This window comes from Microbacterium sp. Beta (assembly GCF_005502545.1).
In the GTDB taxonomy this organism is placed as follows: Bacteria; Actinomycetota; Actinomycetes; order Actinomycetales; family Microbacteriaceae; genus Microbacterium; species Microbacterium oxydans.
Window position 1 is genome coordinate 1 of the sequence record NZ_SCOG01000016.1, and the last position, 55,912, is coordinate 55,912.

53 protein-coding genes and 1 pseudogene (1 of these 54 cut by a window edge) are annotated in these 55,912 nt (G+C 68.5%); 34 read left to right on the forward strand and 20 right to left on the reverse strand.

The features are described 5' to 3' along the window. Positions 1 to 161 (reverse strand): annotated as a pseudogene (locus FFS56_RS20850) (ABC transporter ATP-binding protein); the annotation flags it as partial. A gap of 342 nt (positions 162 to 503) precedes the next feature. Between FFS56_RS20850 and FFS56_RS14315 the strand changes: the two are divergent. After that, on the forward strand, positions 504 to 824 hold the full coding sequence (locus FFS56_RS14315) for a DUF2004 domain-containing protein (RefSeq protein ID WP_127011518.1): 321 nt from the start codon (positions 504 to 506) through the stop codon (positions 822 to 824). An 84-nt stretch (positions 825 to 908) separates the two neighbouring features. Here the strand turns inward: FFS56_RS14315 and FFS56_RS14320 are convergent, their stop codons facing one another. Next, positions 909 to 1,388, reverse strand: coding sequence for a hypothetical protein (locus FFS56_RS14320; protein ID WP_127011519.1), 480 nt, complete (start codon positions 1,386 to 1,388; stop codon positions 909 to 911). Between the two features lie 1,019 nt (positions 1,389 to 2,407). Between FFS56_RS14320 and FFS56_RS14325 the strand changes: the two genes are divergently transcribed. From FFS56_RS14325 to FFS56_RS14340, 4 genes are all read left to right on the forward strand, one after another. After that, entirely contained in the window at positions 2,408 to 4,288 is a 1,881-nt protein-coding gene (locus FFS56_RS14325; protein ID WP_164734064.1) for an RCC1 domain-containing protein, read from the forward strand. After that, positions 4,285 to 4,929, forward strand: a complete 645-nt coding sequence (locus FFS56_RS14330) for a class F sortase (protein ID WP_208644288.1) — start codon at positions 4,285 to 4,287, stop codon at positions 4,927 to 4,929. Before FFS56_RS14325 ends, FFS56_RS14330 begins: the two co-directional genes overlap by 4 nt. Then, on the forward strand, positions 4,926 to 5,663 hold the full coding sequence (locus FFS56_RS14335; protein WP_212742672.1) for a hypothetical protein: 738 nt from the start codon (positions 4,926 to 4,928) through the stop codon (positions 5,661 to 5,663). The genes FFS56_RS14330 and FFS56_RS14335 overlap by 4 nt, the downstream gene beginning before the upstream one ends. A 116-nt stretch (positions 5,664 to 5,779) precedes the next feature. Beyond that, positions 5,780 to 6,499 (forward strand): hypothetical protein, encoded by a 720-nt coding sequence (locus FFS56_RS14340; protein ID WP_127011522.1) that lies wholly within the window; start codon positions 5,780 to 5,782, stop codon positions 6,497 to 6,499. A 90-nt stretch (positions 6,500 to 6,589) separates the two neighbouring features. On the opposite strand, the gene FFS56_RS14345 is transcribed toward FFS56_RS14340, so the two are convergent. Further along, on the reverse strand, positions 6,590 to 6,808 hold the full coding sequence (locus FFS56_RS14345) for a hypothetical protein (protein WP_127011523.1): 219 nt from the start codon (positions 6,806 to 6,808) through the stop codon (positions 6,590 to 6,592). A 180-nt stretch (positions 6,809 to 6,988) separates the two neighbouring features. Next, entirely contained in the window at positions 6,989 to 7,528 is a 540-nt protein-coding gene (locus FFS56_RS14350; RefSeq protein WP_127011524.1) for a hypothetical protein, read from the reverse strand. A 202-nt stretch (positions 7,529 to 7,730) separates the two neighbouring features. Here FFS56_RS14350 and FFS56_RS14355 point away from each other — a divergent pair, with 202 nt between their 5' ends. After that, the gene (locus FFS56_RS14355) at positions 7,731 to 8,426 is read left to right on the forward strand and encodes a Crp/Fnr family transcriptional regulator (RefSeq protein ID WP_164734065.1); all 696 of its coding nucleotides are present in this window, start codon (positions 7,731 to 7,733) and stop codon (positions 8,424 to 8,426) included. Positions 8,427 to 8,462: 36 nt separating this feature from the next. Here the strand turns inward: FFS56_RS14355 and FFS56_RS14360 are convergent, their stop codons facing one another. Next, positions 8,463 to 9,905, reverse strand: a complete 1,443-nt coding sequence (locus tag FFS56_RS14360) for a sigma-70 family RNA polymerase sigma factor (RefSeq protein WP_127011526.1) — start codon at positions 9,903 to 9,905, stop codon at positions 8,463 to 8,465. A 348-nt stretch (positions 9,906 to 10,253) separates the two neighbouring features. On the opposite strand from FFS56_RS14360, the gene FFS56_RS14365 reads away from it, so the two are divergent. The 3 genes from FFS56_RS14365 to FFS56_RS14375 all read left to right on the forward strand — a co-directional run bounded on the left by FFS56_RS14365 (position 10,254) and on the right by FFS56_RS14375 (position 13,528). Beyond that, positions 10,254 to 11,036: a VOC family protein gene (locus tag FFS56_RS14365; protein WP_127011527.1), complete on the forward strand. Its 783-nt coding sequence runs from the start codon at positions 10,254 to 10,256 to the stop codon at positions 11,034 to 11,036. Between the two features lie 100 nt (positions 11,037 to 11,136). Continuing rightward, positions 11,137 to 11,667: a cytochrome C5 gene (locus FFS56_RS14370; protein ID WP_127011528.1), complete on the forward strand. Its 531-nt coding sequence runs from the start codon at positions 11,137 to 11,139 to the stop codon at positions 11,665 to 11,667. A 34-nt stretch (positions 11,668 to 11,701) separates the two neighbouring features. Continuing rightward, complete coding sequence (locus FFS56_RS14375; protein ID WP_127012909.1) at positions 11,702 to 13,528, forward strand: glycoside hydrolase family 15 protein; 1,827 nt, start codon at positions 11,702 to 11,704, stop codon at positions 13,526 to 13,528. Positions 13,529 to 13,865: 337 nt separating this feature from the next. Here FFS56_RS14375 and FFS56_RS14380 read toward each other — a convergent pair whose 3' ends face one another. The 4 genes from FFS56_RS14380 to FFS56_RS14395 all read right to left on the reverse strand — a co-directional run bounded on the left by FFS56_RS14380 (position 13,866) and on the right by FFS56_RS14395 (position 18,543). Further along, the gene (locus tag FFS56_RS14380) at positions 13,866 to 14,870 is read right to left on the reverse strand and encodes a magnesium and cobalt transport protein CorA (RefSeq protein WP_127011529.1); all 1,005 of its coding nucleotides are present in this window, start codon (positions 14,868 to 14,870) and stop codon (positions 13,866 to 13,868) included. 444 nt (positions 14,871 to 15,314) lie between these two features. Further along, positions 15,315 to 16,340, reverse strand: coding sequence for a Gfo/Idh/MocA family oxidoreductase (locus tag FFS56_RS14385; RefSeq protein ID WP_127011530.1), 1,026 nt, complete (start codon positions 16,338 to 16,340; stop codon positions 15,315 to 15,317). Beyond that, the gene (locus FFS56_RS14390; protein WP_127011531.1) at positions 16,337 to 17,362 is read right to left on the reverse strand and encodes a Gfo/Idh/MocA family oxidoreductase; all 1,026 of its coding nucleotides are present in this window, start codon (positions 17,360 to 17,362) and stop codon (positions 16,337 to 16,339) included. Before FFS56_RS14390 ends, FFS56_RS14385 begins: the two co-directional genes overlap by 4 nt. After that, entirely contained in the window at positions 17,359 to 18,543 is a 1,185-nt protein-coding gene (locus FFS56_RS14395; RefSeq protein WP_127011532.1) for an ROK family transcriptional regulator, read from the reverse strand. The genes FFS56_RS14390 and FFS56_RS14395 overlap by 4 nt, the downstream gene beginning before the upstream one ends. 201 nt (positions 18,544 to 18,744) lie before the next feature. Between FFS56_RS14395 and FFS56_RS14400 the strand changes: the two genes are divergently transcribed. From FFS56_RS14400 to FFS56_RS14440, 9 genes are all read left to right on the forward strand, one after another. After that, positions 18,745 to 19,986 (forward strand): sugar ABC transporter substrate-binding protein, encoded by a 1,242-nt coding sequence (locus FFS56_RS14400; protein ID WP_046748128.1) that lies wholly within the window; start codon positions 18,745 to 18,747, stop codon positions 19,984 to 19,986. Between the two features lie 91 nt (positions 19,987 to 20,077). Further along, positions 20,078 to 20,983, forward strand: a complete 906-nt coding sequence (locus FFS56_RS14405) for a sugar ABC transporter permease (RefSeq protein WP_046748129.1) — start codon at positions 20,078 to 20,080, stop codon at positions 20,981 to 20,983. Next, positions 20,980 to 21,897: a carbohydrate ABC transporter permease gene (locus tag FFS56_RS14410; RefSeq protein ID WP_058631077.1), complete on the forward strand. Its 918-nt coding sequence runs from the start codon at positions 20,980 to 20,982 to the stop codon at positions 21,895 to 21,897. Before FFS56_RS14405 ends, FFS56_RS14410 begins: the two co-directional genes overlap by 4 nt. A 19-nt stretch (positions 21,898 to 21,916) precedes the next feature. Next, a complete protein-coding gene (locus FFS56_RS14415) occupies positions 21,917 to 22,951 on the forward strand; it encodes an epimerase (protein WP_127011534.1) in 1,035 nt (344 codons plus the stop codon). Then, complete coding sequence (locus FFS56_RS14420; RefSeq protein ID WP_046748132.1) at positions 22,951 to 24,036, forward strand: dihydrodipicolinate synthase family protein; 1,086 nt, start codon at positions 22,951 to 22,953, stop codon at positions 24,034 to 24,036. The genes FFS56_RS14415 and FFS56_RS14420 overlap by 1 nt, the downstream gene beginning before the upstream one ends. Next, a complete protein-coding gene (locus FFS56_RS14425; RefSeq protein ID WP_127011535.1) occupies positions 24,033 to 25,046 on the forward strand; it encodes a hydroxyacid dehydrogenase in 1,014 nt (337 codons plus the stop codon). Before FFS56_RS14420 ends, FFS56_RS14425 begins: the two co-directional genes overlap by 4 nt. Next, positions 25,043 to 25,999, forward strand: a complete 957-nt coding sequence (locus FFS56_RS14430; protein WP_127011536.1) for a hypothetical protein — start codon at positions 25,043 to 25,045, stop codon at positions 25,997 to 25,999. Before FFS56_RS14425 ends, FFS56_RS14430 begins: the two co-directional genes overlap by 4 nt. Continuing rightward, a complete protein-coding gene (locus FFS56_RS14435) occupies positions 25,996 to 26,925 on the forward strand; it encodes a GNAT family N-acetyltransferase (protein ID WP_127011537.1) in 930 nt (309 codons plus the stop codon). Before FFS56_RS14430 ends, FFS56_RS14435 begins: the two co-directional genes overlap by 4 nt. Before the next feature lie 107 nt (positions 26,926 to 27,032). Continuing rightward, positions 27,033 to 29,213 carry a peptidase C14 gene (locus tag FFS56_RS14440; RefSeq protein ID WP_233437360.1) on the forward strand — a complete coding sequence of 727 codons (2,181 nt, stop codon included), beginning with the start codon at positions 27,033 to 27,035 and terminating at the stop codon, positions 29,211 to 29,213. Positions 29,214 to 29,324: 111 nt separating this feature from the next. Here the strand turns inward: FFS56_RS14440 and FFS56_RS14445 are convergent, their stop codons facing one another. Both FFS56_RS14445 and FFS56_RS14450 read right to left on the reverse strand, forming a co-directional pair. Next, positions 29,325 to 30,167, reverse strand: a complete 843-nt coding sequence (locus FFS56_RS14445; protein WP_046748136.1) for an SDR family NAD(P)-dependent oxidoreductase — start codon at positions 30,165 to 30,167, stop codon at positions 29,325 to 29,327. Positions 30,168 to 30,175: 8 nt separating this feature from the next. Beyond that, complete coding sequence (locus FFS56_RS14450) at positions 30,176 to 30,832, reverse strand: GntR family transcriptional regulator (RefSeq protein WP_046748137.1); 657 nt, start codon at positions 30,830 to 30,832, stop codon at positions 30,176 to 30,178. Positions 30,833 to 30,982: 150 nt separating this feature from the next. Between FFS56_RS14450 and FFS56_RS14455 the strand changes: the two genes are divergently transcribed. The 3 genes from FFS56_RS14455 to FFS56_RS14465 are packed head-to-tail and all read left to right on the forward strand — an operon-like array spanning position 30,983 to position 35,950. Further along, a complete protein-coding gene (locus FFS56_RS14455) occupies positions 30,983 to 32,338 on the forward strand; it encodes an MFS transporter (protein WP_127011539.1) in 1,356 nt (451 codons plus the stop codon). Next, positions 32,335 to 34,527, forward strand: coding sequence for a peptidase C14 (locus FFS56_RS14460; RefSeq protein WP_233437361.1), 2,193 nt, complete (start codon positions 32,335 to 32,337; stop codon positions 34,525 to 34,527). Before FFS56_RS14455 ends, FFS56_RS14460 begins: the two co-directional genes overlap by 4 nt. 34 nt (positions 34,528 to 34,561) lie before the next feature. Further along, positions 34,562 to 35,950: a hypothetical protein gene (locus FFS56_RS14465; protein ID WP_127011540.1), complete on the forward strand. Its 1,389-nt coding sequence runs from the start codon at positions 34,562 to 34,564 to the stop codon at positions 35,948 to 35,950. A 78-nt stretch (positions 35,951 to 36,028) separates the two neighbouring features. On the opposite strand, the gene FFS56_RS14470 is transcribed toward FFS56_RS14465, so the two are convergent. Genes FFS56_RS14470 through FFS56_RS14480 form a run of 3 tightly spaced genes read right to left on the reverse strand, consistent with a single transcriptional unit; the run spans position 36,029 to position 39,148 of the window. After that, positions 36,029 to 37,537 (reverse strand): tripartite tricarboxylate transporter permease, encoded by a 1,509-nt coding sequence (locus FFS56_RS14470; protein ID WP_046748140.1) that lies wholly within the window; start codon positions 37,535 to 37,537, stop codon positions 36,029 to 36,031. A gap of 1 nt (position 37,538) precedes the next feature. After that, positions 37,539 to 38,129: a tripartite tricarboxylate transporter TctB family protein gene (locus FFS56_RS14475; RefSeq protein WP_046748141.1), complete on the reverse strand. Its 591-nt coding sequence runs from the start codon at positions 38,127 to 38,129 to the stop codon at positions 37,539 to 37,541. After that, positions 38,126 to 39,148, reverse strand: coding sequence for a tripartite tricarboxylate transporter substrate-binding protein (locus FFS56_RS14480; RefSeq protein WP_137772220.1), 1,023 nt, complete (start codon positions 39,146 to 39,148; stop codon positions 38,126 to 38,128). Before FFS56_RS14480 ends, FFS56_RS14475 begins: the two co-directional genes overlap by 4 nt. Before the next feature lie 163 nt (positions 39,149 to 39,311). On the opposite strand from FFS56_RS14480, the gene FFS56_RS14485 reads away from it, so the two are divergent. The 5 genes from FFS56_RS14485 (at position 39,312) to FFS56_RS14505 (ending at position 44,071) form a co-directional block, all read left to right on the forward strand. Beyond that, positions 39,312 to 40,592 (forward strand): ATP-binding protein, encoded by a 1,281-nt coding sequence (locus FFS56_RS14485; protein WP_046748142.1) that lies wholly within the window; start codon positions 39,312 to 39,314, stop codon positions 40,590 to 40,592. After that, positions 40,589 to 41,353 (forward strand): response regulator, encoded by a 765-nt coding sequence (locus FFS56_RS14490; protein WP_046748143.1) that lies wholly within the window; start codon positions 40,589 to 40,591, stop codon positions 41,351 to 41,353. The genes FFS56_RS14485 and FFS56_RS14490 overlap by 4 nt, the downstream gene beginning before the upstream one ends. A gap of 81 nt (positions 41,354 to 41,434) precedes the next feature. Beyond that, the gene (locus tag FFS56_RS14495; protein WP_046748144.1) at positions 41,435 to 42,205 is read left to right on the forward strand and encodes an SDR family oxidoreductase; all 771 of its coding nucleotides are present in this window, start codon (positions 41,435 to 41,437) and stop codon (positions 42,203 to 42,205) included. Beyond that, positions 42,202 to 43,278, forward strand: coding sequence for an enolase C-terminal domain-like protein (locus tag FFS56_RS14500; protein ID WP_127011542.1), 1,077 nt, complete (start codon positions 42,202 to 42,204; stop codon positions 43,276 to 43,278). The genes FFS56_RS14495 and FFS56_RS14500 overlap by 4 nt, the downstream gene beginning before the upstream one ends. 1 nt (position 43,279) lies before the next feature. After that, positions 43,280 to 44,071 (forward strand): SDR family oxidoreductase, encoded by a 792-nt coding sequence (locus FFS56_RS14505; RefSeq protein WP_137772219.1) that lies wholly within the window; start codon positions 43,280 to 43,282, stop codon positions 44,069 to 44,071. 8 nt (positions 44,072 to 44,079) lie between these two features. Here the strand turns inward: FFS56_RS14505 and FFS56_RS14510 are convergent, their stop codons facing one another. Then, positions 44,080 to 44,895: a zinc-ribbon domain-containing protein gene (locus FFS56_RS14510; RefSeq protein ID WP_046748147.1), complete on the reverse strand. Its 816-nt coding sequence runs from the start codon at positions 44,893 to 44,895 to the stop codon at positions 44,080 to 44,082. A 119-nt stretch (positions 44,896 to 45,014) separates the two neighbouring features. On the opposite strand from FFS56_RS14510, the gene dinB reads away from it, so the two are divergent. The 3 genes from dinB (at position 45,015) to FFS56_RS14525 (ending at position 46,851) form a co-directional block, all read left to right on the forward strand. Next, positions 45,015 to 46,211, forward strand: a complete 1,197-nt coding sequence (gene dinB / locus FFS56_RS14515; RefSeq protein ID WP_127011544.1) for a DNA polymerase IV — start codon at positions 45,015 to 45,017, stop codon at positions 46,209 to 46,211. An 89-nt stretch (positions 46,212 to 46,300) separates the two neighbouring features. Further along, positions 46,301 to 46,576 (forward strand): type II toxin-antitoxin system Phd/YefM family antitoxin, encoded by a 276-nt coding sequence (locus FFS56_RS14520; RefSeq protein WP_171011062.1) that lies wholly within the window; start codon positions 46,301 to 46,303, stop codon positions 46,574 to 46,576. Continuing rightward, a complete protein-coding gene (locus tag FFS56_RS14525) occupies positions 46,573 to 46,851 on the forward strand; it encodes a type II toxin-antitoxin system RelE/ParE family toxin (protein ID WP_046748149.1) in 279 nt (92 codons plus the stop codon). The genes FFS56_RS14520 and FFS56_RS14525 overlap by 4 nt, the downstream gene beginning before the upstream one ends. Before the next feature lie 25 nt (positions 46,852 to 46,876). Here FFS56_RS14525 and FFS56_RS14530 read toward each other — a convergent pair whose 3' ends face one another. Genes FFS56_RS14530 through FFS56_RS14540 form a run of 3 tightly spaced genes read right to left on the reverse strand, consistent with a single transcriptional unit; the run spans position 46,877 to position 49,252 of the window. Beyond that, positions 46,877 to 47,227: a nuclear transport factor 2 family protein gene (locus tag FFS56_RS14530; protein ID WP_046748150.1), complete on the reverse strand. Its 351-nt coding sequence runs from the start codon at positions 47,225 to 47,227 to the stop codon at positions 46,877 to 46,879. Then, positions 47,220 to 47,969 carry an SDR family oxidoreductase gene (locus tag FFS56_RS14535; protein ID WP_046748151.1) on the reverse strand — a complete coding sequence of 250 codons (750 nt, stop codon included), beginning with the start codon at positions 47,967 to 47,969 and terminating at the stop codon, positions 47,220 to 47,222. Before FFS56_RS14535 ends, FFS56_RS14530 begins: the two co-directional genes overlap by 8 nt. A 26-nt stretch (positions 47,970 to 47,995) precedes the next feature. After that, positions 47,996 to 49,252 carry a sodium:proton exchanger gene (locus tag FFS56_RS14540; protein WP_127011545.1) on the reverse strand — a complete coding sequence of 419 codons (1,257 nt, stop codon included), beginning with the start codon at positions 49,250 to 49,252 and terminating at the stop codon, positions 47,996 to 47,998. Positions 49,253 to 49,611: 359 nt separating this feature from the next. Here FFS56_RS14540 and FFS56_RS14545 point away from each other — a divergent pair, with 359 nt between their 5' ends. Next, positions 49,612 to 50,586 (forward strand): C-terminal binding protein, encoded by a 975-nt coding sequence (locus FFS56_RS14545; protein ID WP_127011546.1) that lies wholly within the window; start codon positions 49,612 to 49,614, stop codon positions 50,584 to 50,586. Between the two features lie 14 nt (positions 50,587 to 50,600). Then, a complete protein-coding gene (locus tag FFS56_RS14550; RefSeq protein ID WP_137772287.1) occupies positions 50,601 to 51,455 on the forward strand; it encodes a fumarylacetoacetate hydrolase family protein in 855 nt (284 codons plus the stop codon). Positions 51,456 to 51,539: 84 nt separating this feature from the next. On the opposite strand, the gene FFS56_RS14555 is transcribed toward FFS56_RS14550, so the two are convergent. Together FFS56_RS14555 and FFS56_RS14560 are read right to left on the reverse strand one after the other, a co-directional pair. Further along, positions 51,540 to 52,388: an SMP-30/gluconolactonase/LRE family protein gene (locus FFS56_RS14555; RefSeq protein WP_127011548.1), complete on the reverse strand. Its 849-nt coding sequence runs from the start codon at positions 52,386 to 52,388 to the stop codon at positions 51,540 to 51,542. Next, the gene (locus tag FFS56_RS14560; RefSeq protein ID WP_058631058.1) at positions 52,385 to 53,257 is read right to left on the reverse strand and encodes a hypothetical protein; all 873 of its coding nucleotides are present in this window, start codon (positions 53,255 to 53,257) and stop codon (positions 52,385 to 52,387) included. Before FFS56_RS14560 ends, FFS56_RS14555 begins: the two co-directional genes overlap by 4 nt. A 185-nt stretch (positions 53,258 to 53,442) precedes the next feature. On the opposite strand from FFS56_RS14560, the gene phnD reads away from it, so the two are divergent. The 3 genes in view from phnD to phnE are tightly spaced (each overlapping or abutting the next) and all read left to right on the forward strand, a layout consistent with a single transcriptional unit that may run on beyond the window. Then, positions 53,443 to 54,387 carry a phosphate/phosphite/phosphonate ABC transporter substrate-binding protein gene (gene phnD, locus FFS56_RS14565; RefSeq protein ID WP_249352985.1) on the forward strand — a complete coding sequence of 315 codons (945 nt, stop codon included), beginning with the start codon at positions 53,443 to 53,445 and terminating at the stop codon, positions 54,385 to 54,387. Next, entirely contained in the window at positions 54,384 to 55,328 is a 945-nt protein-coding gene (locus tag FFS56_RS14570) for a phosphonate ABC transporter ATP-binding protein (RefSeq protein ID WP_233437362.1), read from the forward strand. The genes phnD and FFS56_RS14570 overlap by 4 nt, the downstream gene beginning before the upstream one ends. Next, a protein-coding gene (phnE, locus tag FFS56_RS14575) for a phosphonate ABC transporter, permease protein PhnE (protein ID WP_046748157.1) crosses the window boundary here: on the forward strand, positions 55,312 to 55,912 show its 5' portion. The gene runs 242 nt beyond the window's last position; only the first 601 of its 843 coding nucleotides appear in the window; it begins with the start codon at positions 55,312 to 55,314; its stop codon lies beyond the right edge, outside the window. The genes FFS56_RS14570 and phnE overlap by 17 nt, the downstream gene beginning before the upstream one ends.

The following is a 55,912-nucleotide window of genomic DNA, read 5'->3' on the forward strand; positions in this document are numbered from 1 at the left end:
TTGCCGGAACCCGAAGGCCCCATGATGGCGGTGAACTGCCCGCGGCGGATGCCCACGCTGACGTCGTCCAGTGCGTGGACGGTGCCCTCGCCGGAGCCGTAGGTCTTCTTCAGGTGCTGGACGCGGGCGGCGAGCCCCAGGTCGGTGGTCGTGATCTCCATGTCCCCGACGCTATTTCCGCCGCCCATGGCGGGTCATCGCCCGCGGGGCGCATCGGCATACATCGCAAGGATGACATGTAACATTCTGGATAACACACCGACATGGACCGTGCGATCAGCGCATGCAGTACGTGGTTCCTGGGACGTTGGCTGCCGAGAATCCTTCTTGGTTGGTGGATTTGCCTGGATTGGTGTCAGCTGCATGCATGAGGTGGGGGCTTTACAGTTTGCACCCGCCGGGGAGCGACAGATCGTGCGTGCTCCCTCGTCCCCACTATGGAGAGCAGTGCCAGAATCACCCGCATCTGCGCATATCACGATCACTGTGAAGGAGGACGATCGATGGACCGAGATCTCGTCGCTGAGAGGATCAACCGCTGTCGGCAAGCGATTCGAGATGTCTACGGGAGACCTGAGGACGAGGTCGGGGCCACGCTGTTTGTGGAGCACCACCTCGAGGAACTCAGCGAGACCTACTGGATTGCTGAGTTCGGATCCGCCGCCCCGTCACCGGAGTCGATCATCAACGGGCTGGATGCGACTCACCGATCCGACGAATCGGGCTACTCGGTGGATTTCAGGCTCCCCGGGAGCGTCACACAGTACATGATCTGCGTGGAAGCAAGCGACGGAGGCGCCCTCTCTGTATCTATGGAGAGCTGAAGGCGCCTTGCTGCTACACCGGCCGGACGGTCGTGAACACGTGAGGGTGCCCGACGGGCGTCGTCGGGCACCCTCGGGAGTGCGTCAGCGGACCTGGTCGACGTCGGGCGTGGCGAAGGCGAGGTCGGCGTAGGACGTGGTCATCGACTTCGAGAGAGCCTCGAACGACGCGGTTCCCTCTGGCGCGTCAGCAGTTGCTTTCGCGTCGAAGGCGACCGTCCTGGTCTGTCCCGGCGCCACCTTGACGAAGGCATGCGCGTACGACGGAGCGATGTAGTAGGGCGAGGAGACCCCGGCGGGGAGGTCGGTCGCCTTGACTGCGGTGAAGCCGTCGGGAAGCATCCCGGTCACGTCGTACACCTGGCTGATGTCGGTGGTGTTCTTCACCGTCATCGTGAGGCGGACGGTCTCGCCGCGCTGGACGGAGTCGACCCCGTCGCTGATGGTGACGATGGGCGCCGCCGTGTCGGGAATGGTGTCGGCGCTGGCAGACGGGGCGAGCGCGACGCCCGCGGCCAGGATCGAGGCGGAGGCCAGTAGTGTGGCCGTGATCTTGCGAGACATCTGAGTTCTCTCTTTCTCCCGGCGCGTGCCGGGCTTCCAGCATTCAGCGGGGAGGCGGACCCTTCCGTGATCCGCCGCACACAACAGCACTCTTCTTCGCCGGGCGGGATTGTTCACTCCTCACGGCACACTCCTGCCTCAGAGCGGTGACGTGATACCTCTGACCATCGCCCAGGTCGGCAGGTTCGATGCCACCCTTACCGACCAATGGGTGCTTCCGCAGCGGAACAACTTGGCCTGCCCCCGACCTCCCCTACCGGACCCTTCATCGCTGTTCTCGCAGACAGCACCACGTGCACCTGCTTCGCGGAACCCCAACACCTGTCCGGCATTCCCGGGGCGCGTGGGTCGTCTCGTGTGAGAAACCGTCGTTGTTCGCGCATCCGCCCTCGGGTCCGGCCGAGGGCGGAGTGACGGCACTGTGTGTGGCTGGCGCCCACGTCGGTTAGGGGGAGGAGTGACGCAGGCGGCAGCCACACGCAGGCGACGCGGGATCCCCACAACCACGCGTCAGCACGGCCGCTCCTTCTTACCGTTCTGATGGTCCTCCTGGATCGCCCGTCTCACAAGAACCAAATTCTCGCGGGCGGAGAAAGTGTCCACCTGAGCTCCCGGCACATCGGAACGGGGCGCTCGCTACGAACCCGGTTCGAATCCGGTGGGTAATCCGTCGACGGGTTGGCATGTTCAGGTCGCGCAGCAGTCCGCGGAGTCGACGTCGTGGACGGTGGTGGCGTACGTGGTCTGGCCCGGGTGAGCATTGGTCGCGGTCGACGAGGTAGCTGAGAGTGGGCTGGGATCTTCGCCGGTGTGTGGGTTTCGGCGTCATGAAAGCGGGTGTCGTTCGTCTTCTCTTGTGCGGGTGTGTTCACACCTGCTACGCGAACTCACTCATTCACCTCTTCCTGCGGGGGCGTCCTTCTGGGATGCTTCTGTGCAGCAGCGGTATCAGGATGTCGGCGGCGGGCCCGATCCAGAAACTGGAGCGCGGGTGGCGTCGTCGAGAAAGGCATGACCCGATGAAGACGACGACACCCCTTCCGGGCAGGACCCGACGGCTATCGACGATAGCCGCCGTCGCTGCGGCGATCACGGTGTTCGGCGGTGCGCAGGCTGCGCTCGCTGACCCCTCACCCAACGCCGGCCCGACCGCCGGCGGCACGGTGGTCTCCGACGTCTACCCCGTAGGGGTGGACTTCACGATCGTCGACGGCGGCGGATCGACAACGACCGCCCTCGGCAACGATGGCCTCGTGTACTCCTGGGGGCAGAACAGCGAGGGGCAGATCGGTGACGGGACGACGACGGATCGCCCCTCTCCGACTCCCGTGCTGCTCCCTGCGGGCGTGACTTTCACGGACGTGTCTGTCGGTGACCAGCACGCGCTGGCCTTGGGTTCTGACGGTCTCGTGTATTCCTGGGGAGCGAACAACTACGGTCAGCTCGGCGACGGTACCACGGTCGCGCATTCGATCCCGACGGTCGTCTCGACGCCGCCCGGAGTGACGTTCACGCAGGTGATGGCGGGACGGTACCACTCGCTGGCGCTTGCATCTGACGGCAGCGCCTATGCGTGGGGTGGCGACAACAACGGGCGTCTGGGGACCGGCTCAACCACGCCGACGTCCACTCCGACGCCGGTGGTGATGCCGGCCGGTGTCACGTTCGCTAAGCTCGCCGCCGGTACTGAGGCGTCCGCCGCGATCGCCTCCAATGGGACGGTCTACGCCTGGGGCGGCAACTCTGTTGGCACCATCGGTGACGGTACCAACACGGATCGCCTCGTGCCGACTCTGGTTTCCATGCCGGCGGGTGTGACGGTGACATCGCTGTCGGTGGGTGACGCGCATATGGTTGCGGTCGGCAGCGACGGCAACACCTACGCCTGGGGATCGAACATCTTCGGGCAGCTGGGTGACGGCACGCTCGTCAGCCGTAACGAGCCGGCCGTCGTCACGGCACCTGCCGGTGTGACCTTCACGAGCATCGTTGCCGGCTCAGCGAGTACCTACGCGCTGACCGCCGCCGGCACAGCCTACGCGTGGGGCTACAACGCTTTCGGCCAATTGGGCAACGGATCAACGGCCGACAGTCCTGTACCCGCGGCTGTGCAGATGCCTTCGGGGGTGACCTTCACCACGATCGGTGGTGGCGTCGCGCATGCGGTTGCGCAGGGGTCGGACGGCAACACATATGCCTGGGGTCTGAACTTCGCCGGTCAGGTCGGCGACGGCACGACGACGACGCGGCTCACGCCCGTGCCGGTGAACCGTGACATCGTGATCACGGGTGTGACGTTCGGCGGTGTTCCGGGCACGAATCTGACGCAGGCCGATGGCACGTGGACCATCACCACTCCTCCGGGGTGCGGGACGGTCGATGTGGTCGTGAGCTGGACGCTGTTCGACACCACCGATTCGCAGACTTTCCCTGGTGGTTTCGTGTATGGCACGGCGCCTGTGGTGACGTCTCAGCCAGGGTCGGCGTCGATCGTGTCGGGAGCGTCGACGTCGCTCACGGCAGGGGCGAGCGGCGACAGTTCGCCGACGGTGCAGTGGCAGAGTGCGGCGGATCCGGCGGGGCCGTGGACGGATGTCGCGGGTGCGACATCGACGACTCTGGATGTCTCGCCGACGGCGACGACCAGTTACCGGGCCGTGTTCACCAACTGCAACGGCGAGGCGATCACCGAGGTCGGAACCGTCGAGGTGCGTGTGCCGGCTGTGGTGACTCCTCCTGTGACGACGTCGCCGGCGGGTGGTGCTGTCGGGCCGCGGGTGAACACGGGTGGTGACATCCAGGCGCCGGTGCCGGCACCTTTGGATGCGACCTGGCTGTTCGTGATCGCGGGTGGTCTGCTCGCTGTCGGCGCGCGTTGGGCCCTGAAGGGTGCTGCGTGACCGCTCTCACGAAGCGACGCACGCGGGTGATCGTCGTCGCGGCTGTGGCCGTGGCGGCGGTCGCCGTTGTCGCCGTCGGGTGGCTCGTGCTTTCCCCGCAGGCGGCTCCCGCGGCTGCGGCCGTGGACATGCGTGGGAACTCCGTGGTTCTCGACCCTGACGTGACTCCTGTTCCCGAGGCGGAAGCGGTGGCCGACATCGGCGCCCGCTTCGAAGCGCCGTCGGTGTCGCTCGATGTTCCCCTCGGTGAGCTGTCGGAGGTCGAGGGGCAGATCACCCCTCCCGGGTTCACTTCGGCGTATCTCGTGCGCAACCGCGGTGTCATGCCGGCCGAGGCGGCCGAGGGCACGGTGTACGTGGTGATGCACTCGCTGCGCAACGGGGGCGTCGGGCCGGGGAACGCGCTGTTCGACATCGCGGACGGTTCTTCTCGTGTCGCAGTCGGCGACACGATCAGCGTGTCCGGTGTGGACTACAGGGTCGAGAGCCAGGAAGTGATCGGGAAGAAGGAGCTGCCGACCCGGGAGGACGTGTGGTCGTCGACGCCCGACCGTCTCGTCGTCATCACCTGTCTGCAGTCCCCGGACGGCAAACCTTCCACATCCAACTTCGTCCTCATCGCCCAGCGCACGCAGCAATGAGCGTGACTCCACATCGGGTTCCCCAGGGAGCCGAGGTCGAGGTGCTCATGCGCCTCTACGGGTATCGATTCACCCGGACGGGCGGGGTCGCGGGCGCGGAGGCGAGTCGAGATGCCGCCGATGTCGCCGCTGCCGAGCGCCTCGGATGGCCGGTCCGCGCGGTCGAGCGGATCACACCGGCCGACGCGCTGAACCGGGCGATCGACGCCGCTTCCGTGCTCACCGAAGACGATGTCCTCGGTGCGTTCGTCGCCGGCCTCGGCAGTGCGCCGCGAGGGCGTCAGACGGTGATCTCCTTCGCCTGGGCACGACAGCTCGTCGCGGCGCCGACCACCGGGACGGGCCTGCCCGACTGCGGGCTCGATGCGACGCCGTCGGGGAACGATGTCACCGAGGCGCTTCTGCGCCTTGCACTCGGATGGGCGTGGAACGAGCGCCCCTACCTCTACGTCCCCGACCTCGAAGCGGCAGCAGAGGACGGACTGCCCACACCGACGGACGATGACCGGAAGCGTCTGCGTACGATGCTCGAGGTGATCGCCGAACAGCCGGAGGGCACGAGTGTCAGCATGCTCGAGAAGGAGATCGCCCGAGCAAAGATCGTTCCCGGCACGGACAAGTATCAGCGGTACGGGATCCTCATCGGGCTCGCCGAGTACGGCGCGCTACCGAGCTCGAGTGCGGCCAGCTGGGACCGCTTCGTCTCAGCGACCGAGAGGGCCGCTGCGTGGTAGGGCGGCCCGAGGTCGGACATCACGCCTCCGCTCTCGGGATGGCGCGGGGGAGTGCGTGCAGACAAGACATCGCGGTTGCTCGCGCTCTGAACGGAATCCAGGGAAAGCGTCACGCTGTGAATGATGAACTTTCGGGGACTCCGGTCGACCCGATGTCGTTCGGCGCGGCGCGTCACGTCGATGCTCCCGGCGTGAACGACTTCTTGAGCTCGACCCGATACGTCCGCCGTCGCGCAGAACTGAACGACGCCCTCGCTACGACGCTCATCGCACTCCGTGCCACCACGGTCGCCGAACGTCGTGGAGGCGCCCGCGCGCTCAGTCGTCTGTCGCGCGGTGAACTCGGCTGGGGCTCGCTGCCCCTGCGAGACTTCTTCACCGACGGTCGATCACGGGAAGACCTCGGGCAGCTCATCGTGAACGAACCGGATGCGTCGGTGGTGGAATCCTTGCTGTCCAGCGTGCAGTTCGGGTACTCGCGGTTCATCGTGCATCCGTTGTGGGATCCGCTGCATGAGGAGGGGGCCCCGGCGGGCTACCGTGGCTGGGCGGGTGACGTCGCGGGTTCCGTCCGGGATCACCCGAGCCGTGCGGTGAGAGGGTGGTCCGCCTATCTGTCCGTCCTCGCCGGCGACCCCCGTGGATGGGAGCAGTATCTACAGGTGCTCCCGCATGCCGCGACGACCGTGTGGCTCGCAGACGCCGTCGAGCGTTTCGGGGAGACGATGACGCCGGGGCAGCGCGCGGGGCTCAGAGACGTGCTTCGCACCCACCCTCCGCGAGGTGCCGGCCGGCTCTCGGCCCATGAGGCCGCCCTCGCCGCTCTGACGAACTGATACCTCGTCCGGCGCGCGGTTCGACGCCCCATCTATCGCCGCGATGAACTGTGCGCCGGGACGCTTCGGAGCGCATCCGCGTGGACGGAGTCAGGCCGCTCCTGTGACAGGGCCGGAGGCGCCTTCGGAGAGTCGACCGCCCACGCTCGGGGCGCGCCGCACCATGAGGTCGAACGCATCGCGCACCGCGGCAGGCGTCGTCACGACGTCTTCGTAATAGTGCGTGAAGCCCCGGCTGTCGTTCACGATGACCGAGACGCGCACCGTGTCGACGGCGCCATCCCTCGGCATCCCCTTCTTCCCACTCACCGAGCACCCTTCCTGGGGATCCCGCACGTCGCGCAACCCTCACAGAGAGACAGTCGCCCGTGGGGTTCATTACGCAGATCTCGAGAATGAGGGTCGGATTCATCGACGGGATCCGGAAGCTGCCGAGGGGGCATGCGGGCTTCGGCAGCCACGTTGCGTACGCCTTCGTGCCGTCGCGCCTCAGAGCGGTGAGAGTGACAGGGTCTCGAAGTCGAACTCGTCCGCCGTATCAGGCACGACGAGGTCCCGAAGCCACTCGATCGATTCGAACAGATCGGATCCGATCCTCGTGAGCGAGTTGAACCGGGTGGTGTGATAGATCGGCATCTCGAGTCTGCCATCCCTCGAACCCGTATCCCACGCGAGGTAGTCACCGTTCTCACTGGTCGCGAACACCGTCAGACGCTTCGTGACGTCCCAGGACTCGCGGGGCTCGACGATCCAGTCGTACCCCAGCGCCTGTGATTCGCGGAAGGCATCGCGAAGCTGCTCGGTGAGACGGCGGCCTCTGCCGAGAACGCCATCGCCGAACCCTGCGGGCACGGGAGTGTAGATCAGCCAGAGGCCGAACAACCGCCCCCATCCGAATTCTCGTACGAACGAGACGTAGGAAGGGGGAAACCCCAGACCGTCGTCCATCCGGTGGTCGTCGATCGCGTCGGCATCGAGAATCGGCGCGCGTGGGCGGTCGACAGTGAGTCCCCAAACCCGGTCTTCCATCGTCCTAACGTATCGGCGAGCGCAGCGGGACGTGTCTCGCGTGATGTATCCGTGTCATCGGCGTCTTCATCATTGGCCTCGGACTGTCGGTCCGAGGCGGCCCGCTCCCGCGTCGGACGGTGAGCGCTCGGGGGATACGCGAAGAAAGAGTGAAAGAGATGATGATGACGACGCAGAATGAGACCGTGTGCGGTGCAGTCCGGTGAGCGCATGCGAGTTCGACTGTCTGCGGGATGTCGACCTGTTCGCCGACCTCTCGGTTCAGGATCTGGAGGCGGTCGAGCGTCAGATTCGCACACGCACGTATGCGAGGGGCGAGAGTGTGGTCTGGCAGGGACAGAGCGTGCAGTCGCTGTTCGTGGTGCGGCGAGGGCGTGTGCGGGTGTTCCGCCGCACCGAGAGCGGGCGTGAACTCACGATCACCATCCTCGGGCAGGGGACGGTTTTCGGGGAGATGGCGCTTCTCGGGCAGCATTTCGGTGACAACGGTGCCGAGGTGATCGACGACGCGGAGATCTGCGTCATCGACACCGACTGTCTTCGACAGCTTCTCCTGGCCGACAGCCGGATCGCTCTCCGGATCGTGATGCTGCTCGGGGAGCGGGTCGCCCGGCTGGAGGACCGGCTCGCGGACGCGTCGTTCCGTCCCCTCGTCGCTCGCGTCTCCGCGGCTCTCGTCGCTGCGGGGGAACGGCGCCGCGACGGACGTGTTGTCGTCAGACTCACCCACCTGCAGCTCGCCGACCTGATGGGGGTCACGCGGGAGAGCGTGAGCCGCGTGCTGGGTGACCTCGCCGCTCGTGATCTGGTGTCGCTGGGGAGAGGACGTGTGGTTGTCCCGGACGACGGGCGGCTGATCGCCTACTCGCGCTCGATCGAGATGGAATGGTCCGAGTGAGCGAAGCCTCGCCCTTTCCCCCTCCTGTAGCTCGCGTCACTCCACGAGCTGCGCGACGAGCACGAGGTTGTCGACGGCAGGCGTGCCGTCGGGATTCTGCAGGCTCGTGATGATGACCAGCCTGCGCGGCACGGGTTCCCAGAGCGCGTCATCGGATGGAAGGTCAGTGGCGGGCAGGATCGAGCTGTCTGTGACTTCGTACCGACGATCGCCGATCTCGACGAGCGCGCCACGATCGACGGTGGACGCACCGCGATCCAGGTCGACCAGGGCATCCCCGGGCGCGGCCTCCGGACCCGGGCGCGAGTGGGTGACGATGTAGACGGTGCCGGTCTCCGCTTCGTTCAGGGCGACGCCGCGGTTGCGCACGAGGTAGACCGAGTCGAATCCCGGCGGGGTGATCTGACCGTCGACTTCGGACACCGCGCCCACCGGGACATCCAATCCGATGGACGGGATGCGGAATCTCTCTCCGATGTCGTCGATGGCGCCGGACGAGGGCGCCGTAGCGACGGAGGTCGGCGTGGAGGAGGGGGCGGGTGCTCCGTCCATCGTCGCTGGTCGGAGCGACAGCACGACGATCGCCACGATCACAGCCGCGACGACCACAGCGCCGATGGCGGCGATCAGCGCGGGGCGGATGCGGCCCTTCTTCACCATCCCCCTCACGCCGTGTGCGGCAGGTTGCTCGACGGCCTGAGCAGGTGCCGGGGCCACCACCGTGCTGCCCACCACCAGGAGGGTGAGCAGACCGAGAGTCGCCATGCCGCTGAACATCGACCATCTCTCCCGGCACCGAGGACAGGAACGCTGATGGTGCGTGCCGGGGACATCGCCGCCCTCGTCCGGATCCGCACCGACCGTCGCCGGCAGGTGCTCCGCTGCCCTTCTGCACTCCTCGGGTGCGCCTTCCAGGAGCACCGTCTGCAGAGTCGCCCGCCGCAGGTTGGCCTTGGCACGGTGCGACAACGAGTAGATCGCAGCGGCTGAACGGTTCAGTTCCCCGGTGAGGTCGGCAGGTTTGCGCCCATCGACGACGGTCGCGGTGAGCACCCGCTGCTGATCCTCCGGCAGCGACCTCAGCGCTGTCCGCACGAAGGCGATCTCCCGGTGGAGGTCGATCTCGCGGGACTCGAGGAACCCCGGAGGCAGCTCTTCCTCCTGTTCGCTCAGACCCACCACGCGCGAGCGGGGCGAGCGGCGTTCATCGATGAGTCGGTTGCGCATCGCGCGCACGAGGTAGGCATTCGGGTGCGTCGTGGGTCCTCGGCCCTCTGCCCAGAGGGTGAGGAGGTTGGTGATGCAGTCCGCGGCGAGATCGTCCGGATCCAGAGTCCCGCCGGCCAGCCACCGCGCCATGGAGGTGAGGTATGGCAGGTTCTCCTGCAGATACTTCCCGGCTGCCTCGCGGTCGCCCGTGTTCGCCGCGCTCGCGAAATCGTCGTTGCGGGCTCGACGAGTGTCGTCGTCATCCTTCATGACTTGCCCTTCCCCAGAAATCTCGCCGACGGCCGCACATCTTCAGACGGTCGACGAGATGGGCGGAAACCGCGGCATCTCCAACTCAGCATTCTACGGTGCGACCAGGGGAGACGTCGTGGGTTCTTGCCCCAGACGAACACGCAGCGAGCTCCGCCGGAAGATAACGAGACGAACCTCGTCTTCTTGTTTGTGCTTCTCCCCAGGGGCACACCCCGTGCTTCTCCCCAGGGGCACACCCCGTGCTTCTCCCCAGGAGCACACCCCGTGCTTCTCCCCAGGAGCACATCCCCGAGGGGCGGGCCCCACGCCCGCCCCTCCATCCTGAGCACGAGTCTGGAGTGCAGCATGTCCGTTCGCACCGAGTTCTGGCCACACGGCACACCCAACTGGGTCGACCTGAGCGTCGACGATGTGGAGCACGCGAAGACGTTCTACGCTGACCTTTTCGGGTGGGAGTACGTCGGCGGCGGTGAGCAGTCGGGCGGATACGAGCTGGCCCAGATCGGAGGACGCGCAGTCGCGGGCCTCGGGCCCCGACACGACACGGCGACCCCCGCCGTGTGGACGACGTACTTCGCTGCGGAAGACGCCGAAGAAACGGCCGCTGCGATCGTCCGTGCGGGAGGGCGGACGCTGTTCCCGGTGATGGACGTGATGACCTCGGGGCGCATGACCGTCGCCGTGGACAGCGTAGGTGCGGCCTTCGGGGTATGGCAGGCCGGCGACCACATCGGGGCTGAGCGGGTCAACGAACACGGCGCCCTGTGCTGGAGCGAGTTGCACACGCGAGAATACGACACGGCTCGCGCGTTCTATGCGGATGTCTTCGGCTTCGAGTACGCAGACGTCAGTGCTGAAGGCATGGTCTACTCCACCCTCCAACGGCCCTCGGACCGGAGGGACGTCGGAGGCGTGCATCGCGATCTCGACCTGCCTGCGGGTGTTCCCGATCATTGGTTGGCCTGGTTCGCGAGCGGCGACGTCGACGCCACCATCGCCACGGCGGAGTCCAGGGGAGCCGTGGCTGTCATGCCCGCGCTGGACACTCCGTTCGGTCGTATGGCGATTCTCCGGGGAGCCCAGGGCGAGGTCTTCGGGGTGATCGCGCTTCCGCCCGGTTCTGAGTGAGCCGTTCGCGTCGGTGCACCGTGAGCCGGGCGAGGCGAGGCGATCAATGAACACATGCGATGACCGCCCACGATCCCGATCGATGCGAAAGACTGGACGCATGACTTCGCCTGCGCTCGACATCCTCCTGGCCCGCATCGTCGACGGGGGCTCGCTCGAAGACCCCATCGCCGAGAACGGCCTCGTCTACGGGCGGGCGAGCATCGACGCAGCGGGGACCGTGGTCAACGTCAACGTCGACCCGGAGCTCGAGGAACACGGCGACGACGTCGATCACGATGCGCTGATCGCGGCGGTCTCGCGCATCCTCTCCGTGGGGGAGTCGCGCTGGCGTGCGATCATCGACGAGGTGGCCGCCGATATCGACGATGCCGTCGATGATGAGCCGGTGGTCGAGGCGATCGACCTGCGGGACGACCTGGAGGCCACGTCGGTGGTCGTGTTCGCCGACGCGGTCCTGCTCGCCTTCCTCGCACCCAAGCAGTTCCCCGAGTCGCGGATCCTCGTGCAGTTGAACGACGAGCTCGACGTCGAGGGTGTCGAGGTGCGAGAGCTCGACGGCACCGAGACGGTCGACTTCGGCACCCTCGATGAGCTGCTCGACCACATCAGTGGTGCAGACCAGAGCTGAGCGCGGCGGACATCCGCAGGCCCGATCGGTGACCATGGACAAGACCGGCAACGCGCCCCCTCGCGGCCGCACGCGAATCGAGGACTACGCCCTTCTGAGCAACTGCCGCACGGCAGCCCTCGTATCGTCGGAGGGGAGCATCGATTGGCTGTGTCTGCCGCGGCTCGATTCGGCTTCGACCTTCGCCGCAGTGCTCGGCGACGAGTCGCACGGCCGGTGGTCTCTGCGCCCGGTCGACCCGGACGCCAGGAGCACGCGACGTTACGACGGCGACACGTTCGTGCTCATCACCCGCTGGGAGACCGCCGATGCCGTCGCCGAAGTGCAGGACTTCATGCCGATCGGCCTCGACCCCGATGCGGCGATCCGGCGCACCGACCTGATCCGCCGGGTCGTCGGGGTGGAGGGCTCGATGACCTTCGAACAGCATCTGACCATCCGGTTCGATTACGCGCGGGTGATGCCGTGGGTTCGCCAGGTCGGATCCGCGGGAGATCGGTACCTCGTCGCGATGGGCGGCCCCGATGCCGTCGCCATACGCGGTGCGGCCCTCACCGCGATCGACCACCAACATCGGGGCGAGGTGCACGTCGAACCCGGCGAGGTGCGGGACCTGCATCTGACGTGGTTCCCCTCCCACTTCGATGTCCCCCCGGCGCTCGACGCGGCGTCGCATCTCGTGGACACGAAAGCTTGGTGGCAGGACTGGGCGGACCGGATCGCGCACGACGGGCCCCACCGTGACGAGGTGGTGCGGTCTCTGCTGATCCTGCGGGCACTGACCAACCACGAGACAGGGGGTATCGCCGCGGCAGTGACCATGGCGCTGCCCGAGGAGCTCGGCGGAGTGCGCAACTGGGACTACCGCTACGTGTGGCTGCGCGATGCCGCCCTCACGCTCGAAGCGCTGCTCGCCCATGGGTTCCTCGGCGTGGCGGGGCAATGGCGGGAGTGGCTGCTGCGCGCCGTGGCAGGGGACCCGGCCGACCTCCAGATCATGTACGGTCCCGCAGGCGAGCGGGATCTCCCCGAGCGGGTGCTGTCGGATCTCCCAGGGTACGAGGGATCGACGCCCGTGCGGATCGGCAACGGCGCCGCCGCGCAGTATCAGGCGGACGTCGTCGGCGAGGTGCTGGTCACGCTCTCGGCCGCACGGGATGCGGGGCTCGACGAGTCGGACTTCTCCTGGCCGCTCGAGCGAGAGCTGGTGCGGTTCGCCTCGGAACAGATCGAGCGCCCCGATCAGGGGCTGTGGGAGATCCGCGGGGAACCGCAGTTCTTCACACATTCCCGGGTGATGATGTGGGCGGCGTTCGATCGCGCGGTGCGTGCGGTGGAGAAGCACGGCCTGCAGGGCCCGGTGGCGCGCTGGCGCGGACTGCGTGACCGGATGCGTGCGGAGATCGATCGCGACGGCGTCGTCGACGGTCACTTCGTGCAGCACTACGGCACGACCGAGGTCGATGCGTCGCTGCTGTTGCTGGCGCAGGTGGGGTACTGTGCGGCGGACGATCCGCGGATGCTCGCAACCGTCGAGCGTATCGAGCAGACCCTCGTGGTGGAGGGGCTGGTGCGGCGGTACCGCACGGCGACCGGGGTGGACGGGCTCGCAGGATCGGAAGGAGCATTCCTCGCCTGTTCGTTCTGGCTGGTCGAGCAGTACGCGGCGACTGATCGCTTGGACGACGCGCATGCGTTCATGGACAGGTTGTGCGCCCTGGCGAACGACGTGGGGATGCTGTCAGAGGAGTACGATCCGATCTCGCGGCGGCAGTTGGGGAACACCCCGCAGGCGTTCTCGCATCTCGCGCTGGTGCGTGCGGCCGACGCCCTGTCGCGGACCGAGCATCGTTCGCGGTGAGGGCGCGGTGCCGACGAGCGCATCCCGGCATCTGGCTCGCCTTCCTCATCATCACCGAGGCGTTCCGTCGAACCCGCGCCGGTCACGGAAGTGCGGGTCTGTCGTGAAGCGCCCGCTGGCCACGATCCTCGGTGCGGTGCTGATGTCGCTGCGGGTGATCTGGGGTTCTTCTCGATCCTCATCTACGCGCGGAACTGGACGGCGTTCCGGGAGGAGCGCTTCTCCGGCGTGAGTGCGAGGCGCTACGCCCGGCGTAACGATCCACGCTTCGAGAGCACAGGCGAGCTCGGGTGATGTTCTTCGGACGCCGCGGCTCAGCGCCGCGGCATCCGTTCGCTCACAACCACTTCTTGTACTTGAACACCCCGAACAGACCGACCGCGAAGGCGAGCATCGCGGCGATCGCCATCGGGTAGCCGAAGGCCCAGTGCAGCTCGGGCATCACGTCGAAGTTCATCCCGTACACGGTGCCGACGAGCGTCGGGGCGAAGATGATCGCCGCCCAGGAGGAGATCTTCTTGATCTCGTCGTTCTGCGCCAACCCGGCCTCGGTCTGACGCCGGGCGACCAGTGCGGAGTGCACGGTCAGCGCGTTTTCCAGGATCGCCCGGAACGAGTCGATCTTCTCGTTGACACGGATCGTGTGGTCGAGCACATCGCGCAGGGAGCGCTGCAGCTCCTCGTCGATGCGGTACTTCGCAGAGCCCCGACGCAGCCACTCCAGCATGCCGTTCAGCGGATGCACCGCCCGCTGGAAGTTGATCACCTCGCGGGACAGCTCGTAGATGCGGCGGGAGAGCGCGCTGTCGTCGTCGCCGTCGCCGAAGAGCTGGTCCTCGATCTCGTCGATGTCGTTCAGCAGCCCTGCCACGATCGGCTCGTACCCGTCGACGACCTCGTCGAGGATCGCGTAGAGCACGGCCTCCGGTCCCATCGCGAGCAGCTCGGGGTTCGCCTCCATGCGGGCGCGCACGGCGGCGAGGTTCGGGGATTCGGCGTGCCGGATCGTCACCACGAAATCGGGGCCCACGAACAGGTGCAGCTCGCCGAACTCGATCGACTCCTCCTTGTCGCGGTACCGGGCGGGGCGGAGGACGGCGAACAGGGTGTCGCCGTAGCGCTCCACCTTCGACCGCTGGTGGCCGGACAGGGCGTCCTCGACGGCCAGCGGATGCAGATCGAACTCGCGAGCGACGGACGCCACTTCCTCCGGGCTGGGTCGGTACAGGCCGATCCACGCGATGCCTCCGGCGGCGTCCAGCATCCGGTAGGTCTCGTCCAGGTTCTTGGGGGTCTCCACGCGACGTCCGTGGACGTACACGCCGTTGTCGATGAGGGCCATGATCGGCTCCGTTCTCGCAGGCGCACGGCAGCGGAGAGCTCCGTGCGCGGTTCGTCAGGGGGCGGATGACGCCGCCGACGGCTGCGGGGAAGGACGTGCGAAAGCGGACCAGAGGGTCAACGCGCTAGCGCAGGGAGTCTCGACGCAGCGAAGGCGGCGTCGTAACTATCACCGGACATCGCCATCACCACCTTTCGGGACTCGTCGGGCCGAACGGCCCAAGGGGTCAGCATACTCCTCGATGCTGAGCGCCGGCCCCGCTGCGGCTGCCTCGACCCGCCGGCTATCAGGATCCGCCTTCGTTCGGGTCGAAGGCGGATCCTGATCTGCCGACTCGCGGCGCCCCGACCGCAGTCGGGTGATCGGGCGTGCGGCCCGGTTCAGTCAACACCGTATAGCGACCTTTGTCCAGGGTCGATAGACGATGGTCGGAGCTTCGGTGGATCAGACGAGCGTGACGACTTCGCCGCCGCGAGCCGCCGAAGCCTGGGCGGCCTTGGCGATCTCGACCGTACGGATGCCCACGCCGGCGTCGGGCTGCGGCGGGCGTCCCTGGCGCACGGCGTGCACGAACTCGTCGAGCAGGAGCGCGTCGAGGTCGGCGCCCACAGGGTTCCATGTCTCGCCGTGCGCATCGTGCCCGGCGACGCCCTTGGCGAAGGGACTGACGGTCACGGTGCCGCGCTCGGCGATCACCTGCAGGGTGAGTCCACCCCAGGTGGCCGAGCTCATCGGCCAGCTCCAGGAGCAGTCGATCGTGGCGATGACCCCACTCGGGTACTGGATCGTCACCAGGCCGCCGGTCTCGACCTCGAGGTCGCGCTCCGCATGCAGGATCCCGTTCGATACGGCACGGACGGACTGGGCACGCTCGCCGAGCAGCTCGTCGAGCAGGTCGGCGCAGTGCACGACATGGTCGACGAGTGCGCCGCCTCCCGCCAGCTCCGGATCCGTGAACCAGGCCCGGTCCTGCGGCAGCTTGCCGTTGTTGATCCCGGTGACGCCCAGCACCGTGCCGAGGCGTCCGCTGCGCAGCTCGGCGATCGCGTCGCGCACGCTCGGGGCGAATCGCACCGGATAGGCGACCATCAGGATCACACCGGCACGCTCGCACGCCTCGCGCATCGCGATCGCATCCTCGACCGTCGTGGCCAGGGGCTTCTCGCACAGCACGTGCACCCCGGCGGCGGCCGCGCGCTCGACGAGGGCGCGGTGTCGGGAGTTCTCCGCGGCGATCACGACCGCATCGGGTTTCCAGGCGAAGGCCTCGTCGTAGGTCTCGACGTAGGCGACGCCGAGCTCCGCGGCCAGCGTCGCTCCTCGGGGTGCGTCGTCGGGCGCCGTGGCACCGTCGGGGTCGGCGGCGATCAGCTCGACGCCGGGCATCGCGTTGAGCGCGTGGACGTAGCTCAGAGCGTGCGTGTGCGCGAACGAGAGGACGGCGATCCGCAGCGGGGTGGTGGCGGTCATCGAGTGGCCTCCTCGGCCGTGCGTGCAGATGATGTGGGAGTGGTGACGGTCAGAGCGACCGGGGCGCCGGAGGCGATCGAGGCGTACGCGCCCTCGGCGACGGCGACGGCCTCGATTCCGTCCGCCGGGCTGACCCTGGCGTCGCGCCCCTCGCGCAGGGCGGCCACGAAGTCGGCGATCTCGGCGAAGTACGGGCTCTCCTGCGGCGACATCGGCGGCAGGTAGTCGGTGTCGGCTTCGGGAAGCACGGCGTCGGTGCGCAGCGCGTTGTCCTCGGCGCTGTCGTAGCGCAGGCGACCCTCCGACCCCGCGACCTCGACGCTCGTGCGGAACGGCATACCCGGCGCGACCCAGCTGCCGTGGATGTGACTGATGACGCCGCTGCGGTGCGTGAGCACGACGTGTGCAGTGACCGGTGCGGGCACGCGGTCGTCGACGGTCGGCGGGTTCTGCACCGCGTAGACCGACTCGACGGGTCCGGCGAACCAGACCGCCTGGTCGATGTCGTGGATCATCAGGTCGCGGATGACACCGCCGCCCGCGCGCTCCGAGAAGAACCACGGGGTCTGCGGGGCGGAGCCTGCCCGACTGAACCGCTGCACGGCGAGCGTGCCGATCCGACCGGCGTCGATGCCTGCCTTGATCTGGGCGTACTCGCCCATGTACCGAACGACATGGGCGGGGAACAGGCGCACGCCCGCTTCGTCGGCGGCGCGGGCGACGGTCGCTGCGATCTCAGCCGTCTCCGCGAGCGGCTTCTCGCAGATCACATCGAGCCCGCGGGCGATGGCGCGCAGGGCGAAGTCGGCATGCGTGCTGCTCGGGGTCACGATGTCGACGATGTCGACCAGGCCGAGGAGGGTGTCGACATCGTCGACGAGCTCGAACCCGTACTCCTCGGCGATCTCCTCGGCACCCGCGAGCGAGGTGACGTAGCCTTCCGCCCCGAACGCCCGCCAGGCGTCGGCGTGCACGCGGGAGATCCCTCCCGCGCCGATGAGTCCGACCTTCAACGTGCTCACTGCTTCTCCTCGGTTGTCTCGTCGGTCGGGTCAGCGGCTTCCGAAGGTGCGACCCGCAGGGGGGTGATCGGCGGAGCCGGCATGTCCTCGATGCCGTAGATCTCGGCGGCGAGCCGCTGGAAGGCGTGCACCACCGCTCCGTGGGCGGCGGCTTCGGCGCCCAGTCGTGCTTCCGCGATCGGCACCTGGAACGGCAGGCCGAGGTGACCGGGCAGTGCCGCGCGCAGGGGGTCGAGCAGTTGCTCATGCGCGGCCGAGAGTCCGCCGCCGATCACGATCATGGCCGGGTCGACCGTCATGATCAGCGTCGCGATGCCATGGGCGAGCTCGCCGATGAATCCGTCGAGCTCCTGCTGTGCGGCCGCGTCACCGCCGCGCGCCTTCGCGAAGACCTCGGCAGCGGTCGGGGCGGTGCGCCACGTGATCTGGCCCGTCTCGGTGTTCAGTCCCCTGAAGGCGAGGCGGCCGATGTCGCCCGCGGCGTTGTGGATTCCGCGGCGCGGGCGTCCGCCGAGGATCAGCCCCATCGCGATGCGGTTGCCGACCGACAGGTAGATGACATCGTCGACGAGCTGCGCGACGCCGAGGTGATGCTCGGCGACGGCCGCGAGACGAACGCCGTTGTCCACCGCGACGGGGCAGCCGAACGCCTGGCGCAGCTGGGAGCCGATGTCGATGCCCGACCACTCGGGGATGACGACCGAGGTGGTGACGCGCCCTGTGTCGTCGACGATGCCGGGAAGCGAGACGCCGACCGCGCGGACCTTCGACCCCGGGATCGAGACCGCGGAGAGCGTGCCCCGCACATCCTCGATCACGGCAGCCAGCTTGGACGCGCCATCGGGCCGCTCGGCCACGCCGGGGAAGCTGCGCTGCGCGATCACGTGTCCGGCCAGGTCGGCCAGCACGACGCGCACGCTCGCGACCCCGATGTCGGCGCCGACGACGGTTCCGGCTGCGGCGTGGAACGAGTAGCGGCGGGCCGGCCGACCCGCGCCGCCGGCGTTCTGCGCGGGGGCGTCGACGATCAGACCGGAGTCGGTCAGGGCAGTCACGGCATTCTCGACGGAGGTGCGCGAGATCTCGAGGGAACGAGACAGATCGTTGACGGTGGCGGGGCCGGAATCACGCAGCTGCAGTGCGGATCGAGCAACGATCGAAAGCGGACCTGTCACGGCCATGTGCTGCCCCCTCTTCTCCGGCTTCGTTGCGATCAACGTCGGGTGCGATCAAATTAGCACACCGAATTCTCAGATCAAGCTTTGTTGTTCTCGAACCGGAAACACCGCTGAAACACGGGCCTGAGAACTTGTACTTGACGAATTATCCCATTGCAGTGTCATAATGAACCGTACTCAGCACGGTATAAGCAAAGGAGCACCATGCGCGTCAGCAAGATCACCGGCGTCGTCGCGGGATTCGCGGCCGCCACCCTGTTGGCCGGATGTTCGGCCGGCGGAGGCAACACCGCAGAGGGTGAGCAGGACATCACGGTTTGGCTCTACCCGGTCATCGCCGACGAGGCGGTGCACAAGGACTTCTGGGACTCGACCATCGCCGACTTCGAGAAGCAGAACGAGAACGTCAACGTGAAGTACGAGATCTTCCCGTGGGCCAACCGCGACGAGGCGCTGCAGACGGCGATCGCCGCAGGCAAGGGGCCCGACGTCGTCTACCTGATCCCCGACCAGCTCGCGGCGTACCAGAAGTCGATCGCTCCGCTCAACGATCTGCTGAGCCAGGAGCGTCAGGACGACCTGCTGCCGAACGTGAAGAAGTCGGTCACGCTCGACGGCGACATCCTCGGCGCGCCCATCCTCACCAGCGCCCAGCCCCTCATCTGCAACGCCGCCGCCTTCGAGGCCGCCGGTGTCACGGAGTACCCCGAGACCTGGGACGACATCACTGCGATGGCGCCGAAGTTCACGGAGAAGGGCATGTACGCCCTGAACTACCCGGCGTCGGCCGAGAACACCCTGAACCTCACGTACTACCCGCTGCTGTGGCAGGCCGGTGGCGAGGTCTACACCAAGGACGGCGACGTCGGCTTCGACAGCAAGGAGGGCGTGCAGGCGCTCACCTTCCTCACCGACCTGGCAGAGGCCGGTGCGCTCGACCCCGAGGCGCTCACCACGAACGTGCCGCTGGAGCAGACCGCGGTCGCTCAGGGCAAGGTCGCCTGCACCTGGAACAACGCGGTCAACGAGGTCGTGCCGTTCTGGGGCGAGGAGAACGTCAAGGTGCTGGCGCCGCTGACCGAGAAGGAGTCCGTGGCCTACGGCACGGTCGGCTCGCTCTCGGTGCTCAAGGGCTCCAAGGCGCAGGACGCGGCGGCCAAGTTCGTCGAGTACGCCACCGGTGCGGACGTCGTCGAGCCCTACCTCAAGGCAGCCGGCTACTTCTCGGCGCTCAGCACCACCGAGCCTCTGTACGCGGATGACCCGCTGCTCGGCGAGGTGGAGAAGTACGTCCCGGACACCACCGTGGGTGAGCTCAACGCCTCGTCCCGCGCGCTGATGGGTGTGCTCGCACCCGAGATCCAGGCCGCCCTCCTCGGCGACAAGTCTCCCGAGGACGCATTGAAGGATGCCGCGACGGCTGCGGCTCCTCTGATCAAGAAGTAGTCGATCGAGAAAGTAGTCGACCGGGGGCATGCGGAACCCGAACTCCGCATGCCCCCGCACCCTGTCCCTCTCCCCACGTGAGGTAGCACTGATGACCACGGCAACCACGGCGAAGAAGCCCGCAGGGCGGGTGACGAGGCTGATCGCACGACGCGAGGCACGGATCGCGTTCCTGTTCGTGCTCCCCGCCTTCCTCCTGTTCATCGCCTTCCGCTTCGGCCCCAGCATCGCCGGTGTGGCACTGAGCTTCTTCGACTACGACATCACCGGCGAGATCTCCTGGCGGGGTCTCGACCACTTCCAGCGAATGATCGCCGACCCGCTGTTCTGGCGGGCCATGGGTACGACGCTGATCTACACGGTGTTCGCCGTGCCGATCGCGCTCGTGCTCTCGACCGTCATGGCCCTCGGCGTGCGTCGGGCCTTCCGGGGGGCACGCTTCTTCCGCTCGATCTTTTTCCTTCCGGTCATCACCTCGCTCGTGCTGGCCGGGTCGATCTTCGTCTGGATCTTCTCCGCCAACGGACCGTGGTCCGCGCTGATGACTCCGCTGGGGCTCGGCGGCTCCTGGCTCGGCAGCACCGTGCTCGTGATCCCCGCGATCGTCGTCGTCGGCGTCTGGTCGCGATTCGGCTACGGGATGATGATCCTCATCGCCGCGCTGCAGGACGTGCCGCGCGAGCTCGAGGAAGCCGCCCTGATGGACGGCGCGAACGCCTGGCAGCGCTTCCGCTACGTGATCCTCCCGGTGCTGCGGCCGACCTTCTTCTTCCTCGCGGTGATCGAGACGACCGCCGCCTTCCAGGTGTTCGACGTCATCTACGTGATGACTCAGGGCGGGCCGGCGAACGCCAGCTACTCGCTCGTCTACATGCTCTACGACCAGGGCTTCCGCTACTTCGACTACGGCTACGCGGCCGCGATCGGCGTGGCCCTGTTCATCATGACCCTCGTCGTCGCGCTCATCCAGCGCCTGGTGATCGGAAAGCAGAAATGACCGCTCTGATGCAGCCGCCGACGCCGACCGAGACGTCCACGACCCCGAAGCCGGCCAAGACGTCGTCGAAGCAACGCCGGGCGTATCGTGCGCTCCAGCCGACGGGGTGGGGGATCGTCGGACGATGGATCTGGCTGAGCCTGGCGGGGATCCTCAGCTTCTTCCCGTTCTACGCCATGGTCGTGCTGAGCCTGAAGCCCGGCATGGTGGTCGAGCTCCCCGGTTCGCTGCTGCCCTTCCAGGACATCTCGTTCGACGCCTACGAGCAGGTGCTCGCGGGGCAGAACATCCTCGGATGGCTCGGCAACACCCTCATCTACTCCCTTGTCTCGGTCGTCGCGGTGCTTTTCCTGTCGGCGCTCGCCGGCTACGCCTTCGCCAAGAAGCGGTTCCGCGGCAAAGAGGTGATGTTCTGGTCGTTCCTCGCCATGGTGATGGTGCCGTTCCACGTGACCCTCATCCCGACGTTCATCCTGATGGCGAACCTCGGCGGCGTCGACACCTACTGGGGCCTCATCCTGCCCTCGCTCGCCAACGCGCAGGCCGTGTTCCTGATGCGGCAGTTCATCTCGGGGCTCCCGGACGAGCTGTTCGAGGCCGCCCGCATCGACGGCGCCGGCGAGTTCCGCATCTTCCTGCGGATCGTGCTGCCGCTGTGCAAGCCGATCCTCGCGACGCTCGGCATCTTCGTCTTCCTGTGGCACTGGAACGACTTCCTGTGGCCGCTCATCATCGCGAAGTCCAACGCGATGTTCACACTCACCGTCGGCATCTCGTCGCTGCAGCAGCAGAACGTTCCGCTGAGCACCATGCTCGCCGGTTCGGTCGTGGCGCTGCTGCCCATCTTCCTCGCGTACCTCATCGCTCAGCGGTACGTGCAGGAGGGCGTGGCCGGTACGGGCATCAAGGGCTGAGAAGAAGGGAAAGCACCACATGACTCAGCACACTTTCTCATCCGAGGCGGAGCTCGAGGAGGCGCTTGCGACACCGAGTGCCGGCCTGATCGCCGACCTCGCGCGCGGGGCGGGCGACCTCGTGATCCTGGGGGCGGGCGGCAAGATGGGCCCGACCCTGGCCATGCTCGCTCGCCGCGGGATGGATGCCGCCGGACGGAAGGGCGACGCGGTCTACGCGGTCTCCCGCTTCGGCGATGCCGCGATCCGCGAGCGCCTGGAGACCGCGGGAGTGAAGGTCGTCTCGTTCGACCTGATCGAGAACGACGACTTCTCCTCCCTGCCGGACGCCCCCAACGTGGTGTTCATGGTCGGTGCGAAGTTCGGTGCAGCGACCAACGCCTCCTGGGCATGGGAGGTCAACGCCGCCCTGCCCGACCGCGTCGCCCGCCGCTATCGTGACAGCGCGATCTCGGTGCTCTCCACCGGCAACGTCTACCCGTTCCTGCCGGCGTCGTCCGGCGGAGCATCCGAAGAGGTGCAGCCCGCACCGATCGGCGAGTACGCACAGTCGTGCCTCGGCCGTGAGCGCGTGTTCGAGTTCGGAGCGCAGGAGCGCGGCACCAAGGTCGCGATCATCCGCCTGAACTACGCGGTCGACCTGCGTTACGGGGTGCTCGCCGACATCGGCAGTGCCGTGCACGCCGGGCAGCCGGTCTCGGTGGCCACCGCGAACGTCAACGTGATCTGGCAGGGCTACGCGAACGAGGTCGTGCTGCGCAGCCTCGTGCACGCGTCGACCGCGCCGTTCACGATCAACCTCACCGGCCCGGAGCTGCTGAGCGTCGAGTCGATCGCCCGCCGTTTCGGCACGCTGTTCGACCGCGAGGTCGAGATCGTGGACGACCCCCAGTCGACCGCGCTGCTCAGCGACGCGCGCCGGTGCATGGCCCTGTTCGGCTACCCGGCCGTGTCCGCCGAGACGCTGATCGGGATGCAGGCCGACTGGATCGAGAAGGGCCTGCCGATGATCGCCAAGCCGACCAAGTGGGCCGTGCGGGACGGGAAGTTCTGATGGCCGGTTCTGCCGAACGCACCGCGACCGTGCCGTCGCTGCGCCCCGAGGCCGCGGCGACCCTCGCCCGCGGTGCGGTGATCCCCGCGCACCCGCTGGCGCTCACGGCTGATCGCGCCCTCGACGAGCAGCGTCAGCGGGCGCTCTCGCGCTACTACCTCGACGCGGGAGCCGGTGGTCTCGCGGTCGGCGTGCACACGACGCAGTTCGAGATCCGCGACCCGGAGCACGCGCTCTTCGAGCCCGTGCTCGAGCTGGCCGCGGAGGAGATGGACGCCCGAGACGATGCGACCCTCGTCCGCATCGCCGGGGTGGCCGGCGACACCGCCCAGGCGGTGGCCGAGGCGGAGCTGGCGCGATCGCTCGGCTACGACGCCGTGCTGGTGAGCCCGCGCGTCGCCGGGGCCGACGAACGCGCACTGCTCGAGCGCGCCCGCGCTGTCGGCGAGGTGCTGCCGCTGGTCGGCTTCTACCTGCAGACCGCGATCGGCGGCCCGGTGCTCGACCGCGACTTCTGGTGCGAGTTCGCCGCGATCCCCTCGGTGGTGGCGGTCAAGGCCGCCCCGTTCGATCGCTACCGCACGCTCGAGCTCGTGCGCGGGGTGGCTGCCTCCGGCCGTGCCGACGAGATCGCGCTCTACACCGGCAACGACGACGCCATCGTGGCGGATCTGCTCTCCGAGTTCCACGTGGACTCGCCCGACGGACCCCGCACCCTGCGGTTCGTCGGCGGGCTTCTGGGCCAGTGGGCGGTCGGCACGCGGGCGGCGGTCGCGCTGCTCGACCGTGCGCAGCGGGCCATGGCCGGCGACGCCGAGGCCTATCGCGAGCTCGGGCTCGTCGCCTCCGACATGGTCGACGTGAATCAGGCGGTGTTCGATCCGGGCAACGACTTCCACGGCGTGATCGCGGGCGTGCACGAGATGCTGCGTCAGCAGGGGCTGCTCGAGGGGATCTGGTGCCTCGACCCCGCCGAGGGGCTCTCGCCGGGGCAGGCCGAGGAGATCGCCCGCGTGCGTCGGGCATACCCGGCCCTGAACGACGACGCCTTCATCGCCGAGAACCTCGAGGACTGGCTGCGATGAACGCCGCGGCGAGCGCACCGGCCGTGGTGGCGGTCGTCTCGGAAGAACTCTTCGCGGAGTTCTTCTCGTCGGCGGATGCCGAGCGTCTGGGCGCGGTCGCCGCTCGTCTCGGTGGTTCTCTCGTGCGCGTCGATCGTCTCGCCGAGGCCGAACTCGACGATGCACGCATCGTGATCACGAGCTGGGGTGTCGGGCCCTTCGACGCCGCAGTGCTCTCGGCGCTGCCGAAGCTCGAACTGATCGCGCACACGGGGGCCACGATCAAGCCCTTCGCGACCGATGAGCTGTTCGACCGCGGTGTCGTGGTGACGCAGGCCGGCGCGGGGATGGCGCGACCGGTGGCCGAGGTGTCGCTCACCTTCACGCTCGCGCTGCTGCACCGCGTGCCCGAGATGCACAACGCCCTGCGCGCCGGCGACGGTTGGTACGACGCGGCGGTGGTCGGGGTGCAGCGCGAGATCCTCGGCACGCCCATCGCGGTCATCGGGGCTTCGCGTACCGGGCGGGCCTACCTCGAACTCATCCGCGCGCTCGGGGCCGAACCGCTGCTGGTCGACCCGACGCTCGCCGCTTCGGAGGCTGCTGCTCTCGGCGCAGAGCTCGTGCCGCTCGACGATGCCCTGCGCCGCGCGCAGATCGTCGCCGTGCACGCCCCGACGCTGCCGGAGACCCACCACATGATCGGTCGCCGCGAGCTGGCGTCGATGAGCGACGGCGCGGGGCTGGTCAACACCGCGCGCTCCTGGCTGGTCGACGAGACCGCGCTGCTCGACGAGCTCCGACGCGGGCGGCTCAGCGCGGCGATCGACGTGTTCGACGAGGAGCCGTTCGCCGCGGACAGCCCGTTCCGGACGCTGCCCGGGGTGCTGGTCACCCCGCATCGCGCGGCGGGCACGCACCAGGGGCGGCTGCGTCAGGGACGGATCGTCGTCGACGAGGTCGAGGCCTTCGCCGCGGGGCGTCCCCTCGCGCACACCATCACCCGCGACCAGCTGTCTTCGATGGCATGAGCGGCACGCCGCTGCGTGTGGCCTTCGCCGGACTCGCGCATTCGCACCCGTACACCGACGCCGCCAACGTGCGAGCGCTCGGGGCCGAGGTGGTCGGCGTGCACGATGCGGACACCGCTGCCGCAGGAGAGTTCGCGGCGCGGTTCGGTGGGGTGGTGGTGGCCTCGCTCGAGGAGCTGGCTGTGCTGCGACCGGACCTCGTCATCGCGACGCCGCGCCCGCATGAGGTCGCGCCTTTCCTGCGGTCGCTCGGCGGCGGGGTCGCTCCGGTGTTCGCGAACAAGGTGATCGCGGCGACGGCGTCTCAGCTCGCCGAGGTCGACCGCGCTCTCGCGGCATCGTCCGTCGCGGTGGGCACCAGCTCGGTGCTGCGCTTCGCCCCCGCGCTCTCCGGCCTTGCCGCGCAGATCGCGCCCTTCCTGCAGACGCTCGACGACGTGCTCGCGCTCCGTGTACACGCCCAGCACGACAACGCGGGCTTCCGGGTGCCCGCCCGCTCCTGGCAGGACGATCCGCAGCAGGGTGGGGGTACCGCGGTGACGGTCGGCGTGCATGCCTGGGAGATGGTCGACGTGCTGCTGCCGGGGGCGGCCCTGGTGTCGGGATCCGGGTGGACCCGTGTGCGGCGGGGATCGAGCACGGTGTCGGAGGATGCGGCAGGCATCGACGGCCTGCTGCGGGTTCCCGGTGCGCAGCGTGACGTGCCGGTGCAGGCGCTCGTCACCGGGACTCCCGGGCCGGACGCCTACACGCTGGAGGTCGTGACCGCCGAGGGGATCCGCGCGCTCGCGCTCGACGTCGACGACGCGAACACGGAGCTCGGGTTCCACGGCCTGATCCGGGCGCTGCTCGACGCGGCCGCACACGGTGCGACAGTCGCTCCCTGGACCAGCGCGCGGGCGGTCGTGGCGAACACGATCCACGCCGCCGACATCGCGAGAGGTCAGGCATGAGCGCCCAGAGGATCCGCGCCGCCTGCGCAGAGGACCAGTCCGCCCTGACGGCGCTGTGGGCGACCGTGTTCACACCGCCGCTGGCGCCCGACCAGTGGCTGATCGATGATGATCGGCTGGCGCACACCTTCGTGGCCGAGGACGATCGAGGGGTCTGCGGATCCATCTACGGTCTGCCCAAGCGGCTGCGGGAGGACGACGGCGGTGTGGCGCACGTGCACGCGATCGGCAGTGTCGCGGTCGCCGGGCGTGCCAGAGGGCAGGGGCTCGCGCGCCGTCTCGTGGCCGCGACGCTGGAGACCGCGGGCGATGCCGAGTGGGCGCTGCTCTTCACGGGTACCCCGGAGGTGTATCGCTCCAGCGGCTTCGAGACGTTCGCCATGGCACGGACCCTGACCGGTCCCTGGAGTGCCCCCATGTCCCGCAAGCACGAGGAAAGCGTCGAGGGGCGCGTCGAGCGCGAGACGGTCGGACTCGGGAGCTTCCGTTCGCTGCGTGACGTCTACGAGCGCTCGCGTGCCGGGCGGGTGGTCCTCGCGCCGGTGCGCAGCGACCGCGACGCGGCGATGGCGGAGGTGCGGATGCGGGGTGCGACGCTGTATCGCCGCGTCGAGCGTTCGACCGTGCTCGGCTACGTGATCGCCGAGCCCCGAGGGGGCGTCGGCGTGCTCCTGGAGAGTGCTGTGCTCCCGGATTCCGAGCGTGTGCGCGGCGACCTGCTCTCCGCTGTCGCCGCGGACTGGGCGCTCGCCGGGGTGTCGTCGTGTGACCTCGCCGTCCCTGCGCTGCCCGAAGAGGAGTCCACGCTTCATGCCTTCGCTCCGCAGGCCGTGCGGCAGGACGACCGCACCGGCATGATCCGTTCGCTGCGACGCACGGCCCGGCTGGACGGCATCCGTCACTTCACGGCGGGCGACTACTTCTGAGTGACCCGCTCGGAGACGGCACTGGGGACTGGGGATCGATCGGATGATGCGGCCCGGCAATCAGCCGGACGCCTGACCGCGGTGATGACGCCGCAAGGAGGATGAGCATGGCCCAGAGGATGAGCAAGGCCCCGCAGGAAATCGACTCGCAGGAGAGGAACGAGACCGCTGCTCTGCGCAGCAGACGCATGCTGCTCGCCGGGTTCGGTGCTGCGGCGATCGGCGGTGTGGCCGCGGTCAGCACCCAGACACCGGCGCAGGCGGCCGGGCCCGTGGCGCCGCTGGATTCTTCGGGGGCGAAGAGCGTGGCCAACGGCGGTACGGCCGTGGCGCTCGCGAACCGGAAGGGCAAGGACGGCGACCTCGCCCGCACGGCCGGGTACGCGACGCCGGGTGATGGCGGCGCCGGGCTGTACCGCTTCGTGAAGAAGGACGCTCCTGCCGCGAACGGAGGCACCGTGCTCGCCGGCCCCAAGGGCGGAGCGTGGGTGCTCGTGCACGGGGGTGTCGTCGACTTCCGGATGTTCGGGATCATGGATGCGAGCGTGAACGCCGACGATGCTCTCGACGCCATGGTGAACGATGCGAGCATCCACCGCGTCGAGGCGCACACCGACCTCAACTTCGTGCGCCGCCACACCTTCTCGAGGTCGAACATCGCCTTCGACTTCGGCGGCCACCTCATGACGACCGTGGGCATCGAGAACGCCGGGAAGGACGACCCGTTCGCCGCGGTCATGTTCTTCCGCGGCGAGGTGACCGATGCCGTGCAGGAGGCCAAGCTCGGCGAGGTCGTGCCCGACCTCGGTGACATCTTCCCGGTCTCCGACTCCTCGTTCTTCACAGTGGGGGACTGGTACGCGGCAGAAGTGAACGCACTGTCGGGCCGCTGGGAGCGCGAGCTGCAGCGGATGGTGCAGGTCACCCAGATCGTCGACGGCACGCACATCCGCATCAACTACAAGAACGGCTGGCCGCTCGGTAAGGATCGCACGATGACCTGGCGACGGGTCGTGCCGGTGCAGGACGTGACGGTGTCGAACCTGAAGTTCCTCGGCACCGGCACCGACGAGTACACCGGCTCGCACCCGCTGGCGTTCGAGTACGCGGTGCGCTGCGACGTCGACCACATCGACGGCACGGGCACGTTCTGGCCGCTCATCCAGCGGCGCTGGAACACGTACTACTCGACCGTGAGCTGCACGCTGAAGAACCCGACCTCGGTCACCTGGGGCGGAGCGGGCTACCTGACGCAGCAGATCTACTGCCTCTACGGATACGTCGCCAACTGCCACACCGCGAACGCCCGGCACCTGAACGACTTCACCGCGAGCGCCTACTGCCTGGTCGAGAACTGCCACGGCGACGGTGATGACCAGGGCCCGTTCGTCACGCACGGCCAGTACGAGCACGACCTCACCTACACCGGCAACTCGGGCCTCATGACCTTCGCGAACTCCGGTGCAGCCTGGGGTTCTGCGGCCAAGCGCATCACCGTGCGCAAGCACGTGTGCTCGTGGTTCGTGGCGCGCGTGCGCATCACCGACCTCACCCTGGAAGACGTCCAGGTGATCGGCAAGCCGTCGCTCGCGGGCTCGGGGATGCTGTGGATCAACGCCGACGGCGCGCAGCTGCGCGGGTGCACGGCATCCGACACCCTCGTGATCACGCAGGCGTCCGACAACTCCGCGCGGCCGACCGTGATCGCTGACTCGCACTTCACGTTCGTCGCTCCGGGGGAGCTCACCAACGCCACGGTGAAGACGCCGGTCACGTTCGTCGACACCGTGCTCGATCGGGTCGGCGGCATGAAGATCGCGGGTGCAGGTGCGGTCACGTTCCGCGGCTCGACACTCACGGCGGCCGACGATGCCGCGCCGATCGCGTCGTCGTCGGAGCGCCTGCGGTTCGAGGGATCGACGCTCCGCAACGCGCGTATCGCCGCGGCCCGAGGAGAGCGGCAGGCGGTGGAAATCGCGGGATCGGACGTTGCGATCAAGAGCGGCACCGGCATCTCGCGGACCGGTGACGGCGAGTTGCACCTGACGCTGTCCGACAGCACCTTCCGCGCGGAGGGGGCCGCGACGCACGTCTCGGTCACGAAGGGCGCGACCCACTACCGAGCAGTCGGCAGCCGCTTCGAGGGCGGAGCGCTGGAGCTGGCGGACACCGCATTCGGATCGTCTTCCACCCTGCTGCACACCGGCAACGTCGAGTCGGGTGTGACCCGCACGGCCTTCCCTGCCGAGGGCCCTCGCGTCGTCGACACCGCCAACCTCGCGGTCTGACCTCCTGTTGGTGCGTGAGTGCACGGGATCCTGACGAGTGCACGGCTTCTCGACGTGAAGAAGCCGTGCACTCGGCGAGAACGCGTGCGCTCGGCAGGGATGCGGGCGGTGCTAGGGGGTGGGGAGACCGACCAGCTCGGCGCTGCGCTGCCAGAGGGCCTCGGCGAGGGCGGCGTCGTCCACCTGCGGGTTCACCTTCGTGGTGAGCACGCGCTCGTCGTAGTAGGCGCCCGAGAACCAGGTCTGGTCGGGGGTTCCCTCGATGAACCAGCGCAGGGTCGCGCCGCCTTTGTCTGCGCCGATGAGCACGAGATGCTTGAGCGGCGTGCGGTAGAGCAGCCGCATCACGCTCGACGAGTCCGCCGCGAAGTTGGTCTGCACGGTGCCGGGGTGGAAGGCGACGGCGCTCAGTCCCCCGGCGTGGAACTTCGTGTGCAGGCTCTTGGCGAACAGCACGTTCGCGAGCTTCGCATCCCCGTAAGCCTTGTTCGGACTGAACCGGCGGGTGTTGTCGAGGTCGTCGACATCGAGGTGCCCGAACAGTCGATGGGCGATGCTCGACGTGTTGATGACCGCACCTCCGGCCCGCAGCAGCCGCGGAAGCAGCAGGTTCGTGAGCAGGAACGGTGCCAGGTGGTTGACCTGCATGGTCTTCTCGAAGCCGTCGACGGTCGGAGTGCGATCGCCGAAGATGCCGCCGGCGTTGTTGGCCAGCACGTCGATGCCGGTGTCCCCCACGGCGGCGGCGATCTTCCCGGCCAGCGTTCGCACCTCGTCGAGTCGGGCGAAGTCGGCGGTGAACCACTCGGCTCCGGTCTCCTCGGCGACGACACGGGTCTTCTCGGCGGAGCGGCCGACCAGGATGAGGCGGTGGGCAGGTCCTGCGAGCTGGCGTGCGGCGGCGGCGCCGATGCCGTCGGAGGCTCCGGTGAGGACGATGGTCTTCGGTGTCATGGTGCGGCTCACTCGGCCGAGACGGACGGCGTGATGCGCTGCACTGCCCTGGTGACATGCTCGGCGATCACGGTGCGTGCCCGTTCGGGGTCGCCGCTCGCGATCGCATCGACGATCTGCTGGTGGCTGCGCACATGCTCCTCCTGCTCGGCGGGATCGAGCGCGGAGTTGGCCGCCTGGATGAAGCCCGTGATGCGACCGCGCAGCTGGCCGCTCACCTCGTCGAGGAATCGGTGCTCGGCGAGGTCGGCGAGCGTCTCGTGAAAGAGGCGATCCTGGCGCAGCACCTCGGCGATGTCGCCAGGGGCGGCGTCGGCCATGGACTGGATGATGGCCCCGAGCCGCGCAGCGGATTCCTGGTTCCACCGTTCCTGCACGCGGATGGCCATGAACTGCTCGAGCACGATCCGCAGGCTGGAGATCTCCTCGAGGTCCTGTGCGCTGAGCTGAGCGACGCGTGCACCGCGGCGGGGTTCCCGTGTGATGAGGCGCTCTTCCGCCAGCCGGGTCAGAGCCTCGCGCACGGGGATGTGGCTGACGCCGAGTCGATCGGCGAGCTTGCGTTCGACCAGCCGCTCGCCGGGGGCGAGTTCTCCCGAATGGATGGCCGTGCGCAGTTCGTCTGCCACCTGTTCGGCGATGTTCTGATCCGAGACGCTGCGCATTCGGTTGCCCTTCTCGATGCGCGGTGCCGTCTGGTCGAGCGGGCGCGCAATCGTTCGATCGATGCTATGGCATTTCGTCGATGGGTGGACACGGCGCCGGATTTGCTAGATGCTATAGCAAGTCTATCCACCGATGACGAAGGAGTTGTCATGTCCGGGACCGGAACCGCCCCCGATACGCGCACACCCGAGGAGGTCGGAGCCTCCGCCATGAAGAAGGCCATCTGGCGCCTCGGCCCGTTCCTCGGGCTGCTGTACCTCGTGGCCTACATGGACCGCAACAACGCGGGGTTCGCCAAGCTCGAGATGACGGCCGCGCTGCAGATCACCGAGGCCGCCTTCGGGTTCGCCGCCGGCATCTTCTTCATCGGCTATCTGCTCTTCGAGGTGCCGAGCAACCTCCTGCTCGAGCGGTTCGGCGCCCGCAAGTGGATCGCCCGCATCATGGTCTCCTGGGGGCTCGTCGCCGCCCTCACCGCGTTCGTGCAGGATGCGACGCAGTTCGCGATCGCGCGGTTCATCCTGGGCATCGCCGAGGCCGGGTTCTTCCCCGGGGTGCTCCTCTACCTCACGCTCTGGTTCCCCCGGCAATACCGCACCCAGGTGCTGGTCGTGTTCGTGCTGTCGAACCCGATCGCGAACGCCGTCGCCGCACCGCTGTCGGGTTGGATGCTCGAACTCCACGGGATGTGGGGGCTCGACGGCTGGCAGCTGGTCTTCCTGCTGCAGGGCATCCCCGCCGTGCTCCTCGCCTTCGTGGTCTTCTTCTGGCTGCCCGATCGCCCGCAGGACGCGCGCTGGCTCGATAAGACGGAGCAGCGCTGGATCACCGACACCCTGGCTGTCGAGACCGCGGCGACCGAGCAGAAGCACGGGCGCCTGCGCCTGCGCGAGGTGTTCAGCAACGGGCGTCTGTGGACCCTGATCGTGCTGTTCTTCGGCGTCGTGTTCGGCGCGTACGGGCTGGGCATGTGGCTGCCGACGATCGTCAAGAGCATGGGCGACTTCTCCAACACCACGACGGGCTGGCTCGTCGCGCTGCCGAACTTGTGCGCGGCGCTGGTCATGCTGCCGTGGGAGCGTGCCGCCAGGAAGCAGGGCAACATCCCGCTGCAGATCGGCATCACGCTGTCGATCACCGCTCTCTCGCTCATGGCCGCGGTCGCGGCGCAGGGCACACCGGTGCTCGCGCTCGCCGCCCTGTGCGTCGGCATGTCGGCGCTGTTCTCGACGACACCGCTGTTCTGGAGCCTGCCGCCCATGGTGCTCACTGGAACGGCGGCCGCGGCCGGACTCGCGTTCATCAACTCCGTCGGCAACCTCGCCGGTTTCGCGGGGCCGTATGCGATCGGGTGGATCAGTGAGACCACGGGCTCCGCGATCTGGGGGCTGCTGCTGATCTCCGCACTCACGTTGCTCGGGGCGACCATCGCGTTCGTGCTGAGCCGGCGAGCGGACTTCACGGTTCCCGCCGAGGTGCTGCTGGCCGAGAAGAAGCTCTCATGACCGCGCGGACTCCCCTGGTGCCGGAGGAGACCGTGCGCTCCTCGAGTCGCCGTGCCCTCATGGCAGGACTCGGTGCGGTCGCACTCGGTGCGGCCGGCTCCCTCGCCGTGACGGCGCCCGCACAGGCGGCTCCCGTCGTGGCAGGTGCGAAAGATCTCACGCGAGCGGAGTCCGTCGCCGAGCTGTCCCGCCTCCGAGCTCGCGACGGTGAGGTCGCGATCGTCGCGGGGTACCGCACGCCGGGCGACGCCGGGCTGCTCGTCTACGTCGGCGCCGAGAACGCGAAGATCGAAGCGAACGGCGGTACGGTCATCGCCGGCAAGCGGGGAAGCCGCTGGCTGCTGCAGCACGACGGCACCGTCGACTTCCGGGTCTTCGGCATCGCGGGACCGGAGACCGCGGCCGACGATGCGCTCGCGGCGATGGTGAACGATCCCCGCATCCGCCGGATCGAGGCGAGCACCGACCTGCTGTTCCAGCGGCGGCACCGGTTCAGCCGGTCGTACCTCGAGATCGACTTCGGCGGACACGTCATCACGACCGACGGCATCGAGCCGAACAGTCACGACAACCCGTTCGGCGCTGTGATGTTCTTCACCGGCGTGTCGAAGGACGTCGTGGTCGAGCATGCGCTGGCCGACGCCTGGCCCGAGCTGACCGACGCGGTCACCGTGCCCGATGCGTCCCGGTTCCCCGTCGACTCCTGGTGGGCGGTGCAGTGCGATCCCGTCGCCGGCGGAGGGGCGGACGAGCGCGAACTCCAGCGCTTCGTGCAGGTGACACAGCAGATCGACGGCACCCATATCCGCATCGACTACCTCAACGGCTGGCCGCTCGACAAGGGTCGGAAGCTCATCTGGCGGCAGATGGAACCGGTCGCTGGCGTGCGCATCGCGAACATGCGGTTCCTCGGCGCCGGACCCTTCGACGGCCCCACCGACGGCTCCTTCCCCGATTCGCGCGAGCTCACCGGATCGCACCCGATCGCCTTCGAGTACGCGATCCACTGCGACGTCGCCGACGTGCACGCGAGCCGCACCTGGTGGCCCGTCATCATGCGGCGGTGGAACACGCACTTCACGACGGAACGGTGCTCGGTGGAGAACCCGCCGACCGTGTTCTACGGTGGCGCCGGCTACCTCACGCAGCAGATCTACAGCCTCTACGGACGGGTCAGCGACTGCACGTCGTCGAACGCCCGGCACCTGAACGACCTCACCGCCAGCGCCTACTGCATCGTCGAGAACTGCCACGGCGACGGTGACGACCAGGGCGGCAACCCATTCACCACGCACGGCCAGTACGAGCACGACCTCACCTTCATCGGCAACTCCGGGCTCATGGACATCGCCAACTCCGGTGCGCAGTGGGGCACCGCCGCCAAGCGCATCACGGTGCGCGACCACGTCTGCTCCTGGTTCGTCGCCGGCACCAAGATCAGCGATCTGACGCTGGAGAACGTGCGCGTGATCGGCCGCTCCACCTTCGATCCGCAGGCGTCCATGACCATCAACGCCGACGGTGCCCAGGTGCGAGGGTGCACCGCGGGACTTCTGGCGATCGGACAGCGGTCGCAGCGCTCGTCGCGACCGACCGTGATCGCGGACTCCACCTTCGCGCTGCCGAAGGACCAGGTGCTCGTGCAGACCCCGGTCACTGCTCCCGTGCGCTTCGTGGACTGCACGATCACCGGGATCGACGGGGTCAAGGCTCGCGGGTCGGGTCCGGTCGAGTTCGTGGACTGCCGCCTCAGCGGCCCGGCGGCGGGCGCGCCCTTCGAGCTCGGCGCCGCCAAGGTCACCATCCGCGGCGGATTCGTGCGCGACGTGCGCCTGAGCGCGACCGCCGTGCGCGACCAGCTCATCGCCCTGGACGGGGTCGAGCTCTCCACGGAGCGCACGGACGGGGCTCTGCTGGGCAGGGCCGCCGGTGCCGGCGTCGTCACCTGGCGGGTGAGCGGGGTCACCTCGACGGTGCCGAAGGGCGCGGCGCACCTCGACATCGGCACCGGCGTCAACCACGCCCGCGTCACCGGCAGCCAGTTCGTCGGCGGACGACTACGGCTGGCGGACGGATTCGCCGAGCCGTCGACGCTGCTCTACAGCGACGCCGTCGAGCGCGGCGTCGAGACGGCACTACCGGAGGCCGGACCGCGCGTCGTCATCGCAGACGTGCTGACGAGCGCGTGACGGACGGCATCATGGACATCAGGGAGGACCACGCGTGAACGACACGGCAGCGGCGACGCACCTCGGAGACCGCATCCGCATCCCGCGCACGCAGGCGGGCATCGGCGTCGCCCGGCGCGACATCACGCCGCCCGTCGGCATCCGCGCCAAGAACTGGGGCCCGGCCGACTGGGAGCGCTCCGAGGGGGCGCACCGGCCGTTCGAGCTGACCGCGCTCGCGGTGGTGGCCGCGGACGGACGCCCCCGGGTGCTGCTCGCCGTCGACGGCACGTGGTGGCGCCGAGTCGCCGACGAGCAGGGCGTGCGCGGCGCCATCCTCGACGGTCTGGGCTTCGAACCCGATCAGCTCATGCTCTCGCTCTCGCACACCCACGCCGGGGCCGTGCTGTGCGCCGCGGACGCGCATCTGCCGGGCGGGGAGCTCATCCCGGGGTACCTGGAGGTGCTGTCTGCCGCGGGTATCGCGGCCGGGCGCGAGGCGCTGGAGACCGCCCGGCCTGGACTGATCGAGTGGACCACGGGCACCTGCACCCTCGCGGCGGAGCGCGAGCTCGACCTCGAAGGCCGCGCGCTCGTCGGCTACAACCCCCAGGGCACCGCCGACGACACGGTGACCATCGGCCGTATCAGCATCGACGGGGAGGTGCGGGCGACGCTGGTGAACTACGCCTGTCATCCGACGACCTTGGCCTGGCAGAACCGCGAGGTGTCGCCGGACTACGTCGGCGCGATGCGCGAGATCGTGGAGGCCGCGACCGGTGCACCGTGCCTGTTCGTGCAGGGGGCGTCGGGCGAGCTGGCCCCGCGGGAGCAGTACACCGGCGACGCGGCGGTGGCCGACCGGCACGGACGCGCGCTCGGGCACGCGGTGCTCGCGGCGTTGGACGGCTTGCCTGTGCCCGGCGAGGAGCTGACGTTGGACGGTGTCGTGGAGTCGGGTGCTCCTCTCGCGATCTGGACAGGGACCCCGGCGGACGGCGGCGAGGAGGCGGCGGGAGTCGTCTCGGCCGTCGAGCTGCCGCTGCGCGACCTGCCCACCCTGGACGAACTCGCCGGGGAGTGGAAGGACATCGACCCGCGCTCGCGGGAGGAGCGCCTCGGACGAGCGCGGAACCTCCGCGACGGTTACATCGAGGGGCCGACCGTGTCGCATCCGGTGTGGGCATGGCGGCTCGGAGACGCCGTGATCGTGGGGCATCCGGGTGAGGCCTACTCGCGGCTGCAGACGACTCTGCGGGAGCGGTTCCCCCAGACGCCGATCGTGGTGATGAACCTGACGAACGGCCCGGGGTTCGTGTACCTCCCGACCCGCGAGGCCTACGACCGCGGCGCCTATCAGTCCTGGCAGACGCCCTTGGCTCCCGGCGCCCTCGAGCTCTTGGAGTCCCACGCCGTGTCGGTGGTGGCCGGGTTGTTGGCCTAGCTCCGGCGTTCGAATCGCGCAAATGGTTTCATCTCCGATCGGAATCGAACCATTTGCGTGATTCGAACGGGTGTTGCGTTACCGCTCTGCGCGCGCGTTCCGGGTGACGAGCCGGTTGCGCACGGAGAGGATGAGCACGACACCCAGCAGCGCATACAGAGTGATGCTGATCGGGCTGTGCACGAGGATGGCGAAGTCTCCATTCGCGCTCATGGCCGCGTCTCGGAGACTCGTCTCGGCGAGCGGGCCGAGCACCATGCCGATGATGAGGGGCGCGAGGGGGAAATCAAGAGCACGCATCAGGAAGCCGAGGAGTCCGACACCCAGCAGGAGCAGCAGGTCGAACGCGGACCCGGACGTGGCATAGATGCCCAGCGCGCAGAACACGGTGATGCCCGCGTAGAGGTAGGGCCTCGGAATGAGAAGCAGCTTCGCCCAGACCATCGCGAACGGCAGGTTCAGGATGAGCAGGACGACCATGGCGATGAAGAAGCTCGCCAGCAGCGACCAGACGAGGTCAGGGGCGCGGTCGAACAGCAGCGGTCCCGGCTGAAGACCGTACTGGCGAAAGGCTGCCAGCATGATCGCGGCGGTTGCGGAGATGGGAAGGCCGAGTGCCAGCAGCGCTCCCATCGCCATGCTCGTCGTGGAATTGCCGGCGGCTTCTGGGGCGGCGAGGCCGCGGATCGCGCCGCGTCCGAACTGCGGGAACTTCCGTCGGGCGTCGAGCCGCTTCTCCAGACCGTACGCGAGGAACGTCGGTATCTCGGACCCTCCGGCGGGGATCACTCCGAACGGGAGTCCGATCGCGGTGCCGCGGAGCCAGGCGGGCGTGGCTTCCCTGAGCTCCGCACGACTCAGCCACGGACGGCCGGATGGGCTGATGAGCTTCTTGTCGGATGTGTGCCTCTCGAGGCAGGCGACATAGATCACTTCGCCGAGAGCGAGCAGTCCGACGGTGACCGTGACGAGGGAGACCCCGTCGAACAGGTTCGGCGAATCCATGGTGAACCGCGGCGCGCCGGAGACGCCGTCGACGCCGATGACCGCGATGCCCAGGCCGATGAAGAGCGCGGTGAGACCCTTCACGGCGTTGTCGGAGACGACGGTCGATGTGGCGGCGAAGGCGAAGACGGCGAGGGCGAAGAACTCGGCAGGACCGAAGCGGCTGGAGAAGTCCGCGAGCGCGGGGGCGACGAAGACCACGATGATCGAGGCGATGAAGCCGCCGACGAACGCACCGATCGCTGCGGTGGCGAGAGCTTGGGCGGCTCGACCGTTCAGGGCCATCTTGTGGCCTTCGAAGGTGGAGGCGATGGCCGAGGCCTGCCCGGGTGTGTTCATCAGGATTCCCATGGTGGAATCACCGAAGAGGCCGCCGAAGTAGACCCCAGCGAACATGATGAACGCGGCTGTGGGGTCGAGCGAGAACGTCACCGGCAGCAAGAGTGCGACTGCCATGGACGATCCGAGACCTGGCAGCACGCCGACGGCGGTGCCGAGCATGCACCCGACGACCACCCACAGCAGGTTCGCCGGCGTCAGCGCCCCGAGGAAGCCTTCGCCGAGCAGTTGGAGAACATCCATGTCAGAACCCCCCGAGGACGCCGGACGGGAGAGGCAGCCCGAGCAGCATGTCGAATCCGATATAGGCCGTCGCGCTCACGGTGAGCCCGACGGCGAGAGCCTGCAGCGGTCTGGTGGAGCCGAAGCCGCGTGCGACGCACCAGAACAGGAGGCTGGCTGCGATCAGCCAACCCAGGAAGTTCAGGACGAGCGCGAACACGGCGAACGATCCGACCACCCACGCCATGGACTTCGCGTCCACCCGCACGGCACGGCCAGGAGGCGTGCCATCGGTGCCGCCTTCCTCCTCGGGTCGATCGGTCGAGCCGTCGGACGACGTCCGCCATTCGCGCCACGCGGCGAGCACCAGCACCACGGCGAAGGCGTAGAGGCCGGCGACGATGATCGCGGGGAAGAACTGGGGGCCGGGAAAATCCGTGCCCTCCGGCACCCGCATAGTGATGATCCCGACAAGGAGGTAGGTCGCGAAGGCGGCGATGATGACGGGCATCGTGATGCCTTTGAGCAGCGTGGCGATGCCTGGTCCTGGGACGAGGCGGAGGCGCCCGCCGATGACGGCGGAAGCCGAAGTGGGGTTGGGCGGGAAGGTCAAAGTCCCATCTCCTCGTATAGGGCACGGATGCGGGTCTCCTCGTCGTCGAGGAAGACTCTGAGGTCGTCACCGGTGATGATGCGTTCCGTCCAGCGATATCTGTCGATCGCGTCTTGCCACTCGGGGGTCGCCACGCTGTCCAGGACGAGCTCGGTGAGCGCGTCGATGTCGTCGGTATCGAGGCCGGACGGGGCGGCGAGCATCCTCCAGTTGGAGAGGGTGATGTCATAGCCCTGCTCGGCGGCGGTGGGGATGTCGATCCCGTCGATGGGTTCCTCGGCGACGAGCGCGAGCGCACGGAGCCGACCGGCCTCGATCTGGTCGATGTTGTCGGGGTAGCCGCCGGCGGCGGCGCGGGCGGTGCCGTTGAGGAGCGCCTGGATCGCCTCTCCGCCGCCGTCGGACGAGATGTAGGTCGTATCGACCGGATCGATTCCGGCTGCGAGGGCGAGGTCGGTCACCACGAGCTGGTCGAACGATCCTCCTCCGGTCCACGGGACCGACTTGGGGTCCTGCTTCCACGCGGCGACGAGATCTTCGAGCGTCCGATAGGGAGAGTCGGCGGGGACGACGATGACGTCGTACTCTTCGACGATGACGGCGAGCGGGGTGACGTCGTCGAGGGTGGCTGCGGAATCGAACTGAATCGTCGCCGCCAGCAGGCCGGTGCCTCCGACCAGAAGGTTGTTGGGCTGACCGTTGAGGACGGACACGTTGCCGAGCGCGATCGTGCCGCCGGCGCCGGGCATGTTGACCACCTGGACGTTGTTGACGAGACCGTTGGCCTTCTGCGCCTGCTGCAGCTCTCTGGCCACGCCGTCCCACCCACCGCCGGCCGCCGCGGGGGCGACGATGGTCATCGAGGCGTTGATCTCCTGACCGCTTGCGGCCGAGGTGATCGAACCGATCGCGGCGACGGTGACGGCGGCAACCGTGACCACTCCACCGACAACGCGGCCGATCACCCTTCGCGTGACGCCGGGGTTGCGCCGTGGGGGCTCTTTGATGAGATGCTTCATTGCTGCTCCATTCGCGCGGACGTCGTCGTCTCAGCGGGATCGACCCAGGGTCGCACCGCAGGACTCGGCTCACCGTGATGATCCGATTTGTTCTCATAAGCGCCCACGCCGCGTATGTCGCAGCCCCCGTCCGGGTCTGATCGCGAGGAGGCGAGCAATACAGATGGCCTTTCAGCCGAGCCAGCGGTTCGTCCGGCTCTCGCTGCTCGTCCTGCCGTCACTGATCACGTTGGCGGCCCTGTGGATCACGGTCGCCGTGGCGCTGTCGATCCAGACGAACAGCATCCGAGAAGCGGCCGCCGGCCGGGTGCAGGAAGTGGCATCGAGTCTCGCCAACCTCAGCGATGTGCGCACAGCGGTCGAAGCCGCGACCACAGCGGGTACGTCCGAGGATCTCGCAGATGCCGCAGACCTGGCGCAGGCGACAGCGAGATTGCAGCCGGTCGCCGAGCTCGTCGCTCGTGCCGCCGGCGTCTACTACGTGGTCGTCACAGACGACGAGGGCGTGCGGATCACCCACCCGTTGGCGTCTCAACGAGGTGTGCAGGTGTCGACGACGAATCGATCGGTCCTCGAGGGAACGCCGTTTCTCGGGACCGAGACAGGTCCGTCCGGACCTGCGTTGCGTGCGAAGGTCCCCGTGCGCGATGACGATGGCGATGTCGTCGGGATGGTGGCGGTCGGCGTGCTGGAGGCAGACATCTCTGCGGAGCACGAAGAGGCGCTGAATGCGCTGCTGCCCTGGGGGATCGGTGCCCTGATCGTCGGCACGGTGGCCAGCTCCATCCTCACGGCAGCGGTCGAACGGCGCTTTCGACGGCTCGACAGTCTGGCGTCCGAGCATGCGCAGATGAGTCGAACCACCGCGGCTCTGAAGGAGCAGTCGCACGAGTTCACGACCAGACTGCACGTGCTCCACGGACTGGTATCGCGAGGTGACGCTCCCGAAGCGCTCGCCTATATCGAAGAAGTCGCCTGTGTGGGCAGGCCGAGTCTCGGTGATGACGGCGGAGGCATGAGCGGCGATGCGGTCCGCGATGCGACGATGCACGCGATCCGTGCGGACCTGCTCGATGTCGGAGCACAGGTCGAGTTCGACATCGACACGGTGACGGCCTTTGACGACGAACTGGTCTCAGTACTCGCCAATCTGTGTCGCAACGCCGGTGAAGCAGGTGCCGCCAAGGTGCGATGCACGCTGCGAGAGCACGACGGCCGCCTGCTCGGATCAGTGGAAGACGACGGACCGGGTGTCGATTCCCGGACGGCGCCGAAGATCTTCCTGCCCGGGTACTCCTCGAAACCCGGCTCTTCCCAAGCGGGGCGCGGCATCGGTCTCACGCTGGTGCGCCGGATTCTCATGTCTCGCGACGGGACGATCGAGGTCGGATCGACGCCGCTCGGTGGAGCGCGGTTCTCGTTCGAGATGGCGAGCTCCCGATGACGGCGCCGATCCGAGTCCTGATCGTGGATGACGATCGCGGGGCCCGCGCGCTGCACGGCGCCTTCGTCGCGGAGACGCCGGGCTTCGTCGTTGCGGGTAGCGCGGCGACAGGAGAGGAGGCCTCCGCCCAGGCGACTCGTGGTTTCGACCTGATTCTGCTCGACATGCGGCTCCCCGACATCAGCGGCATCGAGGTGCTGCATCGGCTGCGGACGCTCGGAGAGGCGAGCCCGGACGTTCTGGTGATCAGCTCATCGCAAGACCAGACGACCGTGCGGCAGGCGATGTCCGCACATGTCATCGGGTACCTGCTGAAGCCCTTCACCCAGGCGGCACTGCAGGAGCGGTTGGAACGGTACCGTGCCAGCCGGCGCACCAGGGTGGATGCCGGTCGACAACGGCCCTTCCTCCAGAGCGAGATCGATCGGCTCCTCGCTACCGGTGGAATCGGCACGCGCGACGACCGCGCGCATCCGCCCGAGCGGCAGCCCACTGACGGGCACAGGCTGCCGAAGGGCCTGGCCGAGCCGACTCTTGAACGCGTCGTCACTGCCCTCGACCCCGTGACCGCACAGTCGGCGCGACAGATCGCCGACGCCTGTGAGCTTTCCGCGGGGACCGCCCACCGGTACCTGACCTACCTCGTCGATGCCGGAGTGATCGACGTCGCCCACCGCTACGGCAAGCGCGGCCGCCCGGAGATCATGTACCGACTCGCCCCCTCGATCCCTTCTTGGATGAGCTCGACGATCCGGCGATGAGGCACGCGGGCCGCGGATGGATGTATGCGCCGCCCCTCGCTACACTTGCTATAGCAAATCTCGACCACCCTGAGGAGAGCCATGACCGCGCCTACCCCTGTCGGCTCCGTCGCCATCGTCACCGGAGGATCTGCCGGCATCGGCTGGGAAATCGGCCAGCGCCTCGCCGCCGACGGCTACCTCGTGGTCGCCGCCGACCGCGTGCCAGGACTCACTGCCCTCGACAATCCGGCGGACATCCTGTGGCGGGAGCTCGATGTCACCGACCACGCCGGGGTCGACCGGGTCTTCGGTGAGATCGAGGCGGAGCTCGGGCCCATCGAGGTGCTCGTGAACAACGCCGGGATCCAGCGGCACCGTGGCATCGAAGATCTCACGTGGGATGAGTGGTCCGCGGTCGTCGACGTGAACCTGCACGGGGTGTTCTCCGCGCTCCAGGCCGCAGGGAAGCGCATGCTCGACCGTGGTGAGGGCCGCATCGTCAACATCTCCTCCATCTCCTCGCGCGGCTCCGCGGGGCGGGCGCCGTATGCCACGACCAAGGCCGCCGTCATCGGGCTCACCTCCACGGCGGGGGCGGAGTGGGCGTCGCGCGGGGTGCGGGTCAACGCGGTCGCGCCCGGCTACGTCGACACGGGCGTCTTCCGTCAGGGCGTCGAGCAGGGGACGCTGAGCCTCGACACGATCCTGTCGCGCATCCCCGCCAAGCGCCTGGCCGAGGCGAGTGAGATCGCCGCGGCGGTCAGCTTCCTCGTCTCCGACCAGTCGCGTTACATGAACGGGCAGACGCTCTACGTCGACGGCGGCTTCATGGTCGACTACGGCGTGCCCCTGGCGAAGAAGCCCGAATGAGTACGATCGCGCGCATCGACACGGCCACCGCCGTACTGCCGCTCCCTGCGCCACTGCAGCTCGGCGCGATGACAGTCGTGCGGCGAGAGTACTCCGCCGTGCAGGTGACGGCCGAGGACGGAACGACCGGGGTGGCGTACTGCCTTTCGCGGGAGGCGCCGATGGCCGAGATCGTCGACCGTCTCGTCGCCCCGCACACGGTGGGTGCGGATGCCGACGACCCTGCGGCGGCGTGGGAGCGGATGCTGCGCGGCAGTGCCATCGTCGGCCGGGTGGGCTTGGTGCGGCGCGCCCTGGGGCTGGTCGACATCGCCCTCTGGGACATCGCCGCCCGGCGCGCGGGTATGCCGCTGTGGAAGCTGCTCGGCACCGGTGATGCTCCTCGGGAGTCGATGCTGGTCGCCGCGTACCCGTCTGCGGACCGGGCTCCGCGGGAGGTCGCGGACGAGGTTCTCGCGCAGGCTGCCGGATGGACGAACGTGAAGATCTCCCGCATTCCGGATCCGGCATACATGCGTGAGCTCCTGGCGGTCCTGAGCGCAGAGCTGCCCGCTGACACACGGCTGGTCGTCGATGTGGGTTTCGGCTGGCCGGATGCCCCCACCGCGCTCGCGGAGATCGCGCAGTGGGGCGATCCGCAGCTCGCGTGGCTCGAAGACCCGCTGCTGCCGGAAGACGCAGCAGGTGTCGCGCGCATCCGCCGGGAGTCGGGCCTGGCGGTCGCCGTCGGCGATGAGGTCACCGATCCCGCGGTGCTGAAGGCGCTGGTCGAGGTCGGTGGCGTCGAGGCGCTGCGCCTCGACGTCGTGGCGATCGGTGGTGTGACGCCCGCCCGCGAGATGATCGCATGGGCGACCGAGCGCGGTGTCCCGGTCTCCGGGCACGTGTATCCCGAGGTCACCGCGCATCTCGGGATCGGAGTGGAGACGTTCGCGCGAGGAGTCAACCCGTACGACCCTGCTCCGTCGTTCATCCTCGGTGGTCCGTCGTTCGAGGGTCTGGTGCGCCCGACGGATGCCACGGGACTCGGCTTTGCTCTCGATCCCGCCGTCTTCCGATTCGAGAGGGACTGACATGACGGAATCTGCACGCAGCGTCGTCGTGACGGGCAGCGGCAAGGGCATCGGCCGTGCCATCGCAGAGCGCCTCACGGCTGACGGATGGATCGTGGTCGGGCTCGAGCGCTCTGCCGGCTCGGGCACGGTCGAAGACGGCATCGTGGCCGAGGTGGTGCTCGGTGACGCGTCGGATCGCTCGACGCACGAGCGCGCGGCTGCTGCTGCCCGCGCCAGAGCCCCACTCGCCGGCTGGGTCAACAACGCCGGCATCACGAAACGGACGCCCTTGCACGAGCTCGACGAGTCCGTGGTGCGCGAGGTGCTCGACATCAACGGCTTCGGCTATATCTGGGGCTGTTCGACGGCCGTCTCCGCATTCGTCGACCAGGGTGTGGCGGGCGCCATCGTCAACATCGGTTCGATCCATGGGCGCTCCAGCTTCACCGACCACGCCGCGTATGAGTTCACGAAGGGCGGCATCGACGCGCTCACCCGCAGCGTGGCCGTGTCGTACGGCGCTCTGGGCATACGAGCCAATACGGTCGCTCCCGGTGGCGTGCGCACCCCGCATCTGGAGGCGCAGATCGCCCGGGCTGCCGACCCCACCGCCGAGGAACGTGCCCTCGCCGAGGGGCCGCCCATGGGCCGGATCGCCCGGGCGGAAGAGGTGGCCGCGCTCACGGCGTTCCTGCTCTCCGATGAGGCGCCCTACCTGTCGGGGCAGTCCATCGCGGTCGACGGCGCGTGGACGGCATCCTTCGGCGACATCGCCCTCGACCCGGGTCTGCGGGAGCGTTTCGAGGGCTGACGGGGCACCTACCGGAGATACGCGTCCACCATCAGCGCCCCGCGAATCACCCGCAGCTCGTCGATGATCCGGGCGATGCTCTTCGCTCCGACAGAAGGCAGCGCCAGGTCGTGCGGACCGAGCGGTTCGAGCTTGCCGGTGCGGATGCGGATCACCTCCCACCCCGCGGCACGCAGGGCGCGGTCCTTGCGCAGATCCGCGTCCTGTCGCTTGCCGACGTGCTCCAGGCCATGTCGGCCGACCGTGTCGTACTCGATCGCGATCCGGAGCTCCGGCAGCACGATGTCCGGCCAGACCTCGGTGTGGCGAAAGAACGGGCGCGAGACCTTGACGGCGTTCACGGTGGAGTCGAACTCGATCGCGGCCCCGAGTCCCGCCCGCAGACGTCCCTCCGCCGCAGAGGCGGGCTTCGGCGCGCACTCACTCGCGAACGCGGTCCCCGAGGGCAAGTCGGGCGTCTTGGTGCAGAGCGCGGGGGCCGGGCGACGGGGTCTACGGGGGATGGGGCGCGCCTCACCGAGCACGACCGGCTGCGGGCGGGCGAGCGCCGAGCAGTCCGGACACCACGCGGAGCGGCGCCGGACGCGTCCTGGACGTTCGCGCTGCTCGGTCGGTGTGGCGGCGAACCGATGGCCGACCGGGCACTCCCAACACACGAGCACGTCGGCGGCGAGAGGGATCTGCGACAGCGCGATGCCGTGATTCAGCTCGGGGTGGTACTGGCGGATCAGCTCCGGGTACGCGGCCCAGCCAGCGCGATAGGTTCCCACGTCATACGGAATCGCGCGACCGCGGGAGAACTGCCGTCGCGCCCACCACTGCATCACCGGTTCCGGCACGCGCCGAACCTACCTGTGAGGACCGACACCGGGTGCGGGCCGGGCGCGATGTCCACGGATGTCCCCGGTCCGTGCGACGATCCGCTCGTCGACAGGAGAGCAGGATGCGTGGGGAAGCGACCGTGCTGCACGCCGACCTCGATGCGTTCTACGCGTCGGTCGAGCAGCGCGACGCCCCGGAATTGCGCGGGCGACCCGTGATCGTGGGCGGCGGGGTCGTGCTGGCGGCGAGCTACGAGGCGAAGGCGCGCGGGGTGCGCACGGCGATGGGAGGTCGGCAGGCGCGCGAGCTCTGCCCCGATGCCGTCGTCGTCCCTCCGCGCATGGAGGCGTACTCCGCCGCGAGCAAGGACGTGTTCGCGATCTTCCGCGACACCACCCCGCTCGTGGAGGGGCTGTCGATCGACGAGGCGTTCCTCGAGGTCGGCGGTTTGCGACGCCTCGCGGGCAGTCCCGAGCAGATCGCGGCACGATTGCGCGAACGGGTGCGGGCGGAGGCGGGGCTGGCCATCTCGGTGGGCGTCGCGCGCACCAAGTTCCTCGCCAAGGTCGCGAGTGCCGTGAGCAAGCCCGACGGTCTGCTGGTCGTCGAGCCCGACCGCGAAGAGGAGTTCCTGCTTCCGCTCCCGGTCGAGCGGTTGTGGGGTGTGGGCGCCGTCACGGCCGAGAAGCTGCACCGCTACGGCATCCGCACCGTGGGCCAGCTCGCTGAGCTGGAGGCCGCGACCGCCGAGCGGATGCTGGGCAAGGCGACGGGTGCGCACGTGCATGCGTTGGCCCGGCTGCGCGACCCGCGGCCGGTCGACACCACGCGGCGTCGGGGATCCATCGGCTCGCAGCGCGCGCTCGGAACTCGTCCGCGCTCGGCCGAGGAGCTCGACCTCATCCTCACGCAGATCATCGACCGTCTCGGCAGGCGACTCCGCGACGGCGATCGCGTGTGCCGGACGGTCGTGCTGCGTCTGCGCTTCGGCGACTTCACGAAGGCCACCCGCTCCCGTTCGCTCCGGTCTCCGACCGACCGCACCGCCGTGCTGCTCACCCTCGCTCGCGCGCTGCTCGCCGCCGCGCAGCCCGAGATCACTGCGCGCGGCATCACCCTGCTCGGCATCTCGCTGTCGCAGCTCGACCGTGCCGGGAACGTGGCGCCCGAGCTGCCGATCGACTGGGGCGACGAAGCGCGCCTCGACACGGTGCTCGACACCCTGCGCGGCCGCTTCGGTGCGGACTCCGTGTCGCGGGCGGCGCAGCTGGGTCGTGATCGGGGTTGGTCGTCGCCGGTCCTGCCCGAGCACGAGTGACCGGCCACGGCTCTCAAGTGGGGGCGCGCACCTCCGGCGCTCCGGTCAGAATACTGGCCTAAAAACAGGCCTGACTTTAGGCTATTCTCATGTTCATGCAGTCAGTGTCGGTCAGTGAGGCAAAGGACAGGTTCTCGCAGCTGGTGGAGTCCGTCGACACCACGCACGAGGCGGTGACGATCACGCGCCACGGGCGCCCGGCGGTCGTCATGCTGAGCGTGGACGACCTGGAGGCGCTGCAGGAGACCCTTGCGCTGCTGCAAGATCCGCATCATCTCGACGAAGTGGTGGAAGCTGACGACGATATCGCTGGCGGGCGGACGTTGAGCCTTGCTGAGGTGCGAGAGCAGCTGGGCCGCCGGTGACGTCGGAGGCCTACGAGGTCCGGCTCACCGGGCCTGCTGTTCGGGCGTTGCATCGGCTGGAGCCGAAGCTGGCCGACGCAGTGCTCCGGTTCCTCGAGGGTCCGCTTGCGGAGAACCCCATGCGCACCACCAAAGCGCTCGGTGCGGAACTCGACGGCCAGCGCAGCGGATACGTCGGCATCGCGTATCGCGTCGTGGTCCGCGTCGACGAGGAAGCTCGTACGGTCTATGTGATGCGCATCGCCCACCGCGCAGACGTGTATCGGAGGATGTGACCTCCGCCTCCTCAGGCCTTAGGCCTTAGGCCTTGAGCATCGACGCCCGGGCTATCAGCCCGTCCACTACATCGAAGGTCGCGATGGTCTCGGTGGCGACGCCGGCGTTGATGACCTGTTCCTGTGCGACGACCCACCGGGTGCCGAAGAGCACGCTGGTCTCGATGACGCACGACAGCTCGGGGTTCTGCAGTCGAGGTTCGTAGAACGCCCGGATCGCGGCGGAACCGACCACGGGTTCGACGGCGACACCGGTGATGACGGCGTCCTCGGCGTAGGTGGCCACGAACGCGTCGAGGTCGTGTGCGTTGAACGCATCGAGCTGCGCCTGCACGGTATCGAGGGCGGAGCGGTCCAGGGGGATGCGGTCAGTCAATGCGAACTCCTCCGTTGACGTCGTAGGTGGCGCCGGTGATGAAGCGGGCTCGCTCTGAGGCGAGGGATGCGATGATCCAGGCCACGTCCTCCGGCTGCCCGAACGCGCCGAGGGGGATGCCTGATTCGAGCTTCTCGCGCCCCGCCCCCTGCAGTTGGTCGGTGATGGCGCTCGCTACCGGGCCGGGCGTGACCGCGTTGACGCGGATGCCCTCCGAAGCGAGGTGCCGGGCGAAGCTCCGCGTGATCGCCAGGATCGCGCCCTTGCTCGCGGCGTAGTGGATGCCGGTCTGCAGCGCGCCGACCTGGCCCGCGACCGAGGCGATGTTGATCACCGAGCGATCCCCCTCCGCTGCCCGGAGCAGGGGGAGCGCCCCGCGGGTCAGGAAGAAGGTGCCGCGGGCGTTGGTCTCGAGCACCATGTCCCACTCGTCGAACTCGATGTCTTCGTAGGGCGTGTAGGGGCAGACTCCGCCGTTGTTGACGAGCACATGGAGCGATCCCCATGCGTCCGTGATCTCGCCGACGAGGGCGTCGATCGACTCGCGCTCCCGCAGGTCGAGGCGCGACACGTGAACCTCGGGCGAGCCTGCCGCCCGGCACTCCTCCGCGATGCGCAGCGCTTCGGCCTCCCGTCCGGCATACGTGATCCAGAGGGCAGCACCCTCGCGGGCGAGTTCGAGGGCGGCGGCGGTCCCGATGCCGGAACTCGCCCCCGTGATCAGAACGCGGCGCATAGTCATCCCTAAACGCTATAGCAAAAGGGCGGTCATCCGCGACCTCCGGCGCCGTCGGCGGATCCGCCCGCGGTCATCGCCGGCGAAGGCTGCGATCGACGGAACGGCGCGGCGAGGGTGGGCAGGATGTGTCGACGGTGGACGATCAGGAAACCGGCGGCGATGATCAGCTGCAGAGCGGAGAGCACGTAGCGGCCGCCGGTGTCGGTCACGAAGAACTGCACGAGGAAGATCGCCGCCAGGGCGATGGCCGGTCCCAGGTGGAATCGGAGGGCGAGGAGGATCGCAACACCCATCACGGTCTGGGTGCCGGTGAGCACGAACTCCTCGATCTGCCGGGCATCGAGCGGCAGATCGGACCCTCCGCCACCGAAGAAGTGCGCGAGGGGGAGCGAGCCGACCAGGAGGCTCCACTGGTTGACCTTCGACGCGATGAGGGTGGCGATCGCGGCTGCCCCCATTCCCCGGACGGCGAAGAGCACCGCGATGATGAACTCGGGCGCCTCGGAGGCGAGGGGTGCGAGCCACTGCACGAGGAAGAAGCTGTCGATCCCGAGCGCGGTTCCCGAATCGACGAGACCGGTCGCGAACGGCTCGGCGCACGCGAGGATGATGCCCGCTGAGACGACGAACAACGAGATCACGGTGATCCGTCGGGCGCGGGTCGGCATGCCGGCGATGTGTGCGGCGGCGCCGACGAACTCGTCGTGGCTTTCGCTCTCCGCGCGGCCTGCCCGCCACAAGTAGGTGACGAACGCCCCGATGAGCACCAGGCCGAACCAGACCGGGATGTTCCCGAGCAGTGGGATGGCGAACGCGAGGATCGCCAGCACCGCGAGGAAGCCGACGTCCAGGCGTGCGGTGACGGGGAGCTCGAGGGCGAGGCGCCGGGCTTCGCCGCGTCGCGCCCGGTTCGCGATCACGAGGGCGGCGATCACGACGAGTGGCCACCCGAAGCCCAGGAGTAGCCGGTTCGATCCCGTCATGTTCGCGGCGGCGTACTGCGCGTACTCGGGGTCGGAGCCGGAGCGGAACGCGTAGTACAGGTCGACGGCGTACTCGGGGAGCACGGCGATGAGAGCGAGGATGGCGATCGCAAGGGCGCCGGAGATGTCCTTCTGCGCGGCCTCGGCGGCCCAGGCGAGCACGAAGCTCGCCGCCACGACCGCCGCCCCGAAGACGACGAGGTCGAGCACGGGATTCGGGTGGAAGCCCAGTGTGCGGAACACCAAAGCGGGGGCGGCGATCAGGAGGCACGGGGCGAGACGGCCGATCAATGCGCGTGGCATGGGGAACGGTCCTTTCGGTCGGGCGCGACCGAGGGAGGACAAGACAGAGCTCCGGCCGCGCGTGCGCCGAAGGTCTCGTTCATCCGGGAGACAGGGGCACCGGACGATCATCGTGAACGTCAGTATGTCGATGCGGCCTCAGGCTCTCGCGAGCCCGGAACTACTCCCCTTCGATCTCCCCAGTCTGGCGAACACGGCGCGCGATCCCCCCGCGCAGACGGAGATTCAGAGGGTTTCGGCACCCCTCACGCGTGAACTCGCTGGCGCCCGAGCGGGCGGCCCAGGATTTCGGAACAGTGAAAGGGCCGAACATCGGTATCGCGATGCGCAGATCTGCTAGATGCTATAGCATCGCATCCATGACCGAGCCATTCATCCTCGTCAGCGACTGCGACCTGCCGGGAACCGTCATCGAAGACACGCTCCGACAGGCAGGACTGCGCGCCGATCGCGCCGCATCAGGAAGCCCGGACGACATCGCCGCCCTCGGTGCCGACGCCGAAGGGCTGGTCGTGCAGTGGGCGCAGATCACGGGTGATGTGATGGACCGGATGCCGAACCTCCGCATCATCAGCCGTGTCGGCATCGGGTACGACATGGTCGATGTCGAGGCTGCGACCGTTCGTGGCATCGCCGTCGCGAACACCCCGAGCTACTGCATCGAAGAGGTGGCAGCGCACACCATCGCGATGATCATGTCCCAGGCCCGCGGCCTTTCGGCATACGACCGGGCGGTCCGTGCCGGGACCTGGAAGGCCGTCGACGCACGACCGCTCGCCGTGCGCCCCTCGGCCACCACGGTGTCGGTGCTCGGCTTCGGACGCATCGGCTCGATGGTCGCTCGCGGTTGTCGCGCGCTGGGCTTCCGCGTCCTCGTCGCCGACCCCTTCGCCCCCGCCGACGCCGTGCGCGAAGCCGGTTGCGAGCCCGTGGAGATCGCGGAGGCCGTCGCGCGTGCCGACATCCTGACCCTGCACGTGCCGCTCACCGACGACACCCGGCACCTGATCGACGCAGCCGCCCTCGCGACTATGAAGCCGGGAGCGGTCGTGGTGAACACCTGTCGCGGTCCGCTCATCGACGAGGAGGCGCTCGCCGCCTCGCTGCGGGCGGGACACATCGGTGCCGCGGCCCTCGACGTGTTCGCGGGAGAGCCGCTCGCCGCCGACTCGCCGCTGCGTGACCTCGATCAGGTGCTGCTCACACCGCACGCCGCCTGGTACTCGCCCGAGGCGCTGGCCGACCTTCCGGTGCACGCGGCCGAGAACGTCATCCGTTACCTGGCTGGCGAGTCCGTGCCGATCGTCAACCCGTCCTTCGCCGCCGCGCGCTGACCTGGAAGGCCCCCATGGAGCTCCTGCGACTCGGCCCCGTCGGCCGCGAACGTCCCTACGTGAGAGAGGCAGGCGTCGTGTACGACCTGTCCCCCCTCACCGCCGAGATCGACGGCGACTTCCTCGCCGCCGACGGCATCGGCCGCGTGCGCTCCGCGCTCGGCCGGGGTGAACTGGTCGCCGCCGACGTCGACGGGCTGCGTATCGGCGCCCCGGTCGCTCGTCCGACAGCGGTGATCTGCATCGGACAGAACTACGCGGCGCACGCTGCCGAATCCGGGTCGGAGCCGCCCGAGCATCCGGTCGTCTTCTTCAAGCACCCCAACACGGTGGTCGGACCAGACGATGTCGTGCTGCTGCCGCCCGGAGCCGAGAAGGTCGACTGGGAGGTGGAGCTGGCGATCGTGATCGGCAAGCCCGCCCGCTACCTGTCGTCTCCTGATGCCGCGCGTGAGGTCATCGCCGGTTACACGATCTCGAACGACGTCTCGGAGCGCGCGTATCAACTCGACGTCTCGGGCGGGCAGTGGTCGAAGGGCAAGTGCTCCGAGACGTTCAACCCGCTCGGGCCCGCACTCGTCCCCGCCGACGAGGTCGACCCCCAGGCGCTGCGACTGCGGTCGTTCGTGAACGGCGAGCCGCGGCAGGAATCGTCGACCGGGGACATGATCTCCTCCGTGCTGCAGATCGTGCACGAGCTGAGTCAGTATCTGGTGCTCGAGCCCGGCGACGTGATCAACACCGGTACCCCGCAGGGTGTCGCGCTCTCCGGCCGGTTCCCCTATCTGCAGGACGGCGATGAGATGACGATCGAGATCGAGGGTCTCGGACGTCAGCGTCAGCGCACCGAGCGGGTGCACCTGGGCTGAACCCGCTCTCCCCGGCGGCCTGTGCCCGGGGCACGGTTCCTTTCGCTGAGTGCACCGTGCTCCGGGTAGAGGTCGTCGGGTGCGTCAGCCCGCGAAGGGGATGACAGGAAGGCCCCGCACACCGGGTCGCACGGCGAAGAGCGAGCCCGCCTCGGTGCCGTGGCCGGGTTCGAGGCCCTGCGCCGAGGTCGTGATGTACAGCGTGCCGAGGTCGTCGTCGCCGAAGGTGCAGGCGCTGACCTGGGGCACCGGGAGCTCGATCGTCGCGATGCGCTGCCCTGCGGCGTCGTAGCCGTGCACTGCGCTGCCGCCCCACAGGGCCACCCAGATACTGCCGTCAGCGGCGATGCACAATCCGTCGGGGGAACCCTGCTCCTCGGGGATCGCGACGAAGGCGCGACGGCCCCGCAGCTCGCCCTCGCTGACGTCGAGCACGTCGATGCGGTGCGTCGCGGTGTCGACGTAGTAGGCGCGTCGGCCGTCCGGCGAGAAGCCGATGCCGTTCGAGATCGTCGCCCGCGGAAGAACGGTGCTCGTCGTCAGGTCGGCGTCGACGCGCAGCACGGCTCCGGCATCGGGCGCCGCGTCGTAGGCCATCGACCCCGCGAGCAGGCGTCCCCGAGGGTCGCAGCATCCGTCGTTCATGCGCACACCGGGGTCGTCGCCCAGCGGGGCGACAGCCCGGATCTGTCCGTCGACGTCATCCGCGAGGTAGAGCGTGCGGGCGCCGACCGCCACCAGACCTCCACCGGAGCGCGGGCGGGCGAAGGCCAGGTACTCGTCGTCGATGTGCTGGCGGGACACGCCATCCGGTCGCAGCGACAGAAGATCGCCGGCGTCCCCGTCGACCCAGCGCAATCCGCCCCAGCCCGACCACCAGACGGGCGCCTCGGCGTGGTGCGCGATCGGGCCGGTGACGTTCTCCGGAGTCATGCGTCGTCGCGCGGGAGTGTCCGCGGGGCTGTGCGGTGCAGCGGGTCGGCGACAGGCATAGGCTCCGGCACGCGCTCCGCCTCCTGCTCGGCTGCGGGTGCGGCGGGCGGGGTCGCGGTGGCAGCGCTCGCCTGCGCGGGAAGCTCCTTCGCCACCTGCTTCTCCAGCACGGTGACCGCGTCGTCGGAGAGCAGGATGAGGCCGTCGAGCTCCTCGCGCACGCGCTTGTAGGCGACGTTGCGCTCGGCCTGCGTGGCGGATTCGTCGACCGCGACCTTCAGCAGCTGCTGTGCGCGTTCGAGACGCTTGCGCTCCGGCTCGGTGAAGGTCGAATCGCGCAGGCGCCTGGCATCCTTTTCGGCGATCTCGAAAGCGACCGCGTAGTCGCCGACGGCCTGGAGGTACTCGGTGACCTGCTGTTCCGACACCCTGGCGTCGGCGGAGGCGGGGCGCAGGGCATCGGCCGTCTTCTTGGCGCGCAGGAACGCGGCGGTCAGCGGCTGGCGCCCATCGCTCATGGCGGGGAAGGCGATCAGCTTGGCGACGTCGAGCTCGTAGTCGAGCCAGCGTGCCGTGATCTCGTCATGCTCGGCGAACAGGCGCGCGACCAGATCGCTCGGTGCCACGGACGCTGTGGTGTCGACGACAGAGGGTCCGCGGCGCTTGGCCTGCTGGGTGAGCGCGCGCGCCTCGATCTCGGCGGTCTTCAGCTGCGCCTTCATGCGAAGGGTCTCCAGGCGGCGCTCGTGTCGTCGCTTGGAGCTGCGCTCCCACGTCTTCGCGATACCACCGGCCATTCCCATGATCGGGAAGATGAGCCACCAGTAGTGCTGCGCGAAGGTCCAGAAGCCCTGGATGAACTCGTCCATGATGCGTTCAGCCTACTTCTCGGCGGACTCTTGCCGCCCGTGCTGTTGCGGCGGCAAGGCAGGAACCTCCGGGGACACAGCTGGCCCGCTCCGCCCGCAGCGTCGATACCGTCCGTTCACGCAGCGTTCCATTCGGAGTACGGCAGTCTCGTAATTGCGCGTCACCTTCAGGGGTTGGAATACCGATGTTCTCGGAATGCCGAGACGTCTCCTCCCGAAAGGTCATCATGCGCCGCTTCACCCTGCCCGTCGTCGGCCTCCTGGGCGTGGCCGCCCTCTCTCTCACCGCTTGCCAGAGCCCGACCGCCGAGGCTGCTCCGGCCGATCCGGACGCTCCTCTCACGATCGCCACGATCCCCGTCGGCGACGACCCCACCGCCGAGAACCCGATCGAGGTGTTCGCCGACCTGCTGGGGAAGGCGACGGGCCGTGACGTCGAGATCACTGATGTGCCCGACTACCTCAGTGTCGTCGAGGCCATCCGCGCCGACCACGTCGACATCGGCATCATGAGCGGCTTCCCGTCGGCCCTCGCCGTCAACACCGGCGAGGTGGATGCGCTGGTCGCCTTCCAGGGCGACGGCAAGCCGGTCTCGACCTGCGTCGTGCTCGACGACTCGCCCATCCAGAAGGTCGAGGACCTCGAGGGCAAGACGGTCGCGTTCGCCGATCAGGCCTCCAGCTCCGGGTACTTCATGCCCGTGTACATGCTGCACGAGGCCGGTCTCGAGCAGGGGACCGACTACGAGGCCATCTTCGCCGGCGGACACGAGGGCAGCTTCGCCGCGCTGCAGCAGGGACAGGTGGACGCTGCTTGCACGGCCGTCATGCTCACGGAGCTCGGTGCCCCGATGTTCCCCTTTGCGGATGGAGAGTGGCGCGCGGTGGGAGAGAGCCCTGCGATGGACATCCAGGGCGCGGTCCTCGGCCGTCAGTCGCTGGACGCCGAGACCCGCAAGGTGATCCAGGACGGCATCGCCGAGGTGTTCTCGCCCGCGAACGCCGAGCGTCTCGGTGCTTACGGTGCTTTCGCAGCGGCCCCGCAGACGGTCGACCCGAAGAGCGCCGACTTCCAATCCTTCGCCGAGATCGCAGCCGTGGCCGGGGTCAAGCTCGAGGACCTCAAGTGACTCTTCCCGCTCCGCGTCTCGCGCCGGCGGCCGCTGTTTCCGCACCCGGCCGAAACGGAGATGATTCGTCGTCGTCAGGGCGCGTCGCAGACCGACACGCCGGAGCGCCAACCGATGCTCTGGGTTTCGGCCCCGCCGAGGGTGCCCTGCGCACCCCCACGGCCGAGCTCCGCCAGGCGCTTCCCCTCGTCACGGTCCGCGGACTGCAGGTCGCGTACGGGGAGAACACGGTGCTCGATGGGGTCGACCTCGACCTCTTCCCCGGCGAGATGGTCGCCCTGCTCGGAGCCTCGGGCTCGGGGAAATCCACGCTGATGCGCAGCCTGACCGGGTTCGCGCCGATCAGCTCCGGCACGGTCCGCGTGGCCGGGCACGACGTCACGAACCTCGGCCGCGGCGAGCTGCGAACCCTCCGCTCCGGGGTCGGACAGGTGTTCCAGCAGTTCAACCTGATCCCACGCCTCAGCGTCATGACCAATGTGCTCACCGGCGCCCTGCACGGCGCCGGGCCGATCAACATCGCGGGAGGCTTCTCGAACGTGCACCGCCGTCGGGCGCTCGAACTGCTCGATCGGGTCGGGATCGCGCACAAGGCATCCGCTCCCGCACGCTCCCTCTCGGGGGGACAGCAGCAGCGTGTGGCGATCGCGCGGGCGCTCATGCAGCTGCCGAAAGTGATCCTGGCCGACGAGCCGGTCGCGTCACTCGATCCGAAGCTCGCGGGATCCGTGCTCGGCCTGTTGCGCGAGATCGCCACGCAGGACGGCATCCCTGTGCTGGTGAGCCTACATGTGCTGCCGCTCGCTCTCGCGCACAGCGACCGCATCGTCGGGCTTCGCCACGGCGAGATGCTCGTCTCCGGCGTGACCTCGCAGTTGGATGCCGCCGCGCTGGAAGACCTGTACGACGACGAGGAGCACGGTGATGACGACGACCACTGAGCCGCGCGCAGACAGGACCACCCGCCCGACTCTCGACCCCGCGGAGCGCGCCCGGCTCGAGAGCGCCTTCCGCGTGCCGCGTGCCCGCTTCCTGATCGGACTGCCGGTCGCGGTCCTGGTGCTGATCTGGTCGTTCAACGGCGCCCAGTTCAACTTCGTGAAGCTCGGCGAGGGCGCGATCAACATGGGTGAGTTCCTGTCGCGCCTGTTCCCGCCCGACTTCTCGAAGATCGGCACCATCCTGGCACTGCTGCTGGAGACGTTTCAGATGGCCGTCGTCGGTACGGTCCTCGGCGCCGTCCTCTCCCTGATCGTCGCCTTCGGAGCCACCTCCACCCTCGCGCCGAAGTGGCTGTACTACCCGACGCGCTGGGTCATGAACATCATCCGCTCCGTGCCCGACCTGGTGTTCGCGCTCATGTTCGTCTCGGCTGTCGGGCTCGGCCCGTTCGCCGGCATCCTGGCCATGACGCTCGGCTCCATCGGCTCGATCGGCAAGATCTTCGCCGAGGCCATGGAGCAGGTCGACCGAGGGCCCGTCGTCGCGATGGAGGCGGTCGGCGCCTCGAAGCGGCAGGTCATCC

Bases quoted from the DNA above. Each gene is read 5' to 3' on its own strand.
- FFS56_RS14315 (WP_127011518.1), top strand. From the start codon at position 504: ATGGACCGAGATCTCGTCGCTGAGAGGATCAACCGCTGTCGGCAAGCG.
- FFS56_RS14320 (WP_127011519.1), bottom strand. From the start codon at position 1,388: ATGTCTCGCAAGATCACGGCCACACTACTGGCCTCCGCCTCGATCCTG.
- FFS56_RS14325 (WP_164734064.1), top strand. From the start codon at position 2,408: ATGAAGACGACGACACCCCTTCCGGGCAGGACCCGACGGCTATCGACG.
- FFS56_RS14335 (WP_212742672.1), top strand. From the start codon at position 4,926: ATGAGCGTGACTCCACATCGGGTTCCCCAGGGAGCCGAGGTCGAGGTG.
- FFS56_RS14350 (WP_127011524.1), bottom strand. From the start codon at position 7,528: ATGGAAGACCGGGTTTGGGGACTCACTGTCGACCGCCCACGCGCGCCG.
- FFS56_RS14360 (WP_127011526.1), bottom strand. From the start codon at position 9,905: ATGAAGGATGACGACGACACTCGTCGAGCCCGCAACGACGATTTCGCG.
- FFS56_RS14365 (WP_127011527.1), top strand. From the start codon at position 10,254: ATGTCCGTTCGCACCGAGTTCTGGCCACACGGCACACCCAACTGGGTC.
- FFS56_RS14370 (WP_127011528.1), top strand. From the start codon at position 11,137: ATGACTTCGCCTGCGCTCGACATCCTCCTGGCCCGCATCGTCGACGGG.
- FFS56_RS14375 (WP_127012909.1), top strand. From the start codon at position 11,702: ATGGACAAGACCGGCAACGCGCCCCCTCGCGGCCGCACGCGAATCGAG.
- FFS56_RS14380 (WP_127011529.1), bottom strand. From the start codon at position 14,870: ATGGCCCTCATCGACAACGGCGTGTACGTCCACGGACGTCGCGTGGAG.
- FFS56_RS14385 (WP_127011530.1), bottom strand. From the start codon at position 16,340: ATGACCGCCACCACCCCGCTGCGGATCGCCGTCCTCTCGTTCGCGCAC.
- FFS56_RS14395 (WP_127011532.1), bottom strand. From the start codon at position 18,543: ATGGCCGTGACAGGTCCGCTTTCGATCGTTGCTCGATCCGCACTGCAG.
- FFS56_RS14400 (WP_046748128.1), top strand. From the start codon at position 18,745: ATGCGCGTCAGCAAGATCACCGGCGTCGTCGCGGGATTCGCGGCCGCC.
- FFS56_RS14405 (WP_046748129.1), top strand. From the start codon at position 20,078: ATGACCACGGCAACCACGGCGAAGAAGCCCGCAGGGCGGGTGACGAGG.
- FFS56_RS14410 (WP_058631077.1), top strand. From the start codon at position 20,980: ATGACCGCTCTGATGCAGCCGCCGACGCCGACCGAGACGTCCACGACC.
- FFS56_RS14415 (WP_127011534.1), top strand. From the start codon at position 21,917: ATGACTCAGCACACTTTCTCATCCGAGGCGGAGCTCGAGGAGGCGCTT.
- FFS56_RS14420 (WP_046748132.1), top strand. From the start codon at position 22,951: ATGGCCGGTTCTGCCGAACGCACCGCGACCGTGCCGTCGCTGCGCCCC.
- FFS56_RS14425 (WP_127011535.1), top strand. From the start codon at position 24,033: ATGAACGCCGCGGCGAGCGCACCGGCCGTGGTGGCGGTCGTCTCGGAA.
- FFS56_RS14430 (WP_127011536.1), top strand. From the start codon at position 25,043: ATGAGCGGCACGCCGCTGCGTGTGGCCTTCGCCGGACTCGCGCATTCG.
- FFS56_RS14435 (WP_127011537.1), top strand. From the start codon at position 25,996: ATGAGCGCCCAGAGGATCCGCGCCGCCTGCGCAGAGGACCAGTCCGCC.
- FFS56_RS14440 (WP_233437360.1), top strand. From the start codon at position 27,033: ATGGCCCAGAGGATGAGCAAGGCCCCGCAGGAAATCGACTCGCAGGAG.
- FFS56_RS14445 (WP_046748136.1), bottom strand. From the start codon at position 30,167: ATGACACCGAAGACCATCGTCCTCACCGGAGCCTCCGACGGCATCGGC.
- FFS56_RS14450 (WP_046748137.1), bottom strand. From the start codon at position 30,832: ATGCGCAGCGTCTCGGATCAGAACATCGCCGAACAGGTGGCAGACGAA.
- FFS56_RS14455 (WP_127011539.1), top strand. From the start codon at position 30,983: ATGTCCGGGACCGGAACCGCCCCCGATACGCGCACACCCGAGGAGGTC.
- FFS56_RS14460 (WP_233437361.1), top strand. From the start codon at position 32,335: ATGACCGCGCGGACTCCCCTGGTGCCGGAGGAGACCGTGCGCTCCTCG.
- FFS56_RS14470 (WP_046748140.1), bottom strand. From the start codon at position 37,537: ATGGATGTTCTCCAACTGCTCGGCGAAGGCTTCCTCGGGGCGCTGACG.
- FFS56_RS14480 (WP_137772220.1), bottom strand. From the start codon at position 39,148: ATGAAGCATCTCATCAAAGAGCCCCCACGGCGCAACCCCGGCGTCACG.
- FFS56_RS14485 (WP_046748142.1), top strand. From the start codon at position 39,312: ATGGCCTTTCAGCCGAGCCAGCGGTTCGTCCGGCTCTCGCTGCTCGTC.
- FFS56_RS14490 (WP_046748143.1), top strand. From the start codon at position 40,589: ATGACGGCGCCGATCCGAGTCCTGATCGTGGATGACGATCGCGGGGCC.
- FFS56_RS14495 (WP_046748144.1), top strand. From the start codon at position 41,435: ATGACCGCGCCTACCCCTGTCGGCTCCGTCGCCATCGTCACCGGAGGA.
- FFS56_RS14500 (WP_127011542.1), top strand. From the start codon at position 42,202: ATGAGTACGATCGCGCGCATCGACACGGCCACCGCCGTACTGCCGCTC.
- FFS56_RS14505 (WP_137772219.1), top strand. From the start codon at position 43,280: ATGACGGAATCTGCACGCAGCGTCGTCGTGACGGGCAGCGGCAAGGGC.
- FFS56_RS14510 (WP_046748147.1), bottom strand. From the start codon at position 44,895: ATGCAGTGGTGGGCGCGACGGCAGTTCTCCCGCGGTCGCGCGATTCCG.
- dinB (WP_127011544.1), top strand. From the start codon at position 45,015: ATGCGTGGGGAAGCGACCGTGCTGCACGCCGACCTCGATGCGTTCTAC.
- FFS56_RS14520 (WP_171011062.1), top strand. From the start codon at position 46,301: ATGTTCATGCAGTCAGTGTCGGTCAGTGAGGCAAAGGACAGGTTCTCG.
- FFS56_RS14535 (WP_046748151.1), bottom strand. From the start codon at position 47,969: ATGACTATGCGCCGCGTTCTGATCACGGGGGCGAGTTCCGGCATCGGG.
- FFS56_RS14540 (WP_127011545.1), bottom strand. From the start codon at position 49,252: ATGCCACGCGCATTGATCGGCCGTCTCGCCCCGTGCCTCCTGATCGCC.
- FFS56_RS14545 (WP_127011546.1), top strand. From the start codon at position 49,612: ATGACCGAGCCATTCATCCTCGTCAGCGACTGCGACCTGCCGGGAACC.
- FFS56_RS14550 (WP_137772287.1), top strand. From the start codon at position 50,601: ATGGAGCTCCTGCGACTCGGCCCCGTCGGCCGCGAACGTCCCTACGTG.
- FFS56_RS14555 (WP_127011548.1), bottom strand. From the start codon at position 52,388: ATGACTCCGGAGAACGTCACCGGCCCGATCGCGCACCACGCCGAGGCG.
- FFS56_RS14560 (WP_058631058.1), bottom strand. From the start codon at position 53,257: ATGGACGAGTTCATCCAGGGCTTCTGGACCTTCGCGCAGCACTACTGG.
- phnD (WP_249352985.1), top strand. From the start codon at position 53,443: ATGTTCTCGGAATGCCGAGACGTCTCCTCCCGAAAGGTCATCATGCGC.